Below are 55331 nucleotides of genomic sequence, written 5' to 3'. Positions count from 1 at the left end.
GAAGAACGCGGCGTTCGGGACGCATCCGCGCCAGCGCCTCGATGTCTTCACCCCGGTGGCGGCCAGCGGGAGCGCCCCCGTTCTGGTCTTCTTCTACGGCGGCTCCTGGAAGAACGGCGCGAAGGAAGATTACGCCTTTGTCGGCCAGGCCCTGGCGGCGCAGGGGTTCGTCACGGTGCTGCCGGATTACCGGCTCTACCCGGAGGTCCGCTTTCCCGACTTCCTCGATGACGGCGCCCGGGCCATCGCCTGGGTGCAGGAGAACATCGCGGCCTATGGCGGCGATCCCCGCCGGATCGTGCTCGCCGGGCACTCGGCCGGTGCCTACAACGCCGTGATGCTGGGGTTGAATCCGAGTTACCTGCGCCGTGCCGGCGTCGACCCGCGCGTCGTGCGGGCCGTGGCTGGACTTTCCGGCCCCTATGATTTCCTGCCCCTGGACGCCGGGACCGCGACGGAGGTCTTCGGTGAGGCGCCGAACAAGGCGGAGACGCAGCCGATCACCTTCGCGGGCCCGCGCTCGCCACCGGCCTTCCTGGCCTCCGGCGAGGCGGATACCGTGGTGCGCCCCGCGAATACGCGGCATCTTGCCGCCCGCCTGCGCGAGGCGCGGGTACCGGTGCAGGAGCGGATCTATCCCGGCCTCGACCATGCCGACACCCTGCTGGCGCTCTCGGTCACCTTCCGCTCGAAGGCACCGGAGCTCGCCGAGATGGCGGCCTTCCTGCGCCAGCAGGCGGGCGAGCGGCCGCAGCAGGCCCGCCTGCTCGGCCAGTGAGGCTCAGGCGTTGCGCAACCGTGCGCGCGCCGAGCGGTGGTCGGGCGCATCGTCGAACGCCCGGCGCATCGCGGCCCAGAGCGGGGTGCGCGCCAGAGCTTCGTCGAGGGGCAGCGCCCGCTGGGTCAGCCCGTCGGCGCGCCGGCGCTCCGGGTTCGTGTTGAGCCAGGTGTTGCGGTTGGTGATGTCCCAGGTCAGCACGTTCAGCACCGCCGGCTCGTCCAGCACCACGTCGAGGAAGCGGCGGGCGAGGTCCGAGACCGCCCGGTCCCGGACCTTCAGGTCGGCCGGGTAGTCGCGGTCGTTGATGTCGAACTCCGTGACCTCGATCGCGAGGCCGAGGCCGGCGACCTCCGTCAGGAAGCGCCGCAGCTTCGCCTGGTTCAGCGGGTGCTTGGCGTAGAGGTGACCCTGGAGGCCGAGGCGCCGGATGGGCACGCCGCGCGATTTCAGGCCTTCGAGCGTCCGCAACACCATGGCGCGGCGTGAATCGATCCAGTCGGCATCGAGTTCGAGGTCGTTCTCGTTCCAGGTGCCCGCCGCCTTGGGGTCGGTGGCGTGCTGGATGCGGAAGGCGAGGTCGACGTAAGACGGGCCCAGCGCCTCCAGCCAGGGCGTGCGCCGCAGGCCGTCGGGGCGGCCGTCCTGGGGGCCGCAGATCTCGTTGACCACGTCCCAGGCCTCGATCCGGCCCCGGTAGCGGCCCGCCATGGCGCCGATCCAGCGGCGCAGGAAGGCCTCGCCCTGTCCGCCGGCGAGGCGGCCCTGGACCCAGGCCGGGAGCATCTCGTGCCAGACCAGGGTGTGGCCGCGCATGCGCTGGCGGTTCGTCTCCGCGAAGGCCATCACCTCGTCCGCGTAGGTGAAGTCGAGCGTGTCGGGCTCGCGCCAGGCATAGGTCAGCTTCATCGCGTTCTCGGACACGAGGATGCCGGCCTCCCGCGCCAGGGCGCGGGCATAGGCGGGCTGCTGGCGGAGCGCGACGCCGTTCACCGCCGAGCCGTAGGCGACGCCCTTGGCGGCGGCCGCCGCGTTGAGGCCGTCGGCGACCCAGGATGGGGACGCGGCGAAGGCTCGGCCGCCCCCGAGCGCCAGAGCGCCCGCGAGCAGGGACCGGCGGGACGGTCCGGCGCGGCTCACGCGGCGTTCTCGCGCTCCGGCGGGATGATTCGGGGCCGGCGGTCGGCGCCGATGGCCACGAAGGTGAACAGCCCCTCCGTCACCTTCATGGTCTCCTCGCCCTCCCGCTCGCGGCGCCAGACCTCGACCTGGATGCGCATCGAGGTGCGGCCGACCCGCACGATCCAGGCATAGATGCTGACCTCGTCGCCGACGATGACCGGGCGATGGAAGGTCATCGCCTCCACCGAGATGGTGGCGCAGCGCCCGCGCGAGCGCCGGGCGGCGATGTTGCCGGCGGCCAGATCCATCTGGCCCATCAGCCAGCCGCCGAAGATGTCGCCGGCCGGGTTGGTGTCGGCGGGCATCGCGATGGTGCGGACCACCGGGGGACCCCGGTCCTCCGGCTGGCGCGGCTCGGGGGCATCGGCCGTCACGGCGTCGGTCGTCATGGCGTGGTGCGATCTCCGGCTGTGATGGACCGGCCGACGCAAGGCACGCGCCGACCGTGTCCTCATGTCACATCGGATTGGGGCCGAACAGGTGATCGCCACGGCCTGCGTGGCATTCTACCCGGAACGCCCCGTCGTCCCGTCACCGCGGCGGCGCTAGGCCGTCTTCCTCAGTCCGGCAACGCGAACACCACGAGGGCGTCGCCGGTGCCGAAGCCGGAGCCCTTGGTGAACGACGCGCCGCCCGCCGCCACGGCGACGTACTGCTTTCCGTCGAGCGAATAGGTGATCGGCGGGCCGCCGATGCCGGCGCCGCACTGGAAGCGCCACAGGATCGCGCCGGTCTGCGCGTCGTGGGCGTCGAGGTGGCCGTCCTCCTCGCCGGAGAAGACGAGGCCGCCGGCCGTGGCCAGCGTTCCCCCGGAGAGCCGGCTGCCGCCCTTCACCGACCAAGCGATCGCGCCGCCGCCCGCGAGGTCCACCGCCGTCAGGGTGCTGAAGCTCGGCTCGCCCTTGGCCTCGGTGGTCTCGGTGTAGCGGATGGCCGGGCGCTCGGGCGTCGCCGGCACGGTCCTGACCACGTAGGTGGTGGCCCCGTGCCGGACCTGAGCGAAGGCCTTGCCCGTCCGCGCATCGTAGGCGACCGGGTGCCAGGAGATCGCTCCGAGGGGGCCGGGGCTGACCACGGTGCCGGCCTCGGTCGGCGGCGCGTAGAGGTTCTTCTGCGCGATCAGCGGCGCGCTGCGCGTCAGGAGCTTCCCCGTGGCGCGGTCGTGCACGTAGATCCAGCCGGTCTTCGAGCCCTGGGCCACGGCCTTGACCGGGCCCTGCGGGGTCGGCTGGTCGAGGAGGAAGGGCGGGCTCGCGACGTCGTAGCCCCACTCGTCGTGCGGCACCTGCTGATGGTACCAGCGCAGGCGCCCGCTGCGCACGTCGAGGGCGACGAGGCTCATGGTGTAGAGGTTGTCGCCCGGCCGCGAGAGGCCGAAATTCTGCGGCGCGGGGTTGCCGGTGCCGACATAGATCAGCCCGAGGTCGGGGTCGTAGGCCGGCGTCATCCAGAGGGAGCCGCCGCCCACCCGCCACGCCTCGCGGTTGGCGGGCGCGGCGGCCTTCTCGGCGGCGATGTCGCGGTGGAGCGGCACGCCGTCGGGCGTGGCGGTGGCGAAATCGCCCTCCCAGCCATCGGCCTTCGTCACGTACCAGCGCCAGCGCTCCTCGCCCGTGGCCGCGTCGTAGGCGGCGAGCCAGCCGCGCCGGCCGTAGCCGCCCTCGATGCCGACCACGGCGCCCCCGTCGAGACCGCCCTTCGCGTCCTCGACATGCAGGCCGTAACCGGCGCCCGCGACGCCCACGATGACGAGGCCCTCCGCCACCAGGGGCGGCATCTTGAAGCCGAGCCGGCTCGACCCCTGCACGCCGTTCGCCCCGAGCGTCTCGGCCAGCGCCGAGGCGGTCTCGGACTCGCCCTCCTCCGGGCGCACGGCCTCGTGGTCCCACAGGACCTTGCCGGTGGCGGCGTCGAGGGCGATGATCCGCCCGTCCATGGTCGCCTCGAAGACCTTGCCGTCCGAGACCGCGACGCCCCGGTTCGAGGGCGGCCCGAAGATCTTCTCCGTGCGCGCCTTGTGGGTGTAGGTCCAGAGCACCCGGCCGTCGCGGGCATCGAGGGCCGCCACGTGGTTCTGCGTGGTCGAGACGTAGAGCGTGGTGCCGACCACCACCGGTTCCGCCTGGAAATAGCCGGTGATCCCGGTCTGGAAGATCCAGGCCGGGCGCAGGTTCTTCACGTTGGCGCGGTCGAGGCCGGTGAGCGGCGAGAAGTGCTGATTGGTGTGGTCGCGCCCGAACATCGGCCAGTCGTCGGCCCGTACGCCCAGTGGAAGCGTGGCCGAAAGCAGGGCTGCGAGGCCGGCCAGACGTGCGATGTGCATGGATTCTTTCCCTCTCGGCCCGGACCTGCGTCCCGACCCGGTCCTGTTGTCCGGCGCTGTCGCGGTCGTGTAGTCCGTCATCCGGCGCCCGGCCGCTTCGCCTGAGCGAGCTGGCGCGGCGTGTCGGCGGCGCCCATCGACTGGGCCATCTCCGCGGCGGTGAGGCCGGCGCCGTCGCGCAGGTCGGGATCGGCGCCGTGCGCGAGGAGCAGCTCAACCATGTCGGTGCGGTTGAACATCGCCGCCGTCATCAGGGCGGTGCGCGTGCCGGTGCCGGTCCCGTCGACCTGCGCGCCGTGGGCGAGCAGCAGGCCGGCGATGGCGAGGTCGCCCTTGAAGGCCGCGCCGGCGAGGGGCGTCTGCCCGCGATCGTTGGCGAGTTCGGGGTCGCCGCCGCCTTCGAGGATGACCCGCGCGGCCTCGGCCTGGCCGTTATAGGCCGCGAGCATCAGCAGGCTGTCGCCCTTGTCGTTGCGCAGGTTCGCCGGCAGGCCCTGGCCGAACAGCTCCGCCAGTTCCTCGGCGTGGCCCAGGCGGGCGTACTGGAAGACGCGGCCCGCGAAGGCCAGGGTGTCGGCGTCGAGTTCGGGCTTGGGAGCGGCGGGCGTCTCGGAATCCATGGGCTCTGTCCGGGCTTCGTCCTGGGGCGCCCGCGCGGGGTGCGGGCCGTGGCGGTAAACTATGGCCGCGCCGCCCCGTGTCGAGGATCGGCCGGACCGGGCCCCGGTTCAGAAGCCGTGGCGGTCGAGGGCGTCGCGCAGCGTGTCGAGGTCGATCGTGTAGTCGGAATGCATGGCAAGCTCCGGCGCGAGGCTCGTGCCGTGAATCGAGACGTAGGTGCCGTCCTTCAGCCCGACCAGATCGAGGAAGAAGTCGTCCAGCATGTCGCGGTTCGTGAGCAGGAGGCAGCGCAGGCCGGCCGGCCCGAAGGCCAGGTTGGCCAGCGCCGCGCCCATCCCCCCGACCACGAACCGGGCGGCGGCGAAGACCTGGACCTGCCGGGCGAAGGGCAGGGTCTCGGGATGCACGACGCCGTAGCCGCGTGCGGTGAGGAGCGCGATCACCGCCTCCTCGTTCACCAGCCGCCGCCGCCCGCTGCGGTTGCGGCTGACATAGATGCGCTCGGGCAGAATTTCGGCCGGGGGGCCGATCCGGTCGCGAAGGTCGCTGGCCGCATCGATGACCAGGGGGGATTTCGTGATCGGCTGTCGGGTGATCGGGCTCGGATAGACCAGTTCCTCGAAGATCACCTCGCGCTGCGTCAGCCAGACGATGCGGTCCTCGCCGATGCCCAGGACGGCGAGGGTCTCCCGGTAGAGGGCCTGCATCCCCGGCACGGCCTGGACCGCGACCCTCGCCCCGTCGAGCAGGCCCGCGCGGGCGGCGACGTGCAGGCGGGGCAGACACTCGATGAGCCAGTGCCCGTAATTCTCCGCCCACATCTGCCAGAGATGCACCGTGCGGCCAGGGATCCGGCGCGGCCTCGGCAGGGTGTGGTGAACCTGTGCGCCGGCGGGCGCGAGCGCGAGGGCGCCGAGCAGGTGCGTCCGGTCGCGGTTGATCAGGCTTTCCTCGACCACGGCATCGCCGACCTGCACGAGGCCGTAGCCGAAGACCCGCGCCTCGCGGAAGCGATGGACGCGCGCGGGGCGCGGAACCACGTCGCGCCCCGCGTAGAACGACACGCACTCGGCGATCCAGGCTGGGGCGTCGATGAGCTCCGCCTCGGCGCGCCGGTAGGTCGGTGCCGCGATCGTCACGGCCTCCGCCGTCCGGCCGTTATCCGGGATGTCGTCGGCCGTCAGGATACGGATCGGCGTGGCGGGCGCGGCGGGCTTGGCGAGGATGCGATAATGGTTCTGCGCGGGCGCGTGTCGCGGCAGGCGCGCCGCCCCCGCCAGCCGGCGCGCCAGGGCGCGCGTCACCGAGCCTCCGAATCGGGAGCGGGCGGGGATGCGAAGGGCCTGGACGCCGCCGCGGGCGAGTGCCCGGTGGAAGACCACGAAGGCCAGGGCCCGCTCGGCCGGCGTGCCATCCGCCTTCGCGTCGTCGCGCTGGTCGATCACGAGGTTCGGGCCGTGGAACGCCGCGAGTTCCTGCAGCCAGCGCCGGTCTCCGACCGGGCCGCACGCCACGGCGATGCCCGCCGGGACCTGGCTCTCCAGGTCCGGGTCGCCGGTCACCAGGCAGAGCGAGGCCTGGATGAAGTGCGCGTGGAAGAAGGCGAGGTCCGGGTCCGGGCGATCGCAGAGGATCAGGATCGCACCCGGCCGGGGCAGCAGCGCGGCCACCGCCGGAACGCCGAGGAAGCGCGCCAAATCGCCCCGTGGCGCCTCATCCGGCAGGGCGGAGCGGTCGCGGGGCCAAATCCTGCCGGTCCGGGCCCTTTTCCAAGCGGAGGGCAGGAACCATACTTGCACCATGCCGAGTCCCAAGAAGCCCCACGTCACGCCGGTCGATGCCCCGAGCGCCAAGATCGCCGGCACGAAGGTATCCGGCACGAAGGCCGCCGGCGCCAGGATGCCGAATTCCCAGGCGTCGAAGCCGGAGCTTCAGCCGCTCGACGAGCATCTGGCCGCGCTGCTCAGCCCCGCGCTGAATCGGAATCGCCTGCCGCCGGTCGAGCCCGCCCCGCCCCGTCCCGCCGGCAAGCCGCCCGGCCGCGCGAGGAAGCCGGCGGCCATGGGCAAGGACGGCGCGACCGAGAGAGGCTTGGCCGAGGCGCCGCAGGCGGCGTTCATGCACGCCGAGGCCGCCGATGTCGACCCGCGCCTCGCCCAGGCCCTCGGCCTGCGCGCGCCGGAGGACGGGCCGGCCCCGGAGGGGCTCGCGGATGACGGCGAGACTTCGCTCGCCACGGACGGGGTCTCGGCCACGGTGGACGCGCTCTCGCGCCTCCTCACCGAGGGCAACCCGCTGTTCAGGGACGGCAAGACCTGGACGCCGCATCGTCCGGAGCGGCCGAAGAAATCCGAGGGTGGCCTCGCCTTCACGCTGAAATCCGAGTTCGAGCCGGCGGGCGACCAGCCCCGCGCCATCGCCGAACTCGTGGACGGCGTGCGGAAGGCCGAGCGCGATCAGGTGCTGCTCGGCGTCACCGGCTCGGGCAAGACCTTCACGATGGCCAAGATCATCGCCGAGACCCAGCGCCCGGCCCTGATCCTGGCGCCGAACAAGACGCTGGCGGCGCAGCTCTACGGCGAATTCAAGAGCTTCTTCCCCGACAACGCGGTGGAGTATTTCGTTTCGTATTACGATTACTACCAGCCGGAGGCCTACGTGCCGCGCTCGGACACCTTCATCGAGAAGGAGAGTTCGATCAACGAGCAGATCGACCGGATGCGCCACGCCGCCACCCGCGCCCTGCTGGAGCGAGACGACGTCATCATCGTCGCCTCGGTCTCGTGCATCTACGGCATCGGCTCGGTGGAGACCTACACGGCGATGTCCTTCACGGTCTCGCTGGAGGAGAAGATCGAGCAGCGCCAGCTCATCGCCGACCTCGTGGCGCTGCAATACAAGCGCATCCAGTCCGACTTCGCGCGCGGCACCTTCCGGGTGCGCGGCGACGTGATCGAACTCTGGCCCGCCCACTTGGAGGATCGCGGCTGGCGCATCGGCCTGTTCGGCGACGAGATCGAGTCGATCACCGAGTTCGACCCGCTCACCGGCAAGAAGATCAACGACCTCAAGTTCGTGAAGGTCTACGCCAACTCGCACTACGTCACGCCGCGCCCGACCCTTCAGCAGGCGATCAAGGGCATCAAGACCGAGCTGAAGCTGCGGGTGGACGAACTCTCCAAGATGGGCCGGCTCATCGAGGCCCAGCGCATCGAGCAGCGCTGCACCTTCGACATCGAGATGATCGAGGCCACCGGCGCCTGCAACGGCATCGAGAATTATTCGCGGTATCTCACCGGCCGCAAGCCCGGCGAGCCGCCCCCGACCCTGTTCGAGTACCTGCCCGACAACGCCCTGGTCTTCACCGACGAGAGCCACGTCACGGTTCCGCAGATCGGCGGCATGTACAAGGGCGACTTCCGCCGCAAGGCGACGCTCGCCGAGTACGGCTTCCGCCTGCCCTCCTGCCTCGACAACCGCCCGCTGCGGTTCGAGGAATGGGACGCGATGCGCCCGCAATCGATCCACGTCTCGGCCACGCCGGCGAAGTGGGAGATGGAGCAGACCGGCGGCGTCTTCGCCGAGCAGGTCATCCGCCCCACCGGCCTCGTCGATCCGGTGATCGAGATCCGCCCCGCCCGCTCCCAGGTGGACGACCTCCTGGGCGAGGTGCGCGAGGTGGCGCAAGCCGGCTACCGCACCCTCGTGACCACGCTCACCAAGCGCATGTCCGAGGACCTGACCGAGTACCTGCACGAGAACGGCGTCCGGGTGCGCTACATGCACTCGGACATCGACACCCTGGAGCGCATCGAGATCATCCGGGACCTACGTCTGGGCGCCTTCGACGTGCTGATCGGCATCAACCTGCTGCGCGAGGGCCTCGACATCCCGGAATGCGCCCTCGTCGCCATCCTTGACGCGGACAAGGAGGGCTTCCTGCGCTCGGAGACCTCGCTGGTGCAGACCATCGGGCGCGCGGCCCGCAACGCGGAGGCCCGCTGCATCCTCTACGCCGATCAGGTCACTGGCTCGATGGAGCGGGCGATGGCCGAGACCGAGCGGCGGCGCGTCAAGCAACTCGCCTATAACGAGGAGCACGGCATCACGCCCCAGAGCGTGAAGCGCGGCATCGCCGACATCCTCGACAGCGTCTACGAGCGCGATCACGTCCAGGTGGATACCGGGCTCGCCAAGAACGCCGTCACCATCGGCCACAACCTCAAGGCGGTCATGGCCGACCTCGAGAAGCGCATGCGCACGGCGGCCGCCGATCTCGACTTCGAGGAGGCTGCGCGCCTGCGCGACGAGCTCAAGCGCCTCCAGGCCACCGAACTCCTCGTCTCCGACGACCCGATGGCGCGCCAGGGCGACGTGGAGCGCGAGGCCGGTCGCTACGGCGCCAAAGGCAGCCGGATCTCGAAGCCGACCCTCGACAATATGGGGCCGGGGACCGACCGCGAGCTGCCCGTCGGATCGCCCGTCTGGCAGGAGCGGCCGAAGGCGCGCTCGACGCAGGGACTCGGCGGGCAGAAGCCGAAATACAAGGGTGGCGGCGGCCGCAAGCGCGGCTGATCCCCGGTCGCGGGACGGGTGGGCCGGAACCCTTGCCCCGCGCCGGGGCTTGGTTTGGCATCACGTGCCCCGCCGCACCCGGAGATCGCCCCGTGACCTTGGCCCGCCTTCCCCGCTCTCCGTTCCGGCCCCGCGCCGGCTCGGCCGTCACCGCCCTGTTCCTCGGTGGTCTCGCGACCTCGGCGGCGTTCGGCTTCCTCGCCGCGCCCTTCCTGGCGCAGCCCGCCGCGGCGCAGAGCGCGGCGAACCCGAACGACCAGCCGACGCCGGCGACGCTTCCTGGACGTGACGGCGCGGGCGCCGGCGCGGCGGACCGGCCGACCGGACAGGTCGCGCCGCCCAGAGCCCTCTCGGCGACGACGTCCATCATGGCTTCCGACGCGAAGACTTCCGGCGCCCGGGCGTCCGGTGCCCGGACGAATCCCCTCGACCACCTTCCCGCCCGGGACCGCGCCGCCATCGGCGGCACCCGGCGCGACTGACCGGCCGGTCACGCGCCGGACGACGCGTTCACGCAGGCGGCGTTCCATTCAGGAGAGACGAACATGGGTCTGCTCGATCAGGTCATCGGCGGTGTCCTCGGACAGGTTCTCGGCGGCGGGCGCGAGCCCGAGCGTGGCGGACACGGGGGCGGCCAAGGCAGTGGGGGCCTCGGCGGGGCGATGTCGCCCATCGTCCAGGCGCTGCTGATGCTGCTGATGTCGAAGGGGGCCGGCGGACTCGGGGATCTGCTCGGCGGCGGGCGCCACCATGAGGCGCCGGCTCCGCGGCACGGCGACGATGGGGATATCGGAGGCTTCGGACAGGACCCGCGCGGCCCGTCCGGCGGCGGTTCCGATGGGGGCTGGGATCGCAGGCATGATGCGGACCGAGCGGAGCCCGCGTCGCGCGAGGGCGATTTCAGCGACCTGTCCGGCATGCTCGACGGGCCGGGCGACCGGGCCGGCGGCGGCGAACGCGATCCGGGTGCCGGCTCCGAGGCGCGGCGCGATGGTGGGCCGGGCGACGGCCATGGCGGCCTCGACGGGCTGATCGACCGCTTCCAGAGCGGCGGCCTCGGCGACGTCATGGAATCCTGGATCGGCCACGGCGAGAACCGCCCTGTGGCGCCCGACCGGCTCGCCGACGCCCTCGGTCCGGACACCGTCGACACCCTGGCGCAGCGCACCAGCCTGAACCGCGACGATCTGCTGGCCCAACTCGCCCAGGCCCTGCCGCAGGTCATCAACGGCCTGACCCCGCAGGGGCGTCGTCCGACCGGCGAGGATCAGCGCGGCTGGTAGCCGCGACATCAGCACGGATGGTAGCCGCGACGACGGCGAGCCTCGGGAGCGCGGCCGACCGGGCGCTGTCCGTGTCCCGCCTCGCCAAAGGTCATTTGATCGGGCGCGCCGCCGATGTTTTTCCGCCGGATGTGCTCGGCTGATCGCGCACCTGGCAGCTCGCGCAATAGAACGTGGACCGGCCGGACTGGACGATCCGGGCGATCGTGCCGGTGCATCCCTTCGTCCCGCAGGCGTGGCCGACGCGGTCATAGACCCGGAAGGCGTGCTGGAACGCGCCCGCGCCGCCATCGGTGTGGGCGTAGTCGCGCAGGGTCGAGCCCCCGGCCGCCACCGCCTCGGTCAGGACGTCGCGAATGACCTTGGTGAGGCGCTTGGCCCGCGGCGTCGGCGTCCCGTCCGGTTTCGCGAGGGAGCCGGCCGGCGCCTCCGGGTGCAGCCCGGCGCGGTGCAGTGCCTCGCAGACGTAGATGTTGCCGAGGCCCGCGATCAGGCGCTGGTCGAGCAGGGCCGCCTTCAGGGGCGTGATCCTGCCCCGGAACAGCCGCGCCACCGCCTGCGGCGTCAGGTCTTCGCTCAGGGGCTCGATGCCCATGCCGGCGAAGTGCCGGCAGCTACCGAGCCCCTCGGTGGGCACGAGGTCCATGAAGCCGAAGCGGCGCACGTCGTTGTAGGTCACCGTCGCGCCGTTCGACAGCGCCAGCACCACGTGGTCGTGCTTGGTGTTTCCCAGCGCCCCGTCGAGGTAGAAGTCCCCCGGCGACAGATTGCGACCGTCGGCCAGGGCCACGTCGAAGCGCCCGCTCATGCCGAGATGCATGATGAGCGACTCGCCGGAATCGAGCCCCGCGACGAGGTACTTCGCCCGCCGGGCCAGATCCGTCACCGTTCGCCCCTCCAGGCGCTCGGCGAAGCGGTCGGGGAAGGGAAACCGCAGGTTCGGCCGGCGCAGGACGACCCGGCCGACACGCGCCCCGACCAGGGCGGGCGCGAGGCCGAGGCGGACGGTCTCGACTTCGGGCAGTTCAGGCATGTGCGGGACGCTCGGGCATGCGACGCGGAGAGGAAGGGACGTCGAGGCTCCGCCGGGGCTGAGCCATCCGTCGATGACGATGGATGGCACATGGCGATCTCGGCCACGTTTCGCTATGAGCGGGCGCGAGAGGATGGTCCATGAGTTCGGTGAAGCAGTCTCAAGGTTCGGCGCGTGACGTGGAGAGCGCCGCGGCGAGCACGCATTTCGGCTTCGAGAGCGTGGCGCTCGACGAGAAGCAGGGGCGCGTCGACGACGTGTTCCGCTCCGTCGCCCAGCGCTACGATCTCATGAACGACCTGATGTCGGGCGGGCTGCACCGCGCCTGGAAGTCGCACCTGATCTCGATGCTGCGGCCGCCGCTCAACCGGCCCTTCCGCCACCTCGACGTGGCCGGCGGCACCGCCGACATCGCCTTCCGGGCGCTCGAAGCGGGTGGCCCGGCGACCCATACCACGGTTCTCGACATCAACGAGGCGATGCTGCGCGTCGGCGCCGAGCGGGCGGGCGACCGCTTCACGGGGCGGATCGACTTCGTCACCGCCAATGCCGAGGCGCTGCCGCTGCCGCCCGAGCGGTTCGACGCCTACACCATCGCGTTCGGCATCCGGAACGTGCCGCGCATCGACCGGGCGCTCGCCGAGGCGCACCGGGTGCTCAAGCCCGGCGGCCGCTTCCTCTGCCTCGAATTCTCGAAGGTCGACCTGCCGGTGCTCGACCGGATCTACGACGCCTACTCGTTTCACGTGATCCCGCGCCTCGGGGCGCGGGTGGCAGGCGACGCCGATTCCTACCGCTACCTCGTGGAATCGATCCGCAAGTTCCCCTCCCCCGGCCGCTTCGCCGGAATGATCGAGGCGGCCGGCTTCCGCCATGTCAGCCACCGCCCGCTCACGGGCGGCATCGTGGCGATCCATTCGGGCTGGAAGGTCTCGTGACGGCAGCGCGCGTGACGGAGCGGACCGCCTGATGCTCGGCGGTGTCCTCCACCTCTTTCGCGGTGCCCATGTGGGCTACGTGCTCGCCCGCGAGGGCGCGCTCGCCCTCGTGGATTCCGCCGAGTTGCCGCCGCACCTGCGCCTCGCGCTGCGGATCGGGCGGATGCTGGAGCGCCCCGGCCTCGGCAGCGGAGCCGGTCCGCTGCAGCGGGCCCTGACGCGGCTCGGGCCGAGCTACGTCAAGTTCGGACAGTTCCTGGCGACCCGCCCCGACATCGTCGGCATGGATGCGGCGCGCGACCTCGAGACCCTACAGGACCGGGTGCCGCCGTTTCCGCAGGCGACCGCGATCCGCGTCGTCGAGGCGGCGCTGGGCAAGCCGGTTGCGCAGCTCTTCGTCTCGTTCAGCCCGTCGATCGCGGCGGCCTCGATCGCGCAGGTCCACAAGGCGCACGTCCTCGACGCGGACGGCACCGAGCGGGTGCTGGCGATCAAGATCATGCGCCCCGGCGTGCGCGAGCGCTTCCAGCGCGACCTCCAGGTCATGCGCTTCATGGCCCGGGTGGTGCACGCCCTCTCGCCGAAGGCCGAGCGCCTGCGCCCCCGCGAGGTGGTGGAGATCCTCGCCCGCTCGGTGATGATGGAGATGGATTTCCGGCTCGAAGCGGCCGCGATGTCCGAGCTCGCCCAGAACACCAAGGACGACGCCGATTTCCGGGTGCCCAGGCCCGACTGGGAACTGACCGGCCGCGACGTGCTGGCGAGCGAGTGGATCGAGGGCATCCGCCTCAACGACCGCGCGGCGATCCTGGCCGCCGGGCACGATCCGCGGGCGGTCGGCCGGGCGGTGATCCAGTCCTTCCTGCGTCACGCCATCCGGGACGGCTTCTTCCACGCCGACATGCATCCCGGAAACCTGTTCGTCGATCCGACCGGTACCCTGGTGGCGGTGGATTTCGGCATCATGGGCCGGCTCGGGCACCGGGAGCGGCGCTTCCTCGCCGAGATCCTGCTCGGCTTCATCCTGCGCGACTACAAGCGCGTGGCGCAGGTGCATTTCGAGGCCGGCTACGTGCCGGCGCACCATTCGGTGGAGGATTTCGCCCAGGCCATCCGGGCGATCGGCGAGCCGATCCACCAGCGCAAGGCCGACGAGATCTCGATGGCCAAGGTGCTCACCCTGCTGTTCGACATCACCGCCCTGTTCGACATGAGCACCCGCACCGAGCTGGTGATGCTCCAGAAGACCATGGTGGTGGTGGAGGGCGTCGCCCGCTCGCTGGACCCGCAGCTCGACATGTGGACCGGGGCCGAGCCGGTGGTGCGCGCCTGGATCGCGCGCAACCTCGGGCCCGTGGGCCGCGTCGAGGGGCTCGGCCGCGCCGCGCTCACCATCACCGACGTGATCTCGGACATCCCCGACCTCGCCCAGCGCCTGCGCCGGATCATGGTGCGCCTCGACGAGGCCGGCTCGGGCGACGGCAACCGCCTCGACGCCTTCGCCCGCGCCGAGCGCCGCCGCGCGATCTGGTCGACCGTGGCACTCTGGGGCATCGCCATCGGCGCGTTGGTGATGGCGTTCCGCTAAATCCCTGCCTCGTCTGCCTGAAGGGTTACCGACCATGACCCGTCCGCTCCAGAACCGCCGCATCCTCCTCGTCATCGGCGGGGGGATCGCGGCCTACAAGGCCCTCGACCTGATCCGGCGCCTGCGCGAGCGCGGGGCGGCGGTGCGTCCGCTCCTCACGGCGGGCGCGCAGGAATTCGTGACGCCCCTCGCGGCGGCGGCCCTGGCCGGCGAGCGCGCCCATACCGACCTGTTCGACCGGGCGGAGGAGGCCGATATCGGCCACATCAAGCTCGCGCGCGACGCCGACGCCATCGTGGTGGCGCCCGCCACCGCCAGCCTGATGGCCCGCATGGCCACGGGCGAGGCCTCCGACCTCGCCGCCACGGTGCTGCTCGCCACCACCGTGCCGATCCTGATCGCGCCCGCCATGAACGTGCGGATGTGGCAACACCCGGCGACGCGGCGGAACCTCGCCACCCTGCGCGGCGACGGCGTCCGGGTCGTCGGCCCCAACGAGGGCGCGATGGCCGAGGCGGAGTTCGGCCCCGGCCGCCTCGCCGAGCCCTCCGAGATCGCCGACGCGGTGGAGGTGATGCTCACCGATTCCCGCCCGGCCCCCGGCTTCGGCTTCCTGGCCGGACGCGAACCGGCGGAAGCCGCGAAGGCTGGTGCGCTCGCCGGCCGGCGGGTGCTGGTGACGTCCGGCCCGACGCACGAGCCGATCGACCCCGTGCGCTACCTCGCCAACCGCTCCTCCGGCCGCCAGGGCCATGCCATCGCGGCGGCGGCCGCCGCCGCGGGCGCGGACGTGACGCTGGTCGCGGGCCCGGTCTCGATTCCCGATCCGCCCGGCGTGCGCGTCGTGCCTGTGGAGACCGCCCGCGACATGCTGGCGGCGGTGGAGGCGGCGCTCCCGGCGGATCTGGCGATCTTCGCCGCCGCCGTGGGCGACTGGCGCCCGGCGGAGGCCCGCGACTCGAAGATCAAGAAGGACGGTGCGGCGCCCGCGCCCGTCGCCCTCGTGGAGAATCCCGACATCCTCGCCGCCATCGCGCAAAGGACGACGGACCGGCCGCGCCTCGTGGTGGGCTTTGCCGCCGAGACCGATTCGGTCCTCGACAACGCCCGCGCCAAGATCGTCCGCAAGGGCTGCGACCTTATCGTGGCGAACGACGTTTCACCGGCCGGCGGGGTGATGGGCGGCAGCGCCAACACGGTGCATCTCGTCGGCCGCGACGGCACCGTCGAGACGTGGCCGACCCTCGACAAGGACGAGGTCGGACGCCGCCTCGTCGCGCACTTCGCCGGCCTGCTCGGGACCTGATCCTGGGTTCTGAAAAATGCTGCGGAGCCTGGGCGCCCCTCGCGCGTTAAGGCTTGACTAACCCCCGCGCCCGCATCATGTCGGCACCGTTCGCACGTGCGGCATTCCATGCTCTCTCGTGCGGCTCCACAGGAACGACCGATCCCTATGCCCAGCGACAGTAGTCGATGGACCGCGCCGCCGATGGCCGCCCGCGTGACCCGCGCCTGATCGTCTGATCGGGCTCGCCCGCGATCGGCCCCGGTGGCCGGTCGAACGAGGTGAGCCCATGCCTTTCCTGAACGCTCTTCCCTTCTCGAACGCCTTTCCGCGTCTGCGCGATGGTGTGGCGCCCGTCCGGCCCCTGAGCTTCCGTCGAGCGGACGGCACGAAGATCGTCCGCGTCAAGCCGCGCCGCTCCACGGCCCGGCGCTCCGGCGCCGGCAATGCCAACGTCGCGCTAATCATGGCGGTGATGATGAGCCTGGTCTTCGGTCCGGTGATCGGCGTGCATCTCATCGCCGCCTTCGCGCCGGCCGCGACGGCGCCCGAGGTGATTGCGCGCACCGCCATCCCGGCGCTGCCGCCGGGCTGATAACGGATTCGGAGCGGTCGGCGCCGGACGGATTAGGTCCGGGCCGCTTCCAGTTCGGCCGACAGGGCGGCTTCCGCCGCCATGATGGTCTGAACGGCCGGACGCGCCTGCACCCGCTTCAGGTAGGCCACGATGGCGGGCTCCTCCGGTACCAGCTTGAAGCTCGTGGTCCAGCCCAGGGCCGCGCCCCAGAGCACGTCGGCGGCCGTGAAGCGTTCGCCGAGCAGGTACGGCCCGGGCGTCAGGGCCTCCACGATCGTCGACAGCACCGCGTCGAAATCCCCGTAGGGCGACATCGCCCGCGGGCCCGGCTCGCGCTGCAGGGCGCGGTCGACCACCGCCGGCTCGAAGCTCGACCCGTAGAACACCATCCAGCGCAGGTACGGTCCACGCAGGGGGTCGCCGATCGCCGGGGCGAGGCCGGCCTTCGGAAACAGGTCTGCAAGGTAGAGGTAGATCGCCGCCTGCTCGGTCACGAGCGCCTCGCCGTGGCGCAGGACCGGTACCTTGCCGAGGGGATTGAGCGCGAGATAGGCCGGGTCGCGCGCTTTCCCGCCCTTCAGGTCGACGACGCTGAGCCTGTGCGGCGCCCCGAGTTCCTCGAGAAGGATGCGCACGCCTGACGAACGGGTTTGCGGAGCGTGGTAGAGGGTGATCTCGGAATCCAAGGGGCGGGCCTCTCGCGAATCGGGTGCCGCAGGGTTCTCGCTGCACGGGGCGGCGTCAATCATCGCGCGCGTCGCGCCGCGACCGCCTCTGCCAGCAGGCACAGGATCTCGAAGGCCAGCGTCGCCCCGGCGAGGGCGGTGATGCCGGATGGATCGAGGGGCGGCGCCACTTCCACGACGTCGGCGCCGACGAGGTCGAGCCCGCCGAGACCCCGCACGATCCGGAGCGCTTCCCGCGCGGTGAAGCCCCCCATCTCGGGCGTGCCCGTGCCGGGTGCGTAGGCGGGGTCGAGGGCGTCGATATCGAAGCTGAGATAGGTGGGGCCGTCGCCCACGATGGCGCGGGCCTCGGCCAGCACCGCGTCCAGGCCGCGTGCCTCCACCGCCTCCATGGGGATGATGCGCACCCCCTGCCCCAGCGCCCAATCCAGTTCGTCCGCCGAATCGATGCTGCCGCGCAGGCCGATCTGCACCATGCGCCTGGGATCGAGCACGCCGTCCTCGATGGCCCGGCGGAAGGGCGTGCCGTGGGTGAGATGCGTGCCGCCGTACTGCCCATCGTCGGTGTCGCTGTGGGCATCGACGTGGACGAGGCCCATCGGTGCCTTTCGTCCCAGGGCTCGCAGCACCGGATAGGTCACGAAGTGATCGCCGCCGACCGACAACGGCACGATCCCGGCCTCCGCGAGGGGCCGGTAGAAGGCCTCAATGATGCGCGCGGTCGCGGCGACGTCGATCGGGTTCACCGGCACGTCCCCGAGATCGGCGCAGGCGGCCAGATCGTAGGGCGCGGTTCCGGTGGCGGCGTTGCGCGCCCGAGTGCCGGTGGAGGCCTCCCGCACGCCGCGCGGACCGAGGCGGGCGCCTGGGCGGTTGGTGGTGGCCCCATCGAACGGGATGCCGATCAGGCCGATATCGACGCGTCCCGGCGCTTCGCCGGGCGCGAGCGTCGGCAGGCGCATGAAGCTCGCCACGCCCGAGAAGCGCGGCGTCTCCATGCCGGAGTGCGGCCGATGGCGGGCGATCCGCGCCAAGTCCGCCTCGCTCGGCGGGAAGTCCGACTCGCTCGGCATGGTGATGTCCTCATGCTAGGGCGGCGCTCACGCCCAGGCGGGCCTCGTTCCGGCGACGCCACGATGACGTTCCGTTGACGGATCGGCAACGCGTGTCTATAGAGCGCACATCGCCGACGGACGCGTTCAACCGCGATCGTCGGCTTCGCCATTGCCCGAACAACCTGCACGCGATCCACCGACATCACAGCCTGCGGGCTCGTCGCGATCGCCTCAAACGTGACGAGGATGCCCCATGGCCAACACCGTGTCGGCCAAGAAAATGACCCGCAAGATTGCGAAGCGCACCGCGGTCAACCGCTCGCGTCGCAGCCGCATGCGCACCTTCGTCCGCAAGGTCGAGGAGGCCATCGCCACCGGTGATCAGTCGAACGCACTGACCGCCCTTCGCGCCGCCGAGCCCGAGATCATGCGGGCCGCCCAGCACGGCATTGTGCACAAGAACAACGCGTCCCGGAAGGTCTCGCGCCTCGCCGCGCGGGTGAAGGCGCTCGCCGCCTGAGCCTTCCCTCCAGGGATGTTTCGATGAAAGCCCGGCAGCGATGCCGGGCTTTTTTCGTTTGCGCGGGGCGAGGCCGTTGAACGCGCGGCGGCGCGCGGCACGCTGAGGCCCCGCCTCGTTTCCGGCGCTGCCCGCACGTGTCCCGACGATGCGGGGCCGGACCCCGTCCGTTTCGATGAGCGCGGTCGGGCCGTCGCGCGCTGGAACGTGCCACGGGATCCGCCCGAAGCCTTCGCCGATCCGAATGGGCCGCACCGAATGACGGGCCGATCCGCGAGGCTCGGTGCATCGTTCTCCGGCCGGATGTCCCGATCCGGGCCCGTTCCAGTGATAAAGCGTTAACGCTACCTGGAATCTGTTTTGTTGCGACACGTTCGGCCCGAGTGTAGCTTAACGATGTGTCATGATGAACCAACAAATCCGAGTCTTCTCGGAGTCGAGGGCGAATCGTTCACAAGGTGGCGTGTTTCGCTGGACTCCATGCCGGAAACCCGTGCCGGAATTGCCGCTTTTTTTGCTGTCCCCGTAAGTCCCGTTGTTAGGAGAACCGTAGCTTATTGTTGATAGGCTTCCCTCATCGACAAAAGCGCCTCCGGGTCGGGTTGACTCCGGGGTGGAAGTATGGGTCTCGCGAATGCCTCGCGGGGCGCGACGTCAGTCAAGTGTGCGTACGTTCCGTCGGCGGCCCTCCGCTCTCGGCACGAGGAGAGCGATGATGCATGTCGACGGTAGCGTGTCCGGCAATGTCGAGACGGGCATGAGCGGCGTGAGTGGTCCCGACACGGTGGCCGCCTGGGCTCGGGTGAAGCGGCGCCTCCGGGCGGAACTGGGTGAGGACGTGTTCGCGAGCTGGTTCGCCCGGCTCGAACTCGTGGAGGTCGTCGACGGCACGGCCCGCCTGACGGTCCCGACCCGTTTCCTGAAGAGCTGGATCGAGTCGCATTACCTCGACCGGGTGCTGACGACCTTCCGCAGCGAGGTCGAGGCGGTCTCGCGGCTCGACGTCTCCGTGCGCGGCCCGTCCGCCGCCGGTGCCGCCCGGCCGGTTCCGAGCGTGACCAAGACCGGCAGCAGCGCCGCGAGCCCTCTGGCCCGGCTCCAGGCCGTCGGCTCGACGGCGCCCTCGCACGCCGAGACGAGCTCGGTCTCCGAGGGTGAGCCCGCGCTGGGGGGCCGCGCGGAAGCCGGCGGCGACCTGAACGGCGCACCCCTCGACAACCGCCTCACCTTCGCGAGCTTCGTCGTCGGCCGCTCGAACGCGCTGGCCCACGCCGCCGCCGAGCGGGTTGCCCGCCACGACGGACAGGGCGCGCTCTACAACCCGCTCTACTTCCATGCCGGCGTCGGCCTGGGAAAGACCCACCTCCTCCACGGCATCGGCCACGCCGCCCGTGAATCCGGCCGCCGGGTGATCTACCTCACCGCCGACCGCTTCATGTACGGCTTCGTCAACGCCCTGAAGACCCAGAACGCGCTGGCTTTCAAGGAGCGCCTGCGCGCCATCGACCTGCTCATCCTCGACGACGTGCAGTTCATCCAGGGCAAGTCGATCCAGGCCGAGTTCGGCCACACCATCAACGCGCTGATCGATGCCGGCCGCCAGGTCGTCGTCGCCTCGGACCGGCCGCCCACCGAACTCGAAGCCCTGGAGGAGCGGGTGCGCTCGCGCCTCGCCGGCGGCCTCGTGGTCGAGATCGGCACCCTCGACGAGCAGCTGCGCGCCTCGATCCTCTCGGCGCGTCTCGCCGCCGTGCAGGTCTCGCACCCGAACTTCGAGGTTTCGCCCACGGTCGCCACCTACGTCGCCCGGGCGATCACCGCCAATGGCCGCGACCTCGAAGGTGCGGTGAACCGATTGCTCGCGCACGCCACCCTCACGGGCGCCGCCGTGACCATGGAGACCGCCGAGACCGCGATCCGGGATCTGGTGAAGAACCGCGAGCCCAAGCGCATCAAGATCGAGGACATCCAGAAGCTGGTGGCCTCGCGCTACAACGTCTCGCGCTCCGACATCCTGTCCGAGCGGCGCACCGCCGCCGTGGTCAAGCCGCGCCAGATCGCGATGTACCTCTCGAAGGTGCTCACCCTGCGCTCCCTGCCCGAGATCGGCCGCCGCTTCGGCGGGCGCGACCACACCACGGTGCTGCACGCAGTGCGCAAGATCGACAAGCTGATCGGCGAGGACAACGTGTTGAACGACGAGGTCGAGCTCCTGAAGCGCATGCTTCAGGATTGAGCCCGAGCGGGGGCCGTTCTCCGGGCGGCGTCCAGAATCGTCTTCGGGCACAGGGACGTCGCTCCTCCGGGAGGCGTCCCGAATCATCTTCGGGCGCAGGGGCGTCGCGTCTTCGCGCGGCGTCCCGAATCATCTTCGGGATAGCGCGCCTCTCGCACTTGCGTTCAACGGGAGGCTTCGCCAAGTTCAGCGGCCGCGAGGCCAGGGCGCACGCGGGTACGGTTGAGCGCGACGCCGCGCCCGCCCCTCGCGATGCCCGACGAGAGACCACGAGTTCAGACCATGAGAGTCACTGTCGAGCGTGCGGCCCTCCTTCGGTCGCTCGGCCACGTGCACCGCGTGGTGGAGCGCCGCAACACCATCCCGATCCTGTCGAACGTGCTCCTGCGCGCCGGTTCCGGCGGCCTCGAATTGCGGGCGACCGACCTCGACATCGAGGTGACCGAGACCATCCCCGCCGACGTGGTCGATGCCGGGGCCATCACCGTGCCCGCCCACGTGATCTACGACATCGTGCGCAAGCTGCCCGACGGCGCTCAGGTCTCGCTGGAGACCAGCGGCGAGACGGGGCAGATGACCATCCGCTCCGGGCGCTCGCGCTTCTCTCTCGGCGCCCTGCCCGAGGGCGATTTCCCGGATCTGGCGGCCGGCGAATTGCCGACCCGCTTCGTCATCGCGGCCTCGGACTTGAAGCGCCTCATCGAGAAGACGCAGTTCGCGATCTCCACCGAAGAGACGCGCTACTACCTCAACGGCATCTACCTGCACACGATCGAGTCCGAGGGGGCCCTGCGCATGCGCGCGGTGGCCACCGACGGCCACCGCCTCGCCCGCGTCGAACTCGACGCGCCCGAGGGCAGCCGCGACATGCCCGGCATCATCGTACCCCGCAAGGCGGTGGCCGAGATCATCAAGCTCGTGGAGGATGGCGGCGAGAGCGTCGAGATCGACCTGTCCTCGGCCAAGATCCGCTTCAAGTTCGCCAGCGGCGTGGTGCTGATCTCGAAGCTGATCGACGGCACCTTCCCGGATTACCAGCGCGTGATCCCGGCGGGCAACGACAAGTTCCTCACCGTGGAGCGCGACGTCTTCGCCAAGGCCGTCGACCGCGTCTCGACGATCTCGTCGGAGCGCGGCCGCGCGGTGAAGCTCGCGGTGCAGGACGGCCGCCTCGCCCTCTCGGTGAACAACCCGGATTCCGGCAGCGCCACCGAGGAGATCGACGTCGATTACGACGCCGCCGCCCTCGATATCGGCTTCAACGCCCGCTACCTCCTCGACATCACGAGCCAGCTCGAAGGCGACACCGCCCTGTTCAAGCTCGCCGATCCGGGCTCGCCGACCCTGATTCAGGACCGCGAGGGCGCGTCCGCGCTCTACGTGCTGATGCCGATGCGGGTGTGATCGAAGGCCCGAGCCCGATCCCCGCCCCGACGACGGACCCGACCATTTCCACCAGCGGAGGCCTTCGCCTCACCCGCCTGGTCTGCCGCGACTTTCGCAACCACGCCGATCTCGATCTCGGCGTGGGGCGCCGCTTCGTCGCCCTCGTGGGCGAGAACGGGGCCGGCAAGACCAACCTCCTGGAGGCGATCTCGCTGTTCTCGCCGGGGCGCGGCCTGCGCCGGGCGGATCTCGCGGGCATGGCGCGCACCGGCGGTCCCGGCGGGTTCGCGGTCTCGATGGCGCTGGCGCGCGGGGAGGACGAGCACCGGATCGGCACCGGCTACGAGCCACCGGGCTACGACGGCAAGGCCGCGCGCCTGTGCCGGATCGACGGGGCGACGGCGCCCTCGCCCGTCGCCTTCTCGGAATTCCTCCGCGTGGTCTGGCTGACGCCGGACCTCGACGGCCTGTTCCGGGGGCCGGCCGGCGACCGCCGCCGCTTCCTCGACCGGCTGGTGCTGGCGGTGGATGCGAGCCACGGGGCGCGCGTCAACGCCCTCGAACGGGCCTTACGCTCGCGCAACCGTCTGCTGGAGGAGCGCCCGAACGACGGGCAATGGCTCGACGCGGTCGAGCGCGAGGTTGCGGAACTCGGCGTCTCGGTGGCGCTGGCGCGCCGCGAGACCACGGAGCGCCTCGACCGCCTGATCGCCGAGGGGCGCGACGACGCCCAGCCCTTCCCCTGGGCGGCCCTGCGTCTCGAAGGCGATCTCGACGACCTCGTCGCGGTCTGGCCGGCGCTGGAGGCGGAGGACCGTTTCCGCATGGCTCTGCGCCAGGGCCGCGCCCGCGACCGCGCGGCGGGGCGCACCTTGAGCGGCCCCCAGACCAGCGACCTCGTGGTGCGCCACGGCCCCAAGGATGTGCCCGCCGCCACCGCCTCCACCGGCGAGCAGAAGGCGCTCCTCATCGGCCTCGTGCTGGCCCATGCCCGCCTCGTCCAGGCGATGTGCGGGATTGCGCCCCTCGTCCTCCTCGACGAGGTCGCCGCCCATCTCGATCCGCGCCGCCGGGCCGGTCTGTTCGACGCCCTCGAGGCCCTCTCGGGTCAGGTCTGGATGACGGGGGCCGATCCGGCGCTCTTCGCGGAACTCGAGGCACGCGCCGACATGGTCAGGATCGTCGATGGGCGCGTCGCCGCCCCCTGACCGCCGGGACAAGCCTTGTCGATCGCGAATCTCCTCCTGTTTGCCGGCATCTACGCCGTGGCGGTGGCCTCGCCCGGTCCCGGCATCGCCGCCCTCGTGGCGCGGGTGCTGGCGCGCGGGGCGGGCGGCATCGCGGCCTTCATCGCCGGTTTCGTCGTGGGCGACCTCGTCTGGTTCGGCGTGGCGGCGGCCGGCATGGCCTTCCTCGCCCAGTCCATGGCCGTCGCGTTCGTGGTCCTGAAATACGCGGGGGCCACATATCTCGCGGTTCTCGCCTGGAAAGCCTGGACCGCGCCCGTGGCGCCCATCGAGGCCACGCCCGTGGACGAAGACGGCCGGATACGCCTGTTCGTTGGCGGCCTCGTCCTCACCCTCTGCAACCCGAAGGTGATCCTGTTCTTCCTCGCCCTGCTGCCGGGGGTGATCGATCTCGATCGCCTCAACGCGTCCGGCTTCGCCGCGATGGGCGCGACCATCGTCGTCGTCCTGAGCGGCGTCCTCTCCGCCTATGCCGGGGCTGCGGCGCGGGCCCGGCGGGTGTTCACCTCGCAGCGTGCGCGGCGGGCGATCAATCGCGGCGCCGGGACCGTGATGGCGGGCGCGGCGGTCGCCGTCGCGACGCGGTGATGCTCAGGCGAGGGCGGACGGAATGTCGGTTCGGGAAAAGTCGTTGCCGACGAACAGCAGCGGGACGTCGTGGGTGCGTGCGCAGGCATAGGCGAAGCAGTCGCCCATGTTGAGCTTGGCCGGGTGTCCCCGTCCCTTGCCGTAGCGCGCGTAAGCCGCGAGCGCGCCGTGCGCCTCCGCGTCGGTCATGGGCACCACCCGGATCTGCGCCTGCTCCAGCAACCCGCGAACCTCCCTCTCGGCCGCTTCCACCGACAGCCCCTTCTTGCGGCAAACGGCGCTCGCCGTCTCGAAGATGGCGAGGGCCGACGTGATCGGATGATTGGCCCCCTCGAGGCAGTGAAACAGAGCGATGTCTTCCTCTTCTCCGGTCAGGATTGCGACCATGGCGGACGCATCGACGAACATCACGGCTCCCCGTTGAGATCGTCGAAGAAGGCCTTGTCCGCCTCCAGCCCCGTATCCGGATGCTGGGCGATCCGGGCGCGCGCCGGCCGCATCCGCTCCAGCAGCGACGGCTGCCCCTCCAACCGCTCCACTTCCCGCACCAGGGCGATCCGCACCGCCTCGGTCTTGCTGACGCGGGCCAGGGCCGCCACTTTCTCCGCGAGGCGATTCACCTCCTCGCTTCGGATGTTGAGAGGCATTAGGATCGCTCCCGTGTAGACGGGACGATGCTAGTGTCTACACAATGCCTGATCAAGACCTCGGCCCATCAGGCCGCCCCCGGAATTCCCACCCAAGGTTCGCGATGACAAGCCGTCTCGACGAGGCCCGCGCCGCGTTGAAGAAGACCTTCGGCTACGACGATTTCCGCCCCGGCCAGGACGAGGTGATCGGCGCCGTGCTCGACGGCACCGACGTGTTCGCGGTCATGCCCACGGGCTCGGGCAAGTCGATGACCTATCAGCTGCCCGCCCTGGTGGAGCACTCGCTGACCGTGGTGGTCTCGCCCCTGATCGCGCTGATGCACGACCAGGTGCAGCAGATGCTCGGCTTCGGCGTCGCGGCCGCGACCCTGAACTCCTCCGTGGCCGAAGCGACCTCCCGCGAGACCTGGCGCCAGATCCGCTCCGGCGACCTCCGGCTCCTCTTCGTCTCGCCCGAGCGGCTGATGATGGAGGGGCTGATGGACGCCCTGCGGGGTGCCGGCGTCCGGCGCCTCGCCGTGGACGAGGCCCACTGCGTCTCGCAATGGGGCCACGATTTCCGGCCCGAGTACCGCGATCTCGCCCGCGCCCGCGAGGCGCTCGGCAACGTCCAGACCCTGGCGCTCACCGCCACCGCCGACAAGGCGACCCGAGCCGACATCACCGAGCGGCTGTTCCCGGCGGGACGCGAACTCAAGGCCTTCGTCCATTCCTTCGACCGGCCGAACATCCGCCTGACCTTCGCGCCGAAGGACAACCCGACCCGCCAGATCGAGCGCTTCCTGCGCCCGCGCCGCTCGGAGAGCGGGATCATCTACTGCTCGTCGCGCAAGCGCACGGAGCAGCTCGCCGAGATCCTGTCGAAGGACGGATTCCGCGCCCTGCCCTACCATGCCGGCCTCGACCAGGGCACGCGCATGAAGAATCAGGACACCTTCCTGCAGGAGGACGGCGTGGTGATGACCGCCACGGTGGCCTTCGGCATGGGCATCAACAAGCCCGACGTGCGCTTCGTCTGCCACGCCGACATGCCCTCGAACGTCGAGGGCTACTACCAGGAGATCGGCCGCGCCGGCCGCGACGGCCTGCCCGCCGACACGCTCACCATCTACGGCCTCGACGACATGGCCCTGCGCCGGCGCCAGATCGACGAGAAGGAGGTGCCCGACGAGCGCCGCCGGGTCGAGCGGCGCAAGCTGGAGGCGATGATCGCGCTCTGCGAGGGCGCCACCTGCCGGCGGCAATCCCTGCTCGGTTATTTCGGCGAGGCGAGCGAGCCCTGCGGGCGCTGCGACCTCTGCCGCGGCGGCGTCTCGCTCGTCGACGCCACCGTGCCGGCGCAGAAGCTGCTCTCGGCCATCGTGCGCACCGGCCAACGCTTCGGCGCGGCCTATGTCTGCGACGTGGTCCACGGCAAGGAATCGGATACCATCCGGCGCAACGGTCACACGGCCCTGAAGACCTTCGGGGTCGGCGCCGACAAGCCGATCGCGGCCTGGCGCGCGATGCTGCGCCAGCTCTTCGCGGCCGGCGCCGTCTCCGAGAACGGCGACGGCTTCGGCGGGCTCTCCCTCACCGACAAGGGCGAGGCGATCCTGTTCGGCCGCGAGGCCATCCAGATGCGGCCCGATCCCGAGCCCAAGGCGGCCGAGCCCCGTGATCGCAAGCGGGGGGCCGCCCGCGAGGATGCGAGCCTCGACCTCGACCCGGCGACCGAAGCCCTATTCCAGCACCTGCGAGGCCTGCGCGCCACCATCGCCCGGGCCGAGGGCATCGCCGCCTTCATGGTCTTCCCCGACCGCACCCTGATCGAGATGGCCCGCACCAAGCCCGTCGACCTCTACGCGCTGCGCACCGTGCACGGGGTCGGCGAGCGCAAGCGCGAGGCCTACGGCGAGCGTTTCGTCGGTGCGATCGCCGAATTCCTCGCGCACGCGCCGACCGCGCGTGCCTGATGCGCTTTCGCACTCGTGCCGCGCGATGCGCATCGTGTAGGGACGGGCGCGGAGTAGCGCAGCACATCCTCGGAATCGGACGGACCTCTCATCGACCAGTCTTCAGAGCCGACCGCCGCGTCGAGGCGTCAGGTCTTCTACATGCCGGGCTTCGATCCGCGCGAGCCGGAGACCTATTGGGGCCTGTTCCGGCGTGAGAGCCGGCTGGCCGCCGTGCGGCGCGGCCTGACCGTGACCGTGGGCGATCCCGAGCGGACGCCGGACGGTCTCGCCCTCGACTGGGACGTGAGCCTCGACGGGCAGGCCACGCGCTACACCCTGCTGCGCTGGGACGACATCGTCCGCGCCCGTTTCCCGCGCTCCAACGGGCGACGGCTCGTCGCGGTGCCGGCCTTGTGGTGGCGCCTGCTGCGCTCCGGCTACCTGCGTCCGTTCCGGCGCGAGGCCCGGCGCTTCGCCCGCGTGATCATCGGCGTCCACCTCATCTACCTGTTTCTCGTGGTCTCGAGCCTCGCCGCCGCGACGGGCCTCGTCGCGCTCGCGGCCGATCTCGCGACGCCCTGGGCGTATCTCGCGGTTCCGCCCCTCGCCTACGCGATCCTGGCCGGGCTGATGCGGGTGACGCGCGGCAAGCCGTTCTACGTGGCCCATCTCGTGGACGACACGGCCTTCACGCACGACCATGCCGGCGGCGCCGAGACCCGGATGCGCGACCGCCTCGACGCCTTCGCGGACATCATCCGGCGAGCCGAGGGCCATACGTCCGAGATCGTGGTGATCGGCCATTCCTCGTCGAGCTTCCTCGGCCTGGAAGCGCTCGACCGGATCCTGAACCGCGACCCCGAGTTCGGGCGGCGCGGCACGCCGGTCTCGTTCGTCAGCATCGGCAGCGTGATTCCGTGGATCACCCTCGATCCCCGCGCCGCCGAGGCCCGCGCGGCGCTCGCCCGGGTCGCGGCCTGCGACGCGATTCTCTGGCTCGACGTCCGGGCGAAGTGGGACTGGCTCTCGGTGCATCAGCGCAACCCCTTGAGCGCCTCGAAGCTTCCGGCGCCGATGGCGCACCGCCCGGTCGAGATCCACGTGCGGATCGACGACCTGATCGAGAAGCGCATCATCGCCCGACGCAAGTGGAACCTGTTCCGGATGCACTTCCAGCTCCTGATGTCGAGCCGGGACCCGGAGGCGTTCGACTACATCGCCTTTGTGGCCGGCCCCGAGCCGGTCCACGCGCTGATCCGGCGCTGGCGCGACGTGGGGGAGCAGCCGAAGGGCCGCGTCACGTCGGAATCCGCCGAGGATTAGGGTATCGCGCCCGGCCCGATCCGCGATCGCCGGTTGCCAGGGCGCGCCGTTCCGCTCTAGAGCCGTCACGGCCGGACCCCGACGCGGGCCCGGCCCGAGAGGGGTCGCATGTTCCGCAACGATGTTCCGATCACCCCCGAACTGGTCCGCCAGCACGGCCTGACGCCGGACGAGTACGCGCGCTTCCGGGCCCTGATCGGTCGCGATCCGACGCTGACCGAACTCGGCATCGTCTCGGCCATGTGGAACGAGCACTGTTCCTACAAGTCTTCCCGCAAACACCTGCGCGGCCTGCCGACCGCGGCGCCGTGGGTGATCCAGGGGCCGGGCGAGAATGCCGGCGTCATCGACATCGGCGACGGCCTCGCCTGCGTCTTCAAGATGGAGAGCCACAACCACCCGAGCTTCATCGAGCCCTACCAGGGCGCGACGACGGGCGTCGGCGGCATTCTTCGCGACGTGTTCACCATGGGCGCGCGGCCCATCGCGGCGCTCAACGCCCTGCGCTTCGGCTCGCCCGACCATCCCCGCACCCGGCACCTCGTCTCGGGCGTGGTCGCGGGCATCGGCGGCTACGGCAATTCCTTCGGCGTGCCGACGGTGGGCGGCGCCATGGGCTTCCATCCCCGCTACGACGGCAACATCCTCGTCAACGCCATGGCGGTGGGCCTCGCCCGCACCGACGCGATCTTCTACGCGGCGGCCACGGGCGTCGGGAACCCCATCGTCTATCTCGGCTCGAAGACCGGCCGTGACGGCATCCACGGCGCCACCATGGCCTCGGCCGAGTTCGACGACGCCTCGGAATCGAAGCGCCCGACCGTGCAGGTCGGCGACCCCTTCGCCGAGAAGCTGCTCTTGGAGGCCTGCCTCGAACTGATGGCGTCCGGCGCCGTCATCGCGATCCAGGACATGGGCGCGGCGGGCCTGACCTGCTCGGCCGTCGAGATGGGCGCCAAGGGCGATCTCGGCGTCGAACTCCACATCGAGAAGGTGCCGGCCCGCGAGGCCGGCATGAGCGCCTACGAGATGATGCTCTCCGAGAGCCAGGAGCGCATGCTCATGGTGCTCAAGCCCGGCATGGAGGCCGAGGCCGAGGCCATCTTCGTGAAATGGGGCCTCGACTTCGCGATCATCGGCCACACCACCGACACGCTGCGCTTCGTGGTCAAGCACGACGGCGTGGTGATGGCCGACCTGCCGATCAAGGAGCTCGGCGACGAGGCGCCGCTCTACGACCGGCCCCACATCGCCAACACCCACCAGCCCGTCATCGCCGCGTCGGACGTCCCCGAGACGGTCGGCAGCGCGGAGGCGCTGAAGCGCCTCGTCGGCTCGCCGGACCTGTCCTCGAAGCGCTGGGTCTACGAGCAGTACGACCACTTCATCGGCGGCAACACCGTACAGAAGCCGGGGGGCAACGCCGCCATCGTGCGTGTCGAGGACGGCCCGCGCGGGCTCGCCATGACCGCCGACGTGACGCCGCGGTACTGCGAGGCCGACCCGGTCGAGGGCGGCAAGCAGGCGGTGGCGGAGGCCTGGCGCAACATCACCGCCGTGGGCGGTCGTCCGCTCGCCATCACCGACAACCTGAACTTCGGCAACCCCGAGAAGCCCGAGGTGATGGGCCAGCTCGTCGGCTGCCTCAAGGGCATCGGCGCGGCCTGCCTCGCCCTCGACTTCCCCGTCGTCTCCGGCAACGTCTCGCTCTACAACGAGACCAACGGCGTCGGCATCCTGCCCACCCCGACCATCGGCGGCGTCGGCGTCCTCGACGACGTCACCCGCCACGCGACGATCGACCTCAAGCGCGCGGGCGACATCCTCGTGCTGGTCGGCGAGACGGCCGGCTGGCTCGGGCAGTCGGTCTACCTTTCGGTCGTCGCCGGCCGCGAGGCGGGCGCACCGCCGCCGGTCGACCTCGCCGTGGAGCGCCGCAACGGCGACTTCGTGCGCGGGCTGATCACGTCGGGCCTCGTCGACACGGTCCACGACCTCTCGGATGGCGGCCTCGCCGTGGCGCTCGCCGAGATGGCGATGGCCGGCGGCCTCGGCGCGGCCCTGCCGGACGTGCCGGAGGGCGTGCCGGCTCACGCCTACCTCTTCGGAGAGGACCAAGCCCGCTACCTCCTCGCCGTGGACCCCGAGACCGTGCCGGACCTGCTCTACAGCGCCTCCGCGCAGGGCGTGCCGGCCGGCGTCGTCGGCGTCGTCGGCACCGATCGCCTGACGCTGCCGGGGGGTGAGAGCATCGCGGTGGCGGATCTGCGCGTGGCCCACGAGGGCTGGCTGCCGGCCTACATGGCGAGCCAGCCGGCCGGCGTTGCCGCATAAGAACCCGTTTCGATCCGAGGAGTGAACCCGATGCCCATGGATGCCCGCGAGATCGAGGCGATGATCCGGGAAGCGCTGCCCGACGCCCGGATCGAGATCAAGGATCTGGCCGGGGACGGCGACCATTATGCCGCCACCGTCCTGTCCGCCGCCTTCAAGGGCAAGACCCGGGTGGCCCAGCACCAGATGGTCTACGGCGCGCTCCAGGGGCGCATGGGGGGCGTGCTGCACGCCCTTGCGCTCACCACGGGCGTCCCCCAGGATTGACGCCTCTCCCCGGCGACCTTCCGGAGGCGGAACGATGGATCAGCCGAGCCTCTACGACGACGACATCGTGACCTGGGCCGAGCAGCAGGCCGCTGCCGTGCGGGCCCTCGCGTTACGGCCCGATCTGTCGAACGCCCTCGACTGGGAGAACGTCGCCGAGGAGATCGAGAGCGTGGGGCGGTCCCAGATCAGCGCGGTCGAGCAGAAGCTCCTGCAGATGCTCATTCACGTGCTGAAGTACATGTCTGCGCCAAGCGCCCAGTCGACCCGATCCTGGCGATCCGAGGTGATCGCTTTCCATGCGGCGGCCTGCCGGGCCTACGCGCCCGGCATGCGGCAGCGGATCGACTGGTCATGGCTGTGGAAGACGGCACGGCTCCAGGCGGAGGTCTCCCTCCGGATGTTCGACGATCGTCTCGTCGTCGGCCTGCCCGATGCGATGCCGTTCACACCCGAAGAACTCGTTTCCGAGACCTTCACCATGGATTGGGCCCTGGAGCGCCTCGCCTCGGCCTTGAACAGGCCGGCCGACCATCACTAGATCACTGCGACACCTAAGAGGATCGACACCATGACCGACGCCAACACCGCCATCAAGGCCGAGATCGAGTCCCAGGACGTGGTCGTGTTCATGAAGGGCACGCCGCAATTTCCGATGTGCGGCTTCTCGGGCCAGGTCGTGCAGATCCTCAACTACCTCGAGGTGCCGTTCAAGGGCGTGAACGTCCTCGACGACATGGCGATCCGCGACGGCATCAAGGCCTTCTCGAACTGGCCGACCATTCCGCAGATCTACGTGAAGGGCGAGTTCGTCGGCGGCTGCGACATCACCCGCGAGATGTTCCAGTCGGGCGAACTGCACCAGTTCCTCGCCGAGAAGGGCATCCCCGTGAAGGCGCCGACCGCCGCCTGAGACGGCTCCCCCATCGCGAATGAACGAGGGCGCGCGAGCGCCCTTTTTCATGCGCGCGTCCGTTTTTTCATTCGACCGCCGCCTGGACGAACATCGCGGCCGCCTCGACCGTTGACCCGGTGACAGACCCCGTCCGGGAGCGACAGCACATGCGCGACGTCATCATCGTCGGCGGCGGCCCGGCGGGGCTCAACGCGGCCCTGATCCTCGGCCGCTGCCGGCGCGACGTGCTGCTCTGCGACGCGGGTACGCCGCGCAACGCGGTCGCGGCCCGGACCTGGGGCGTGTTCACCCGGGACGGGACGCCGCCCTTCGAGATGCGCGCCAGGGCGCAGGCCGATCTCGCGCGCTACGGGACGGTGGAGCGCCGCGAGATCGCCGTGACCGAGGCGCGGCGCGACGGCACAGGGTTCGCCGTCACCCTGGCGGATGGCACCGTCGAGACGACGCGCAAGCTCATCCTCGCCACGGGCCTGCATCAGGCCCTGCCCTCGGTCGATGGGTTCGAGACCTATTGGGGCCACGGGGTGCATGCCTGTCCCTACTGCGACGGCTACGAGAACCGGGACCGGGCCCTCGTCGTCTACGCACACGGTGCGGCGGCCAAGGGCATGGCCCTGGAACTCACGGTCTGGAGCCGGGACGTCACCCTGTGCACGGATGCCCACCCGACGACACTCTCGGCGCATGACCGCGCGCGCCTGGAGCGTCAGGGCGTCGCGGTGATCGAGACGGCGATCCGGCGGCTCGAGGGCGACGGCCGGCAACCAGACCGAATCGTTTTCGCGGACGGCACGGAACGCCCCTGCCACGCCGTCTTCCTGATGCCGATGCCCTGCGACCCGTCCGAGCTCATCACCCAGCTCGGCTGCGACCTGACGCGGAAGGGCGTGGTTCCGACGGGCGAGTACGAGACCACCAACGTGCCGGGCCTGTTCGTGGCGGGCGATGCCTCGCGCCGCGTGCAATTCGCCGTCGTGGCCGCTGCCGAGGGCGCCATGGCGGCCTTCGCCGCCAACACCGAACTCCTGCGCGAGGACGTGGCCTGAATCTCTGGAACCGGACGCCCGGGCCCTTCTCCTGGCTACCGCTTTCGGGGTAGACGAAGACTGTAATCATGTGCGCTGCCGCACCGCGATAAGCTTTGACGCGGTGCAGAGATGAATTAATGGTAAATATTGGCGGCCGATCGGAACTTGTTGCCGATATCCCCATTATCTGCCAATGACAGGTTCTGTGGTCCCCATCGGGGGACCCTCGGGACCCTGGGTCCGGTGGCCGCCATGCCTGTGTTCGAAGCCAAGAATCTCGACTCGGAATACGAGGGTTTCGCCTTCCTGGCGGCGATGCTGCATCCGTCGGCGGAAGCCCGGACGCGCGCCCTCACGCATGGACGCAACCGCGCGGCGCGTGGTGCCATGATCGTCGATCCGGCGACGGTCGAGCCGCGTTTCCCCGTCCGGAATGCCGAGACCGAGATCGAGGCTCAGACCTCGTAGGTTTGGTCGATGCGCGGGCCACTCACCACGCCTGGGGCGTGATGGTGCCCTGCTTCGTCACGACAACCCAGGTCTTGCCGCGCCGCTCGATGCCCTCGATGCGGCCGACACCCGGAACGGTGTCGCCGGGGCCGACCTCGACGAGGCGGCGCTTGCGATCCTCCAGGACGGCGATCCCATCATAGACTTCCCGCACGGCCCAGTTCTCGGTCGGCGCGGGTTTCGGCTTGTCCGCGAGCGCTCCGGTCTCGGTCGGCTCCGGCGGAATGGCCTTGGCGGCCTGCGGGGCCGGTAGCGGCGTGGCCGCCACCGGTGCGGCGCGCTTCTCGATCTGCGTCGTCAACGCGGCGAGGCGGCCGGTCTGGTCCTTCTCGGCCTGTTCGAGCCGGTCGCCCAGGGCGGACATCTTCGTGGTGATGCTCTGCTCGGCGCGCCCGACGCGCTCGGTCAGCGCCGCGCTGCGGGTCTTGGCCTCGGAGCGCGCCGCGTCGGCGCTCTCCTGAAGCTGCGCGAGACTCTTGCCCAGGCGCTCGATCTGGCGTTCGGAGTCGTTACGCGCCGCCTCGACCTGCTGGCGGACCTGTGCGAGCGCCTCGCCGCTCGCGGCACTTTGAGGCTGCGTCGCGAGGCTCATCGCCCCCGCGCCCATGAGTGCGCCGAGGCCGAGGGCCGCGGCCGACAGCCCGGCGAGGCGGGAGTCGATGCGGAACCCGGTCTTGGCGACCATGGCTGGCTTGCCAATGATGGCTGGCTTGGCGGCCTTCTCGGCGGAGGCCCGCGCGCCGAGGATCGCCTGTTTCAGCAGAGCGTCGGGCGAGGTTTCCGCCGACGACGCGAGGACCTTATCCGTCATGACCCGTGCTTCCCGTGTGCCAGGAAGCATTGGTTAAGGCTGTTTCTTTACGAAACCGTTACCATGACGGGCCGGCACATCAGGCCGCGAGGCCGCGCTGGCGCAGGAGCGGATCGATGCTGGGCAGGCGGCCCCGGAAGGCGATGTAGGCCTCGCCCGGATCGCGCAGGTTGCCGGCACCGTAGACGTAGCGGCGCAGGCGGGCCGCCGTGTCCGGGTGGAAGATGTCGCCGGCCTCTCGGAAGGCATCGAAGGCATCCGCGTCGAGCACCTCCGACCAGAGATAGCTGTAATAGCCCGCCGCGTAGCCGTCGCCCGAGAAGATGTGCGCGAAGTGCGGTGAGCGGTGGCGCATCGCGATCTCGGCCGGCATCGCGATGCGCTTCAGGGCATCCGCCTCGAAGGCCGCGACGTCGAGCCCGTCCTCGCCCGCGCTCGACAGGTGCAGGGTCATGTCGACGATGGCGGATGAGGTGTACTCGATCGTGGCGAAGCCCTGGTTGAAGGTCCGCGCGGCGAGCAGCCGCTTCAGGAGGTCTTCCGGCATCGGCTCGCCCGTGCGGTAGTGCCGGGCATGCGCGCGCAGGACCTCCGGCTGCTCGAGCCAGTGCTCGTAGAGCTGCGAGGGCAGTTCCACGAAGTCGCCCGCCACGGCGGTGCCGGCCAGGAGCGGATAGGTCACGTCGGAGAGCAGGCCGTGCAGGGCGTGGCCGAATTCGTGGAACAGGGTGCGGGCATCGTCGAAGGAGAGCAGGGTCGCCTCCCCCTCCGGGGCTTTGGCGAAGTTCATCACGTTGACGATGATCGGCTTGATGTCGCCGTTCAGGCGCTCCTGCGAGCGGAAGGCGCTCATCCAGGCGCCGCTGCGCTTCGAGGCCCGGGCGAAGTAGTCGCCGAGGAAGAGCCCGACCTCGGAGCCGTCGGCATCGCGCACGGCGAAGGCGCGCACGTCCGGATGGTAGCGCGGCGCACCCGCCAGTTCCTCGAAGCGTAGGCCGAACAGGCGCGAAGCGGTGTCGAACGCCGCCGCGATGACGCCCTCGAGGGGCAGGTACGGCTTGATCTCGCTCTCGTCGAGGTCGTGCTCGGCGCGCCGCAGCTTCTCGGCGTAGTGGCGCCAATCATGCCGCGCCAGCGCGAAGTCCTGCCCCTCCGCCCGGACCAGGGCCTGGAGCCGGTCCCGCTCGGCGCTGGCGCGGTTCAGGGCCGGGGTCCAGACGTTGCGCAGGAGATCCATGGCCCGGTCGGGCGAGCCCGCCATGGTGTCGGAGAGCTTGAAATGCGCGAAGCTGTCGAAGCCGAGCAGCCGGGCGCGCTCGGCCCGCAGGGAGACGATCTCGGCGATCAGGCCGCGATTGTCGGTGTCGCCGCCGTTCTCGCCGCGCCGGGTCCAGGCTTCGTAGGCCTTCTCGCGCAGGTCGCGCCGGGTCGAGAACACCAGGAACGGCTCGATCAGCGAGCGCGACAGGGTGATGACGTGGCTGTGGGCGCCGCCGCGCTCACGCGCCGCGGAGGCGGCGGCCGCGCGCAGGAAGGGCGGCAGGCCGGCCAGATCGTCCTCGCTCTCCAGCGGCAGCGCGAAGGCGCCCTCGTCAGCGAGCAGGTTCTGGCTGAAGCGCGTGCCGAGTTCGGCCATGCGGCCGGCGATCTCGGCCATGCGGGTCTTGGCCTCGGGCGCGAGGTCGGCGCCCGCGCGCCGGAAGCGGGTGCGATAGCGGTCGAGCACGCGGGCCCGCTCCGGGTCGAGACCCTCGGTCGCGACGGCCGAGATGCGGGCCCAGAGCGCGGCGTTCAGGTAGATCGCGCTGCCGTGGCGCGCGAGGCGCGGGGTGATGGCCCGCTCGACCGCCTGAAGCTCGGGGTTGGTGTGACTGCCGCTGAGATTGAAGAACACGGACGCGACCCGGTCGAGGTCGTGCCCGGCCCGCTCCAGCGCCTCCACGGTGTTGGAAAAGCTCGGCGGCGCGGTCTCGTCCGCGATCGCCGCGATCTCGGCCTCGTGGCTGGCCAGGGCCGCCTCGAAGGCCGGCAGGTAGTGGGCGGGCTGGATGCGCTCGAAGGGCGGCAGGCCGTGCGGCGTCGACCAGTCCCGCTCCGCGAAGGGCCCGATCGACGCCGGCGTGGCGTGAAGGTCGAGGGGAGCGTCGGGCGTGCCTGAGGTCATTCGGGTTCCTTCGTGCGATGTGTCGCGCAAACCTTCCTTAGGGTAAGCGCACGATCCCAAAGCGCAAAGGCGGCGCGACGACCGATTGCGACGGCGCGTGGACTTTGTGCCCTTGCGGGCCGGCCTCAACCCCCCGATCGTGCACCCCGACGTGGTCGCCCGTCTCCACGGGTGGCTCGGACCAGGATGAACACGCGATGCGCCCGCCCCGCCGCCCCGGCCCGCTGATCCTGGCGCTGGCCGCGCCGATGCTCCTCGCCCCGCCGCTTCCGGGGGCAGGGTCCGGGGCGGCACGCGCCCAGGACAAGGGCGTGCCCTCGGATGCCACCGCGATCCCGATGCCGCCGCCGACGCCCCCGGCGCGTCCGCCCGAACTCGGTGCCCCAGCGCCGATGGCCGTCGAACCGGGGCCGGCCCTGCCCGCCGATACGCCGCGTCCGCCCGAGCGGCCGCCCGAACTCGCCGCACCCGCCGCGACGGCGCCGGACGCCGACGGGCCCCGAGCGGGCGGCGAGACACCGGCGCCGCCGCCGCGTCCGCCGGAACTCTCCGGCGCGGCCCTCGCCATCACGGTGGCACCCGTGGACGACAGCGCCTGCCGCCGCCGCCTCGAGCGGCTCGGCGCCCGGTTCGAGCCCCTTCCCGCCATCGCCAACGGCCAATGCGGGGCGGCCAAGCCCCTGCGGATGACGGCCCTCGCCGACGACCTAACCCTGACCCCGCCCGTGACCCTGGTCTGCGAGGCCGCCGAGGCCCTGGCCCGGTGGACCACGGAGGCGCAGGTCGCGGCCGAGCGCGATCTCGGCCGGCCGCTCAAGGGGCTCACGATCGGCACCTCCTACGAGTGCCGGGGCCAGAACCACGATCCCGACGCCAAGCTGAGCGAGCACAGCTTCGCCAACGGCGTCGACGTGATGGGTTTCACCTTCGCCGACCGCCCGGCCATCGCCGTCACGGCGCTGCCCGACGGAACGCCCGAGGCGACGTTCCTCGGCGCGGTCCGGGGCCGGGCCTGCGGCTTCTTCCGGACGGTGCTGGGGCCGGGCTCGGACGCGGCCCACGCCAACCACCTCCACCTCGACGAGCGCGAACGGAACGCGGGACACCGGCTCTGCCAGTAACGTGTTCGGCCGATCGGCTGCTCGCCGCGAGGAAGCGCGGAACGCGCGCCGGCCGAGCGCTCTTACCTTTGCGGATTCAAAGCGATGCGGCGGGAGCTTCCGGTGGACATGGGCGGACGATCGATGCGGGGCGGCCTCGCGGCCCTCACCCTGATCCTGAGCGCGGGTTCGGCCCTCGCCGAGACACGTGACAAGGATCGAGCCGAGGCGCCGGCCCTGACGCGCGAGGCCGTCGAATCCGCGCCCCTGGCGGAGGCCGCCGACACGGACAAGAGCAACGAGCCGAGCAAGAACAGCGCTGCGTCCCAACGCACGGCCGCGACGCGGCCGGAGCCCGCCCTGGTCCGGGCGCAGATCCTGCTGGACCGGTCGCACTTCTCGCCCGGTGCCATCGACGGGCGCGATGGCGACAACCTGCGCGGTGCGCTCGGCGCCTTCGCGGCCGCCAATGGTCTCAAGGCCGGGAAGGATCGGACGGCCGGCGAGGACCTGACGCCCGAACTCGCCGGGAAGCTCCAGGCGACCGGTTCGGACCCGGTCCTGTCCGAATACACGATCACCGAGGCGGATGCGGCCGGACCCTTCGTGGACAAGATCCCGCCGAAGATGGAGCAGCAGGCCGATCTCGACGCCCTCGGCTATACCGGCGCCCGCGAGATGCTGGCCGAGCGCTTCCACATGGCGCCGGACCTCCTCGGTGCGCTCAATCCCGACGCCGCGTTCGACAAGCCCGGTACCGTCATTCTGGTGGCGGCGGTGACACCGCTGGAAACGGGCAAGCCGAAGCCGGAAGGCAAGAGCGCCATGAGCAAGAGCGGCAAGAGCGAGGACAGGAAGGCGGAGGGCAAAGCCGGCGAGGAGTCCAAGCCGGGCAAGGACGTCGCCCGCATCGAGGTCGATAAGGAGAGCCGTAGCGTCCGCGCCTTCGACAAGGACGATCGGCTCGTGGCGTTCTATCCCGCCTCGATCGGCAGCGAGGAGAAGCCCGCGCCCTCGGGCAAGGCCCGGGTGAAGGGCGTCGCCTACGCGCCGACCTACACCTACGACCCGAAATACCAGTTCGCGGGGGTGAAGGCGAAGACCAAGTTCACGATCCCGCCGGGGCCGAACAATCCGGTCGGCGTGGTCTGGATCGACCTGTCGATCCCCTCCTACGGCATCCACGGCACGCCCGAGCCCGAGAAGGTCGGCAAGACCGAATCCCATGGCTGCATCCGCCTCACGAACTGGGATGCGCGCGATCTCGCCACCCGCGTGAAGCCGGGGACCGAAGTGGTGTTCAAGGACGAGTAGATGCGCGCCAGCGGCCGGTGAGCGCCAGGAGCAGCGCATCGGCGAGGAAGGCCAGGGCGGCGGTCGCGGCCGCGCCCTGGAGCATCGGCACGGTGTTCTGGTTCTGGAGCCCGGCCACGATCGGCGAGCCGAGGGTGGCCGCCCCGGCGAGCGCTCCCACGGCGGCGGTGGCGACCGCGAGCACCAGCGCCGTGCGCAAGGTCTCCACGATGGCGGGCGCCGCCAGGGGCAGTTCGATCCGCGTCAGGATCTGCGTCCGCGTCAGGCCGATCGCCCGTCCGGCCTCGCGGACGTCCGGCGCGACGCCCTCGATGCCCCCCACCGTGCCGCGCAGCACCGGCATGATGCCGTAGGCGACGAGGGCCAGCAGCGTCGGCGGACCGCCGAACCCCAGCACCGGCAGGGCCAGCGCCACCACCACGACCGGCGGTACCGCCTGGGCGCCTGCCGCGAGGGCATCGACCACCGGGCGCCAGGGCACGCCGGCGGGGCGCGTCACGAGGATGCCGAGGCCGATGCCGAGGATCGCCACGAGGCCGAGGCCGGTCCCGGCCAGCAGGATGTGCCGCAGCCCGAGGTCGAGCAGGCGCGCGACCGCCAGGGGCCGGCGGACCGGTTCGCCGAGGCCCGAGACGATTGCCGTCGCCACGGCGGGATGGCTGATCGCCGCGAGGACGAGGCCCATGGCGGCGAAACCGGGGGCGGGGTGGCGGGCCGGGTTCAGCCGGGGGAACCGCGTCATGGATGCCATCGCCGCCTCGCCGCCGCTTCGAGCCGGCTCAACCCGATCTCGGCGCCGAGCGACAGCGCCACCACCGGGACGGCGCCGAGGAGGATGAGATCGGGCGCGAACTGCGCCATCCCGTCGAAGACGATGCGGCCGAGGCCGCCGGCTCCCACCAGGGCGCCGAGGGTGGCGAGGCCGAGACCCTGAACGGCGGCGACCCGCAGGGCCCCGACCAGGATCGGCGCGCCGAGAGGCAGGCGGATGCCGAGCAGGATCTGTCTGCGCGTGAGGCCGACCGCCTCGGCCGCCTCGATGGCCGCGGCGTCGGGCGATCGCATGGCCAGGCCGATGCCGCGCCACAGGGGCAGCAGCAGATAGGCCGCGATGCCTGCGACCGCCGGGGCCGCGCCGAGGGCGGACAGGCCGGTCTCGCGCAAGGCCGGCACGGCGCGCAGGAGGCCCGCCGTCAGGGCGACCAGGGCGCCGAGCAGCGCCACGGCCGGCACCACCTGAATGCCGCCGACGAGCATGGCGACGAGGCCCTGGCCCCGACGCCAGAGCGAGAGCGGCACGGCGCCCGCGATCGCGATCGCGAGGGCGGAGCCCGCCAGAACGAGGTGTTCGCGGATCGCGGCCTGCACGGCTTCGTGCCGCGCGGCGTACTCGACGGCCAGCGAGAGCGCGTCGAGGCGTCCCGCGTGGGCCAGGGCCGCCAGACCGAGGCCGAGGCCGAGACCGACGGCCAACCCCAGCCACCGCACGCGGCTGCGCCGGACCGCGAATCCGAGCCCGCCCCCGAGCAGCGCCAGGGCGAGCCAGCTTCCGGCGCCGAGGCTGGCCCGCGCCGCCGGGGCCGCGCCCGCGAGGTTGCGCGCCGCCCCCGAGCCGAGACCCTCGGCGAGGATCAGGAGGGCCACCGTGAAGCCCGCGGCCGCCACGAGGGCGAACCGGCGACCGTCCCGGATCATCGTAAGGACGAGGCCTGCGAGACTCGCGGCGGCGATGGCCGCACCGGTCCAGCCGAGCGCATCGGCGCCGACGACCGGGTGCCCCGGCACCAGCCGGTTGGCCGCGACATTCAAGAGCGGCAGGCGCAGCATCGCGAACCACAGGCCCGCGAGCCAGGCGAGACCGGCGAGCAGGTGGGGAAGGTCGATCCGGTTTGGAGCAGCGGATTCCGATCGCGCCGTCACGGCAGCAATCCGTTCTCGGCGAGGTGGCGCGCGGCCACGCTCTCGGCGACCTCGCCCTCGACGGTGATCCGGGCGTTGAGGCGGCGCAGGGTGGCGGCGTCGAGGGTGGCGAAGACCCGCGCCAAAGCCGGCCCGATCGCGGGATGCCGCGCGAGGGCCTCCGCCCGGATCACGGGCGCCACCTCGTAGACGATCTGGGCGCCGAGCGGATCGCTCATCACGGTGAGGTCCAGGGCCGCCAGGGCGCCATCCGTTCCGTAGACCATGCCGGCATTGACCCCGCTGATGCCCTCTGCCGCCGCGCGCGCCGTCACCGCCGTGTCGCCGCCCGGAAGGCTGACGATGCGGTCGAGGGACAGGGTGAAGCCGTAGGCCGCCTCGAAGGACGGCAGGGCGGCGGGGCTCTCCACGAACTCGGTGGAGGCCGCGAGCCGGATGAGGCCCGCCCGCGCGGCGCGCGCGAAATCCGCCATGGTGGCGAGGCCTTCCCGGCGCGCGAGGTCGCCGTTTACGGCGATGAGCCAGGTGTTGTTGGCCGGCGCCCGCTGGAGCCAGACGAGGCCGCGCTCGGCGTCGCGCCGGCGGATCGTGTCGAAGGCGCCCTGGGGCGACTTCCAGACCGGGTCGGTCTCGGTGCCGGTGAATAAGGCGCCGTTGCCGGTATATTCGGGATAGATCGTCACCTCGCCCGAGAGCAGGCTCGCGCGCACGATCAGGGTCGGCCCCAGGCCGAGCTTGCGCTCCACCGGAAGGCCGAGCCGGGACAGGACCTGCGCGATCATCGCGCCCGTGAGCGCACCTTCGGTGTCGCTCTTCGAGGCCACGACGAGAGGCGCTTCCGCCAGCGCCGCGCGTCCAGCGAGCAGCGGCACCAGAGCCAGGGTGAAAAGGGCCGATCGGCGCGTCGGATCGGCGCGTTCGGGACCGCGTATTAGCATAGGTTGTTGGCGTCCCCCCGCCTTCGGCTCCAGGTGAGAACCGGAACCGCCGGGAAATGTATCGGTCCGTAACATCGCGGCCCTACAGATCGCGTTTGCCGGGTATCCGGTGCTTGACACGCCCAGCGTAACGGGCGACGGCTCGGTGTGCGCCGAGGCAGGACGTCCGCTTCGCGGCGTCCCCTCAGGCTCGTATCGTCCGCGACGCCGAGTACCGGCGGCACATGGTGGGAGCGAACCCGTGAACGGCCTTCCTGGAAGGTGTTCCGGATTTTCGAACGGATCGAAGGGAAGAAGCCCCGGCGTGAGTGCTCAAGTGGACGAAGACCTTCTCAACGGGGCTCGCGTGCTTGTCGTCGAGGACGAAGCCGCGATCTCGATGCTTCTCGAAGACATGCTGCTCGATTTCGGTTGCACGGTGGTCGGCCCGGCCGCCCGCCTGTCGACGGCGCTCGAAATGGCCGAGACGGAGAGTTTCGAGGTCGCCATCCTCGACGTCAACGTGGCGGGCGAACCGATCTATCCGGTCGCCGAGGCGATCGTGAAGCGCAACCTGCCGATCGTGTTCTCGACGGGCTATGGCGGCGCCGGCATCCGCGAGCCGTTTCGCGATCGGCCCGTGGTGCAGAAGCCCTTCAGCCAGGCCGACCTCAAGCGCACGCTGATCGCCGCCGTCGCCGCCGCGCGGGCCTGACCGCGCGGGCTCGACCTCAACAGATCGGGAACGCGTCGGCCACGTGACGGGGCCAGGCGCGGGGCGAAACGAAGACCGCGTCGGCGCGAAAGGTCGTGGCATCGCAGGCCGGGTGGCGGCCGATCCAGGCCCGGGCCGCCCGCGAGAAGCGCGCGATCTTGCGTGCATCGATGGCGCCCTGCGCCGATTCCAGGGTCCCGCGCGCCTTCACCTCCACGAACGCCACCGTGCCGCCGCGCCGCACGATGAGATCGATCTCGCCACCGGCCGCGCGGAAGCGCAGCCCGAGCGGCCGATATCCCTTCAGCATCAAGGCCATCAGGGCGAGGGCCTCGGCCGAGCGGCCGCGCCGTTCGGTGATCCGCCGACGTTCGGCCTCCCTGGTCTCGGGCATGCGCGCTCAGGCCTCGTCACGCCGCGCCAGCGCCAGCGCGCGGGCGTAGACGGCCCGGCGCGGCTGCCCGGTCTCCTCGGCGACGAGCGTGGCCGCGTCCTTGATCGAGTGCCGGGCGAGCGCGGCGGTGAGCGCCGCGTCGATCCCCGCATCGGTCTCGGCCTCCGCCGGAGCCTCGTCGTGCGTGCCGATGATCACCACGACCTCGCCCTTCGGCGCCCCCTCCTCCGCGAAGGTTGCCGCGAGGCTGCCGAGGGTGCCCCGGCGGATCGTCTCGTAGAGCTTGGTCAGTTCCCGCGCCACGGCCGCCGGGCGCGGCGCGCCCAGGACGTCCGCCGCATCGACCAGCATCTCCGGCAGGCGGTGCGGGGATTCGAACAGCACCAGGGTGCCGGGGATCCGGCCGAGAATCTCGAGCCGGTTGCGGCGGGCCCCGGACTTCGCCGGTAGGAAGCCCTCGAAGAAGAACCGGTCGGTGGGCAGGCCCGCCGCCACGATGGCGGTCATCACCGCCGAGGGGCCGGGGATCGGTGTGATCAACAGCCCGGCCTCGATGGCGGCCTGGACCAGCTTGAAGCCCGGATCGGAGACGAGCGGCGTGCCCGCATCCGAAACCAGGGCGAGAGCCTCGCCGGCCTGCATGCGGGCGATCATCCGCTCGCGCACCGCCGCGTTCGAGTGCTCGTGATAGGCCACCAGCGGCGTGGTGATCCCGTAATGCATCAGGAGCGTGCGGGTGACGCGGGTGTCCTCGGCCAGCACCGCGTCGGCGGCGGCGAGCGTGGCCAGCGCCCGGAACGAGACGTCCTTGAGGTTGCCGATCGGGGTCGCCACCACGTGCAGGCCCGGATCGATCGCCTCGGCCTCGGCGGCGAGCCCGAAGGCGGTGAAGGTCGAGGGCGGCTTCGCGCTCAGGCCCGCCGCGTCCCGGCGGCGGCGGGCCCGATGGTCGATGTTCTGCGTCATAGGGGCGACCTTGCCACGCGGCGCGCCTTGGCGGAATGCGCCGGCTCGCATGGGCTCACATTTACTTTTGGTCCCTAGACTTTAAGCCTGGGTCGTCGGCCGGCGACGGGGGGATCCATCCGATGACAAGCGCGACGCGGCGACGACCCGGATCGTTCGGACTGGCGGGCCTCCTGCTCGGTGCGGCCCTGGCGGGAACGCTCGGGGCCTGCGTCGGCGGCCCGGATGGCGGCGCGCGGGTGGAGCGGCGCGCAGCACCCGTCCAGCAGGCGGAGGCGCCCGCACCCGATGCGCCGCTGGCCGCCGCGGGAAGCCGGATCGGCACCGGATCGGTCAAGGTCGCGCTCGTCGTGCCGCTCACCGGACCCGGCTCGGCCGTGGGCACGGCGATGCGCAACGCCGCTGAGCTCGCGATCGAGGATTTCCAGAAGCCGGACCTGCAGATCGTGGTGAAGGACGACCGCGGATCGCCGGACGGCGCGCGCGAGGCCGCGCAGGCGGCGCTGGCGGACGGGGCCGAACTCGTGCTCGGTCCGCTCTTCGCCGCCAACGTCCAGGCGGCCTCCACGGTCGTGCGCGCGGCCGGCAAACCGCTGATCGCGTTCTCGACCGATTCGGGGGTCGCCGCGCGCGGCACCTACCTCCTCAGCTTCCTGCCGCAGGCGGAGGTCGACCGGGTGGTGGACGAGGCCGTAGCGGGCGGGCGCAAGTCCTTCGCGGCGATGATTCCCGAGACGAGCTACGGCAACGCCGTCGAGGCGCAGTTCCGCGAGGCGGTGGCCCGCAAGGGCGCGCGGCTCGTGGCCATCGAGCGCTATCCGGCCGGCAACCCGGCCCCCGCCATCGGCCGCCTCTCCGGGCTGATCACCGGACCCGGCGCCCAGGCCGACGCCCTGTTCCTGCCGGATACGCCGGACGGCCTCGGCACGGTCGCGGCGGCGCTGACCAAGGCGGGCTTCTCGCCCGCCCGCGTGCGGCCGATCGGGACGGCGATCTGGAACGACCCGCGCGTCTTCGCTCAGCCGGCGCTCCAGGGCGGCTGGTACGCCGCGCCGGATGTCGCCGGCTTCAACGGCTTCGCGCAGCGCTATCAGGCCCGCTTCGGGGCCGCGCCGCCGCGCGTCGCGACGCTGGCCTACGACGCCGTCTCGCTGATGGCGGCCCTGTCGCGGCAATACGGATCGCAGCGCTTCGCCGACACGACGCTGACCAATCCGTCCGGCTTCTTCGGCATCGACGGGACTTTCCGCTTCCGGCCCGACGGGCCGAGCGACCGCGCTTTGGCGATCTTCGAGATCCGCTCCGGCGCGCCGGCCGTGGTCAGTCCGGCGCCCCGCACCCTCGGCCCCTCGGGCACCTGATCAGGCGGCCAGCGCCGCCACCACCGCGTTGAGGACCGGCGCCCCGGCGGGCGTCGCGGCGATGCGTCCGTTCGCCAATGTCGCGATCAGGCCGTCGCCGACGAGGTCCGCGATGCGCGCCGCGTCGAGGGCGCGGCCCTTGAGGACGGCATAGCGGGCGGGGTCGATGCCCTCGCGCAGGCGCAGGCCCATCATCAGGAACTCGTCGCCCTGGTCGGCCGGCGCCAGCGCCTCGGTCTCGACGATGCCGTGGCCGTCGCGCTCCACCCGCGCGAGCCAGGCTTCCGGCGCCCGCTCGGTGACGGTGCCGATGCGGCCCGTCTGCGTGACGAGGCGCCCATGCGCGCCGGGGCCGATTCCCGCATATTCGCCGTAGCGCCAGTAGAGCAGGTTGTGGCGGGATTCCGCGCCCGCGCGAGCGTGGTTCGAGATCTCGTAGGCCGAGAGGTTGGCCCGGTCGCAGACCTCCTGCGTCACGTCGTAGAGGATGCGCGCGGCGTCGTCGTCCGGCGGCCGCAGCTTGCCGGCGGCGGCGAGGCCGAAGAACGGCGTGCCCGGCTCGATGGTGAGCTGGTAGAGCGAGAGATGCTCGGCCGCGCGCGCGATGGCCTCCGACAATTCCGCACGCCACGCCGCCGGGTCCTGGTCCGGGCGGGCATAGATCAGGTCGAAGGAGTAGCGCTCGAAATACGTGGCCGCGACCTTGACGGCCGCCATCGCTTCCGCCGCGCTGTGGAGGCGCCCGAGTTGCCTCAGCGCGGCGTCGTCCATGGCCTGGACGCCGAGGGAGACCCGGTTGACCCCCGCCGCCCGGTAGCCGCGAAAGCGCTCCGCCTCCACGCTGGTCGGGTTGGCCTCCAGCGTGATCTCGACGTCCGGCGCGACGCTCCAGGCGCCCCCGATGGCGTCGAGCAGGCCCGCCACGGTGGCGGGCTGCATCAGGGACGGGGTTCCGCCGCCCAGGAAGACGCTCGACACGGTGCGGCCCGGCGTGCGGGCGGCCACGTGGGCGATCTCGGCCCGGAAGGCCTTCAGGAAGCGGCCCTCGTCCACGGGCGCGTGGCGCACGTGGCTGTTGAAGTCGCAATAGGGGCACTTCGAGGCGCAGAAGGGCCAATGCACGTAGACCCCGAAGCCCGCGTCGCGGGTCGGATGGTCCGGGCCTGTCGGTTCGGTCATGGCGCGCATGTGCGCGCGGTATCACGGTTTGGCAATCCCGCGCGTGTTCTCGAGCATGTTCCGTCCGCGCGAGGCTCAGGGCCGGCGCAGGCAGCTCCGTGCCAGGATCACGAAGGCGCGCGCCCGGTGCGAGAGAGCCTCGCCCGTCTCCCAGTCGACGCCGTGCTTCTCCTCCGAGGAGATCTCGCCGAAGGTGCGGTCGTGGCCGTCGGGCAGGAACATCGGGTCGTAGCCGAAGCCGGACGTCCCGCGCGGGGCGACGAGTTCGCCGAAGACGCGGCCCTCGAAGGTCTCGGTGTGGCCGTCCGGCCAGGCGATGACCAGAGCCGAGACGAAGTGCGCGCGCCGGGTGGTGGCCCCACGCTTGTCGAGTTCGGCGGCGATCCGCGCTATGGCGCCGGAAAAGTCCTTGGTCGGGCCGGCCCAGCGGGCCGAGAACAGGCCCGGCGCCCCGTCGAGGGCGTTGACGCAGAGGCCGGAATCGTCGGCGAAGGCTGGCAGTCCGGAAGCCCGCGCGGCGGCCAGCGCCTTGATGGCGGCGTTCTCGGAAAACATCGTCCCGGTCTCGTCGGGCTCGGGCAGGCCGAGTTCCCCGGCCGAGACCGCCTCGACGCCGAAGGGCGCGAGCAACTCGCGCATCTCGACGAGCTTGCCCGCGTTGTGGGTCGCGATGACGACCCGGCCCGTGAGGATGCGATGGTCGCTCATGCGCCGATGGCCTGCTTCTGGAGGGCGACGAGGCTGCGGATGCCGCCCTTGGCGAGGCCAAGCAGGGCCAGGAGTTCGTCCTCGGAGAACGGCTGGCCCTCGGCGGTGCCCTGCACCTCCACGAGGCCGCCACTGCCGGTGATGACGAAGTTGGCGTCCGTCTCGGCGCCCGAATCCTCCTCGTAGTCGAGATCGAGCACCGGACGGCCCTTGTAGATCCCGCAGGAGATCGCCGCCACGTGGTCGCGCAAGGGGTCCACGGAGATGATCGAGCGGCCGCGCATCCAGGTGAAGCAATCGTGCAGCGCCACCCAGGCGCCCGTGATCGCGGCGGTGCGGGTGCCGCCATCGGCCTGGATCACGTCGCAATCCACCGTGATCTGGCGCTCGCCGAGCGCGGCCAAGTTGGTGACGGCGCGTAAGCTGCGGCCGATCAGGCGCTGGATCTCCTGGGTCCGGCCGGAGGGCTTGCCGGAGGTCACCTCGCGCCGGGTGCGCTCGTGCGTGGCCCGCGGCAGCATGGCGTACTCGGCGGTGACCCAGCCCTTGCCGGAGCCGCGCAGCCAGCCCGGCCCGCGCTCCTCCAGGGTGGCGGTGCAGAGCACCTTCGTGTCGCCGAAGCTGACGAGGCAGGAGCCCTCGGCGTGGCGGGAGACGGCGCGCTCCAGGGTGACGTTGCGCAAGGCGTCGTTCGCGCGCTTCGAGGGCCGCATGCCGCTCTCCTTCGTGGTGGTCGGGAGCGGGCTTTACGGTTTGGGGTCCGGCCCGGCAAGGTCCCGCCGGGCGGGTGCGCCCGCGTGGCGAGGGCGCCGGGCCGCCGAAGGGGCCGCCCCGGAAGGGCGGCCCGAGGGGTCAGACCAAATCCGTTCGATCCCTTTGGGATGGCGGATTCGGGCGTCGCTCAGGCGCCGCGCGGGCTGAGCGAGATCGTCTCCGCTTCGATCAAGCGGGGACGATCTCAGTAGCGGTGGCGGCGGTGGCCGAAATGATGGCCGTGACGGTGGCCGAAGTGCCGGCCGAAATGCCGGCGGTGGTGATGGTGGCCGAAATGGTGGCCGCGATGATGGTGGTGGAAGCGACGGCCATGGTGGCGGTGATGGCGCCAATGTCCGCCGCCATACTGCACGTCGGTGATGCCGGAGGCCGGCGCGTTCGCGGCGACCTGGGCCGACGCGATCGCGGGCGCGGCCTGGGCGTCCCGCGGGGCGCCGAACAGCATCGCGCCGACGAGGGCGAGAGCCATCGCGAGGCCCTTGATCAGGCCGGATCGAGAGGGGTTCTTCATCGTGCTTGCACTCCTGTGGACGACGCGTGCTGGGGAACGACGCGGGTCGGGTGGTTCGAGCCACCGGGCGGCGGTGAAGGCACCGCGATCGCGAGGGCCTTCGCCATCGCACGATGGACCCGAGCAACGCACCGAGGCCCGGAATGGTCTCAACGAGACCCGAAACGGTCTCAAGGAGACCTGAAACGGTCTCAACGAGACCCGGAATGGTCTCGACCCGTGACGCACCGGCTTCGGACAGCGATGCGGGATGATCCGGCGTCTGAAGGCGCCTTCGTCCTCGCTCTCCCGCGCCGCGACGGTGCGGAGCATTGTCTATCGGGCGCGAGGCGGTCACAATCAAACGTCAGGAATGGATCGTGACCGAGCCCGCCCGCCCCTTTTCGACATCGCACCAGATGCAGGTTCTCGCCGCGCTGAACGAGCGCTCGCGCGAGATCTTCCGGCAGATCGTGGAGAGCTACCTCACGACCGGTGAGCCGGTCGGCTCGCGCAACCTCGCCCGCATCCTGCCGATGGCCCTGTCGCCGGCCTCGATCCGCAACGTGATGGCGGACCTCGAGCATTCCGGCCTCATCTTCGCGCCCCACGCCTCCGCCGGACGGCTGCCCACCGAGCAGGGCCTGCGCTTCTTCGTGGATGCGATGCTCGAACTCGGCGATGTCGGCCGCGAGGAGCAGGAGCGGATCGAGATGCAGATGCGGGCAGCGGCCTCCGGCCACACCTTCGATTCGGCCCTAGCCGAGGCCTCGATGTTGCTCTCGGGCATCTCGCGCGGCGCGGGCGTGGTGCTCACCCACAAGACCAACGTGCACCTCAAGCACATCGAGTTCGTGCGCCTCGACCCGAGCCGCGCCCTCGTGGTGCTCGTCTCGGACGACGGCTCGGTGGAGAACCGGCTCCTCGACCTGCCGCCGGGCCTGCCCGCGAGCGCCCTGCAGGAGGCCTCGAACTACCTCAACGCCCGGCTCCAGGGCCGGACGCTCGGCACCCTGCGGGCCGAGATCGAGTCCGGCCGGCAGGCGATGAAGCGGGAACTCGACGCGATCACCGAGCGGCTCGTCGATGCAGGCCTGGCCGTCAGCGTCGGCCCCTCGGATGCCCGGCAACTCATCGTGCGGGGCCAGGCCAACCTCCTCGACGACCTGCGGGCCGCCGAGGACCTGGAGCGCATCCGCCTGCTGTTCAACGATCTCGAGACCCAGAAGGACGTGATCGAACTCCTCTCGCGCGCCGAGGGCGGCGAGGGCGTGCGCATCTTCATCGGCTCGGAGAACAAGCTGTTCTCGCTCTCCGGCTCGTCGATGATCGCCGCACCCTTCCGCGACGGCTCGCAGAAGATCGTCGGCGTCGTCGGCGTCATCGGGCCGACGCGGCTGAACTACGCCCGCATCGTGCCGATGGTGGATTACACGGCCCGCGTCGTCTCGGGCCTCCTCGACCGCAAGCGCTGAGCGCCAACGCGAGAAGGGGCGGAGCCGAAGCCCCGCCCCCGATAGTCCCCGTCTCGGGATCAGCCGCGGATCACGTCGACGATCTCGTAGGTGTCGGGATCGACGATGACGATGTCGTCGTCCACCAGCACGTAGCGGTAATCCTCGTATTCGGGCGCGATCCGCACGATGTCCGGCGGCAGGTCGTAGAGGGTGTAGCTGCGGGCGATGGCCGTGCCGACGGTGAGCGCGAAGGCCCCCGCGGCGAGGCGCGGAATCCCCCGGCGGAAGACGCTCTGGCGGAACTCCGTGCGCTGCGGCGCGCCGAGGCGGCCATAGGCACCCCGCACGGCATCGCGCTCGCCCCGGTCGCCGCGACCGCCCCGGCCCTCGCGATCCGCCCGACCGCCTCGCTCGCCCCGGTCGTCCCGGTCCATCCGGCCGCCGCGCTCGCCTCTTCCGTCCCGATCGGCCTTGCCATCCCGATCGGCCTGACCTGCGCGATCCGGCTTGCCCTCACGGTCCGCCTTGCCGTCCCGATCCGCCTTGCCGTCCCGATCCGCCTTGCCGTCCCGATCCGCCTTGCCGTCCCGCATCGCGGGGCCGCCATCCTCGCGGCCGCCGCGCTCGCCTGCCGCCTGACCCGGCCGCTCCGCGCCGCGCGGACCCGCGCCGCCTTCCACGCCACGCGGCCCGGCGCCGCCCTCGGCCCCACGCGCTCCGGGGCCACCGGCCTCACCGCGCGCGCCGCCGCCGCCCGGGCCGGCCTCGGCACCACCGCCACCCGCTCCGCCGCGCATCCCTGCGCCGCCCGCACTGCCGCCGCCGCCGGCAGGCCCACCGGCCGCTCCGCCGCCGCCGCCGCCCGCACCCCCAGCGCCGCCCCCGGCACCCGCGCCACCACCCGGGCCGCCCTGGGCGAACACGGTCGTCGCGCCGAGGATCAGGGCCGCTGCCGTCACCGTGCTTCGGAAGAGTTTGCTCATGAGATCGTCTCCGTTCTCGTTGGGCCGGGACGCCCGCGTAACCCGCTCGGCGTCGATGCCACCCGCAACGAGCATCCTCGAAAAACCGTTCCGCGTTTTCTTGGCCTGATCTTCCGAATGCCAGGATGACGCGCTATTCACCGGTCTTGGGCAGTGAAGCGATCTTTCTTCCACAGCCACGTTTCACGGATGTCTTTCGCGCCGGTCGCAACCTGCTGTCAGCCCTTGTGAAAAGCGCCTCAGGCGGTAACGTCTCCGGGAGGCGACCCCGGAACGGCGTCGCTCACCGCACAGGGACGAGACGGATGACAGGTGGCGCCGGAACCCTCGCGCACAAGGCGGACGAGGCCGCCGACAACCGACGCCGAATCAAGGCGATCGTCGCCTCCTCGTCGGGCAACCTCGTCGAGTGGTTCGATTTCTACTGTTACGCTTTCTTCGCGCTCTACTTCGCGCCGGTGTTCTTCCCCGAGGGCGACGACACCAGCCAGCTCTTGAAATCGGCCGCCGTGTTCGCGGTGGGCTTCTTCATGCGCCCCATCGGCGGTTGGCTGTTCGGGCGCATCGCGGACCGGCTCGGCCGCAAGACCTCGATGCTGATCTCGGTGCTGATGATGTGCGCCGGCTCGCTGATGATCGCGGTCCTGCCGACCTACGCCACGGTCGGGACCCTCGCGCCGGCCCTCCTCCTCCTCGCCCGCATGATCCAGGGCCTGTCGGTGGGCGGCGAGTACGGCACCAGCGCCACCTACATGAGCGAGATCGCCGTGAAGGGCCGGCGCGGCTTCTTCGCCTCGTTCCAGTACGTCACCCTGATCGGCGGGCAGCTCCTCGCCTCCCTCGTGTTGATCGTCCTCCAGAGCTTCCTCACCGCCCAGCAGCTCACGGCCTGGGGTTGGCGCATCCCGTTCGTGATCGGCGCCATCGCGGCGGTGGTCGCCCTCTACCTGCGCTCGTCCCTCGACGAGACCGCCACCAAGGAGGACATGGCCAAGAAGGATTCCGGCACCTTCGCGGCCCTCTTCAAGCACTGGCGGGCGTTCTGCGTGGTGCTGGCCTACACCGCCGGCGGCTCGTTGAGCTTCTACACCTTCACCACCTACATGCCGAAATACCTCTTCAACACGGCGCATATCGACAAGGTCACGGCCTCGCAGATCTCCACCGCCGCGCTGTTCGTCTACATGATCATCCAGCCGTTCTTCGGCTGGCTCTCGGACCGGATCGGCCGCAAGGCCAACATGCTGCTCTACAGCGGCCTCGGAACCCTGATGGTGGTCCCGCTGATGACGGCCATCGGCAGCACCCAGAACGCCGTCCTGTCCTTCGCGCTGATCATGGTCGGGCTGATGGTCATCAGCTTCTACACGGGCATCAGCGGCATCGTGAAGGCGGAGCTGTTCCCCACCCAGGTGCGCGCCCTGGGCGTCGGCCTCTCCTACGCCATCGCCAACTCGCTGTTCGGCGGCACCGCCGAGGCGGTCGCGCTGTACCTCAAGCAGGTCGGCTCCGAGAGCACCTTCTTCTGGTACGTCACCGTCATGCTGGGCATCGCCTTCATCGGCTCGCTCATCATGCCGAACCCGAAGCGGCACGGCTATCTCGATGGCGACGGCACCGTCGAGGAGGCGCTGATGCGCAAAACCCGGCTCTCGCCGGTCTGACATCCAAGGATCCAGGGTCGGAGGTCGGGCGCGCGGCGAGGAATCGCCGCGCGCCCGACGCCGTTTCCCGCCGGTCTGGATCTGCTCCCCACCGAGGCGGGCGAATGTCAACGAACATTCGATGTCCAAAGACATACATTTGTTTAATGTGACTTCACTGCCTCTGAGGGGTATCCCTGTCTTCGAAGACATTTCGGATCTGAACGCGTTTTGAAGGAAAAACTGTCGATCACGAAGTGTTTTCAGGAGATATCGCCATGACCAAGACAAAAACACTCGTCGCGATACTTGCCACGACTTCGATGCTCGGCGGCGTGGCCTTCGCCAACGAAGGCGCGATGGCGCCTCATCCGGTGAGCGCCGCGCAGCGCGCGGCGGACCAGGATGTCGGGAAGCTCTCGAAGGACGGAGCGCAGGCGTTCCGCGACCTGCACCTCGCCCGCCTCGCCATCTACAATGCCGATCCGACCCAGGCCAAGGAGCTGATCGGCAAGGCCCAGGCGGCCTTCGCCAAGGCCAAGACCGACGATGCCGTTTACATGAAGGCCGAATCCGCCCTGAAGGGTGCGGCGGCGAAGCCGGCCGCGGCCACGGCGTCCGCCGCGACGCCCGCCCCCGCGGCAGCGGCATCCACCCCTGCAGCGGCGACATCCGCCCCCGCGACGACACCGGCGGCTCAGCCGACGGCGTGGCTGCCGGTCGACGGCCAACTCACCCTCGGTGAGGATTTCCTGGCGACGCCGGCCAAGACCTCGGCGGTCGCCGACGCCAACAAGAGCCTGGAGAAGGGCGACCGCAAGGCCGCCATCGAGAAGCTCAAACTGGCCGACGTGGACGTGAACTTCGTGCTCGCGGTCGTGCCGCTGACCCAGACCACGTCCGATGTCGATCAGGCGGCGACCCTGATCAGCCAGGGCAAGTACTACGAGGCCAACGCGGCCCTGAAGAAGGCGGAGGACGGGTTGCGCTTCGACGTCGTCGACGTCGTCGGGCTCCCGAAGGCCGCGGCGAAGGCGCCGGCATCCACCCCCGCGCAGCCGCCGAAGGCGGCGAACTGAGCCCGCGCGGCGCACTTCTCTTCCGCGCAAGTTCTTCCGAGCAAGTCCTCTCCCACGCGCGTCGTCGGTCCTTCGGGAGCGACGACGCGCGTGCCGTCGCCCGTCGGCGTCAGCCCGCCTCCCCCAGCACCGCCCGGCGCTGGCGATCCAGTTCCTCGCTGTAGCGCTTGAGCGTGTGGCTCTCGGTGAGCAGCCCGATCACCTTGCGCGAGCGCAGATCCTCCACCACCGCCAGTGCCTCGCTCTCGGTGCGGTCGAAGATGGCGGTGGCGACCTTGGCGTTCATGTCGGCGGTGAGGAGGTCGTCCGTGTGCCGAAGCAGTTCGGCGAGGCCGGGCGACTCGCCCTCCGCCTCGCGCAGGGCCGCGTGCGCTTCCGGCACCAGCACGATGCCGGCGTAGCGCTCGGCCGCGTCGACGACGACCACCCGCGAGGGGGATCCGAGCGGGTGCTTGCGCAGGAAGTTCGCGAGACTCTGGTCGAGCGACGCGGTCGGCACCTCGCGGCGCATGAGCTTGCCCACCGTGAGGCTGCGGATCCAGCCGACATCGTGCGCGCTGCGGATGCTCTCGCCCCGCAGATGGAAGCGCCAGGTCGCGAAGGAATAGCCGAAGGTCTTCCGCACCGTGAGCGAGGAGGCGATCACGGCCACGAGCACGAGGCCGGTGATCGGAAAGCTGCCGGTGAGTTCGAGGGCGAGGAAGGTCATGGTCAGCGGCCCGCCGATCACCGCCACGGCGAGTGAACTCATGCCGATCACCGCGTAGGCGAGCGGCGTCAGCCCGAAGGCGGCGATGCCGGGCAGGATCAGGGGCATGCCGGCCGCGAAGATCTCGCCCGCGATGGCCCCGAGGAACAGCGAGGCGAAGAACAGCCCGCCGCGAAACCCCGAGCCGATCGAGATCGCCGAGGCGGTCGCCTTGGCGACGAAGAGCAGGATCAGGGCGGACAGGGCCATGCCGGTGCCGTGCGCCTCGAGATGGAGGTGCAGGGCACCGTGACCGCCCGAGAGGACCTGGGGCGAGGTGCCCAGCGCCAGCGCGCCGACGCAGAGCCCGCCGATCACCGGGGCGAGCAGGGCCGGCAGGCGGCTCGCGCGAAATCCCGCCTCCACCAGGGTGACGCCGCGCATGATCAGGATGCCGAGCCCGGCGCAGACGAGGCCGAGGACGAGGCTCGGCACCGTGTCGGCGGTGGTGAGAACCGTGGTGGTGATCGCGTCGGCGCGGTCCAGGGTCACCAGGGAGGTCTGCGCCACCAGCGCGCGGGCGACGAGGCTGCCGCAGAGGGCGGCCACCACCACGGGCGTCAGGGTGGCGATGGAATAGGTGCCGATAATGAGCTCGAACGCGTAGAACGCGCCGGTCAACGGCGCTCCGAAGGCCGCCGCGATGGCCGCCGCCGCGCCGCAGCCGACGAGCGTGCGCTGGTCGGCGCGGCGCAGTTCGAAGGACAGGCCGAGGCGCGAGGCGAGGCCGGCGCAGAGCTGGGTGTAGGCAGCCTCCATGCCCACCGAGACGCCGCTGCCGTTCGAGATCATGTTCTGCACGGCGAGCACGGCCGAATCCCGGATCGACATGCGCCCGCCATGAATGGCGTTCGCCTCGATCGGGTCCACCACCGCCCGGCGCGGCCGCCGGCGCCAGCGCAGCGCCAGGGTGAAGATCGCGAGGAGCACGCCCCCGCAGGCGGGCCCGAACAGGATCGCAACCGGCGGCACGTCCGTGGCGGCGCTGAGCCGCAGGCCGGGCGGCAGGCCGTAGAGCGCCTCGCGCATCGCCTGCGTGGCCAGGTTCATCGCCGCGACCGCGACCCCGCCGCAGCACCCGACCAGGGCCGCGAGCACCACGAGACCGATCTCGCTGCCGCGCACCAGGGCGCGCAGGCGTCCCGGCGCGTGCACGAGGACCGCATCGGCGAGGAATGAGCGGGGGGACGCGCCGTGCGGTGACATGGGTTCGGAATGCTGGGTCCGTGGGGCGGCGCGGTTGCCGGAGCGGGATCTGACGGGCGAAGTCCCGGCCCTGCTTAGCGCGCGCCCGCCCGTCGCGTCGACCGCGCCGGCATCGCGCGGGTCAATCCACACTTTTGCCGGCGATCCGGCGAAGGCGGCTTGAAATGCGGCGCGGCTCGGGATAGATCGCCCGCAGTGCCGCTGTAGCTCAGTTGGTTAGAGCGCTTGATTGTGGATCAAGAGGTCCCCCGTTCGAGCCGGGGCAGTGGTACCATTCCGTTTCGCCGACATCGTTGAATGGATGGCGGTCCCGCGTGAGCGAGACCGCGCTCGGCGTTCGATTTGCATCCGATAGAGTCCGCGTCTGTCAATCCTCGTGCGGGCGAGATACGGCGTTGTGCGAAAAACGCTCTCGACACCGTGCCAAACTTGCCACGGGATTGCCTCAAACCGGGCCGTGTTGTCGCCACATCTGTCAAGCTAATCTCAACCCGTCGCAGGAAACGGGGTTGGAACGCGCAGATGCAGGGTCGAAA

The 55331-nt window shown here is 71.0% G+C and carries 52 protein-coding genes and 1 tRNA gene (2 of these 53 running past the window's edge); 30 read left to right on the top strand and 23 right to left on the bottom strand.

Translation table 11 applies throughout. From position 1 onward, the window contains the following. Positions 1 to 778, top strand: the 3' portion of a protein-coding gene (locus MKK54_RS10745) for an alpha/beta hydrolase (protein ID WP_244010778.1). 131 nt of this gene lie to the left of the window's left edge; 778 of the gene's 909 nt are visible here — the last part of the coding sequence; its start codon lies beyond the left edge, outside the window; the stop codon is at positions 776 to 778. 3 nt (positions 779 to 781) lie between these two features. Here the strand turns inward: MKK54_RS10745 and MKK54_RS10740 are convergent, their stop codons facing one another. From MKK54_RS10740 to MKK54_RS10720, 5 genes are all read right to left on the bottom strand, one after another. Continuing rightward, positions 782 to 1918, bottom strand: coding sequence for an endo-1,4-beta-xylanase (locus tag MKK54_RS10740; RefSeq protein WP_244010777.1), 1137 nt, complete (start codon positions 1916 to 1918; stop codon positions 782 to 784). Continuing rightward, positions 1915 to 2349 carry an acyl-CoA thioesterase gene (locus MKK54_RS10735; protein ID WP_279597293.1) on the bottom strand — a complete coding sequence of 145 codons (435 nt, stop codon included), beginning with the start codon at positions 2347 to 2349 and terminating at the stop codon, positions 1915 to 1917. Before MKK54_RS10735 ends, MKK54_RS10740 begins: the two co-directional genes overlap by 4 nt. 170 nt (positions 2350 to 2519) lie before the next feature. Beyond that, positions 2520 to 4283, bottom strand: a complete 1764-nt coding sequence (locus MKK54_RS10730) for a pyrroloquinoline quinone-dependent dehydrogenase (RefSeq protein WP_244010776.1) — start codon at positions 4281 to 4283, stop codon at positions 2520 to 2522. Positions 4284 to 4360: 77 nt separating this feature from the next. Next, a complete protein-coding gene (locus tag MKK54_RS10725) occupies positions 4361 to 4903 on the bottom strand; it encodes an ankyrin repeat domain-containing protein (protein ID WP_244010775.1) in 543 nt (180 codons plus the stop codon). Positions 4904 to 5011: 108 nt separating this feature from the next. Then, positions 5012 to 6601: a glycosyltransferase family 61 protein gene (locus MKK54_RS10720; RefSeq protein ID WP_244010774.1), complete on the bottom strand. Its 1590-nt coding sequence runs from the start codon at positions 6599 to 6601 to the stop codon at positions 5012 to 5014. A 103-nt stretch (positions 6602 to 6704) separates the two neighbouring features. Between MKK54_RS10720 and uvrB the strand changes: the two genes are divergently transcribed. The 3 genes from uvrB to MKK54_RS10705 all read left to right on the top strand — a co-directional run bounded on the left by uvrB (position 6705) and on the right by MKK54_RS10705 (position 10762). Continuing rightward, complete coding sequence (gene uvrB / locus MKK54_RS10715) at positions 6705 to 9479, top strand: excinuclease ABC subunit UvrB (protein WP_244010773.1); 2775 nt, start codon at positions 6705 to 6707, stop codon at positions 9477 to 9479. 92 nt (positions 9480 to 9571) lie between these two features. Further along, positions 9572 to 9961: a hypothetical protein gene (locus tag MKK54_RS10710; protein ID WP_244010772.1), complete on the top strand. Its 390-nt coding sequence runs from the start codon at positions 9572 to 9574 to the stop codon at positions 9959 to 9961. A gap of 63 nt (positions 9962 to 10024) precedes the next feature. Further along, positions 10025 to 10762 (top strand): YidB family protein, encoded by a 738-nt coding sequence (locus MKK54_RS10705; protein ID WP_244010771.1) that lies wholly within the window; start codon positions 10025 to 10027, stop codon positions 10760 to 10762. Positions 10763 to 10853: 91 nt separating this feature from the next. Here MKK54_RS10705 and mutM read toward each other — a convergent pair whose 3' ends face one another. Then, complete coding sequence (gene mutM, locus MKK54_RS10700; RefSeq protein WP_244010770.1) at positions 10854 to 11795, bottom strand: bifunctional DNA-formamidopyrimidine glycosylase/DNA-(apurinic or apyrimidinic site) lyase; 942 nt, start codon at positions 11793 to 11795, stop codon at positions 10854 to 10856. Positions 11796 to 11935: 140 nt separating this feature from the next. Between mutM and ubiE the strand changes: the two genes are divergently transcribed. The 4 genes from ubiE (at position 11936) to MKK54_RS10680 (ending at position 16201) form a co-directional block, all read left to right on the top strand. Next, positions 11936 to 12733 (top strand): bifunctional demethylmenaquinone methyltransferase/2-methoxy-6-polyprenyl-1,4-benzoquinol methylase UbiE, encoded by a 798-nt coding sequence (gene ubiE, locus MKK54_RS10695; RefSeq protein WP_244010769.1) that lies wholly within the window; start codon positions 11936 to 11938, stop codon positions 12731 to 12733. A 31-nt stretch (positions 12734 to 12764) separates the two neighbouring features. Beyond that, positions 12765 to 14321, top strand: a complete 1557-nt coding sequence (gene ubiB, locus MKK54_RS10690) for a 2-polyprenylphenol 6-hydroxylase (RefSeq protein ID WP_244010768.1) — start codon at positions 12765 to 12767, stop codon at positions 14319 to 14321. A 34-nt stretch (positions 14322 to 14355) separates the two neighbouring features. Then, the gene (locus MKK54_RS10685; protein ID WP_244010767.1) at positions 14356 to 15627 is read left to right on the top strand and encodes a bifunctional phosphopantothenoylcysteine decarboxylase/phosphopantothenate synthase; all 1272 of its coding nucleotides are present in this window, start codon (positions 14356 to 14358) and stop codon (positions 15625 to 15627) included. Positions 15628 to 15895: 268 nt separating this feature from the next. Next, positions 15896 to 16201 carry a hypothetical protein gene (locus tag MKK54_RS10680; protein ID WP_244010766.1) on the top strand — a complete coding sequence of 102 codons (306 nt, stop codon included), beginning with the start codon at positions 15896 to 15898 and terminating at the stop codon, positions 16199 to 16201. Positions 16202 to 16233: 32 nt separating this feature from the next. Here the strand turns inward: MKK54_RS10680 and MKK54_RS10675 are convergent, their stop codons facing one another. Together MKK54_RS10675 and speB are read right to left on the bottom strand one after the other, a co-directional pair. Continuing rightward, positions 16234 to 16869, bottom strand: a complete 636-nt coding sequence (locus MKK54_RS10675; RefSeq protein ID WP_279597292.1) for a glutathione S-transferase family protein — start codon at positions 16867 to 16869, stop codon at positions 16234 to 16236. A 59-nt stretch (positions 16870 to 16928) separates the two neighbouring features. Then, positions 16929 to 17942: an agmatinase gene (speB, locus tag MKK54_RS10670; protein WP_244010764.1), complete on the bottom strand. Its 1014-nt coding sequence runs from the start codon at positions 17940 to 17942 to the stop codon at positions 16929 to 16931. A 235-nt stretch (positions 17943 to 18177) separates the two neighbouring features. Between speB and rpsT the strand changes: the two genes are divergently transcribed. The 5 genes from rpsT (at position 18178) to MKK54_RS10645 (ending at position 23901) form a co-directional block, all read left to right on the top strand. After that, positions 18178 to 18444: a 30S ribosomal protein S20 gene (gene rpsT / locus MKK54_RS10665; RefSeq protein WP_056190238.1), complete on the top strand. Its 267-nt coding sequence runs from the start codon at positions 18178 to 18180 to the stop codon at positions 18442 to 18444. A 715-nt stretch (positions 18445 to 19159) separates the two neighbouring features. Beyond that, positions 19160 to 20680, top strand: coding sequence for a chromosomal replication initiator protein DnaA (dnaA, locus tag MKK54_RS10660; protein WP_244010763.1), 1521 nt, complete (start codon positions 19160 to 19162; stop codon positions 20678 to 20680). A 282-nt stretch (positions 20681 to 20962) separates the two neighbouring features. Beyond that, entirely contained in the window at positions 20963 to 22084 is a 1122-nt protein-coding gene (gene dnaN, locus MKK54_RS10655; protein WP_244010762.1) for a DNA polymerase III subunit beta, read from the top strand. A 44-nt stretch (positions 22085 to 22128) separates the two neighbouring features. Further along, entirely contained in the window at positions 22129 to 23274 is a 1146-nt protein-coding gene (recF, locus tag MKK54_RS10650; RefSeq protein WP_244010814.1) for a DNA replication/repair protein RecF, read from the top strand. A gap of 15 nt (positions 23275 to 23289) precedes the next feature. Beyond that, entirely contained in the window at positions 23290 to 23901 is a 612-nt protein-coding gene (locus MKK54_RS10645; protein WP_244010761.1) for a LysE family translocator, read from the top strand. Between the two features lie 3 nt (positions 23902 to 23904). Here the strand turns inward: MKK54_RS10645 and MKK54_RS10640 are convergent, their stop codons facing one another. Both MKK54_RS10640 and MKK54_RS10635 read right to left on the bottom strand, forming a co-directional pair. After that, positions 23905 to 24309, bottom strand: a complete 405-nt coding sequence (locus MKK54_RS10640; protein WP_244010760.1) for a type II toxin-antitoxin system VapC family toxin — start codon at positions 24307 to 24309, stop codon at positions 23905 to 23907. Beyond that, on the bottom strand, positions 24309 to 24548 hold the full coding sequence (locus MKK54_RS10635) for a type II toxin-antitoxin system VapB family antitoxin (protein ID WP_244010759.1): 240 nt from the start codon (positions 24546 to 24548) through the stop codon (positions 24309 to 24311). The genes MKK54_RS10640 and MKK54_RS10635 overlap by 1 nt, the downstream gene beginning before the upstream one ends. 104 nt (positions 24549 to 24652) lie before the next feature. On the opposite strand from MKK54_RS10635, the gene recQ reads away from it, so the two are divergent. From recQ to MKK54_RS10595, 8 genes are all read left to right on the top strand, one after another. Continuing rightward, positions 24653 to 26506, top strand: a complete 1854-nt coding sequence (gene recQ / locus MKK54_RS10630; protein ID WP_244010758.1) for a DNA helicase RecQ — start codon at positions 24653 to 24655, stop codon at positions 26504 to 26506. 141 nt (positions 26507 to 26647) lie between these two features. Beyond that, a complete protein-coding gene (locus MKK54_RS10625; protein ID WP_244010757.1) occupies positions 26648 to 27811 on the top strand; it encodes a hydrolase in 1164 nt (387 codons plus the stop codon). A gap of 108 nt (positions 27812 to 27919) precedes the next feature. After that, entirely contained in the window at positions 27920 to 30145 is a 2226-nt protein-coding gene (purL, locus tag MKK54_RS10620) for a phosphoribosylformylglycinamidine synthase subunit PurL (RefSeq protein WP_244010756.1), read from the top strand. A gap of 30 nt (positions 30146 to 30175) precedes the next feature. After that, positions 30176 to 30412, top strand: coding sequence for a BolA family protein (locus MKK54_RS10615; RefSeq protein ID WP_056095688.1), 237 nt, complete (start codon positions 30176 to 30178; stop codon positions 30410 to 30412). A gap of 34 nt (positions 30413 to 30446) precedes the next feature. Further along, entirely contained in the window at positions 30447 to 30953 is a 507-nt protein-coding gene (locus tag MKK54_RS10610; RefSeq protein ID WP_244010755.1) for a DUF29 family protein, read from the top strand. A 30-nt stretch (positions 30954 to 30983) separates the two neighbouring features. After that, positions 30984 to 31325, top strand: a complete 342-nt coding sequence (gene grxD, locus MKK54_RS10605) for a Grx4 family monothiol glutaredoxin (RefSeq protein ID WP_244010754.1) — start codon at positions 30984 to 30986, stop codon at positions 31323 to 31325. Positions 31326 to 31474: 149 nt separating this feature from the next. Beyond that, a complete protein-coding gene (locus MKK54_RS10600; RefSeq protein ID WP_244010753.1) occupies positions 31475 to 32374 on the top strand; it encodes an NAD(P)/FAD-dependent oxidoreductase in 900 nt (299 codons plus the stop codon). A gap of 234 nt (positions 32375 to 32608) precedes the next feature. Beyond that, complete coding sequence (locus MKK54_RS10595) at positions 32609 to 32824, top strand: hypothetical protein (protein ID WP_244010752.1); 216 nt, start codon at positions 32609 to 32611, stop codon at positions 32822 to 32824. 22 nt (positions 32825 to 32846) lie between these two features. Here MKK54_RS10595 and MKK54_RS10590 read toward each other — a convergent pair whose 3' ends face one another. After that, entirely contained in the window at positions 32847 to 33677 is an 831-nt protein-coding gene (locus MKK54_RS10590) for a hypothetical protein (RefSeq protein WP_244010751.1), read from the bottom strand. Positions 33678 to 33756: 79 nt separating this feature from the next. Next, positions 33757 to 35841, bottom strand: a complete 2085-nt coding sequence (locus tag MKK54_RS10585) for a M3 family metallopeptidase (protein ID WP_244010750.1) — start codon at positions 35839 to 35841, stop codon at positions 33757 to 33759. 197 nt (positions 35842 to 36038) lie between these two features. On the opposite strand from MKK54_RS10585, the gene MKK54_RS10580 reads away from it, so the two are divergent. Continuing rightward, positions 36039 to 36962 carry an extensin family protein gene (locus MKK54_RS10580; protein ID WP_409564158.1) on the top strand — a complete coding sequence of 308 codons (924 nt, stop codon included), beginning with the start codon at positions 36039 to 36041 and terminating at the stop codon, positions 36960 to 36962. A gap of 108 nt (positions 36963 to 37070) precedes the next feature. Continuing rightward, positions 37071 to 38255 carry a L,D-transpeptidase gene (locus tag MKK54_RS10575; protein ID WP_244010749.1) on the top strand — a complete coding sequence of 395 codons (1185 nt, stop codon included), beginning with the start codon at positions 37071 to 37073 and terminating at the stop codon, positions 38253 to 38255. Here the strand turns inward: MKK54_RS10575 and MKK54_RS10570 are convergent. From MKK54_RS10570 to MKK54_RS10560, 3 genes are read right to left on the bottom strand one after another with little or no spacing between them, the layout of a single operon-like run. Next, the gene (locus tag MKK54_RS10570) at positions 38242 to 38997 is read right to left on the bottom strand and encodes an ABC transporter permease (protein WP_244010748.1); all 756 of its coding nucleotides are present in this window, start codon (positions 38995 to 38997) and stop codon (positions 38242 to 38244) included. The two genes, MKK54_RS10575 and MKK54_RS10570, sit on opposite strands and share 14 nt — an antisense overlap. After that, positions 38994 to 40175 (bottom strand): ABC transporter permease subunit, encoded by a 1182-nt coding sequence (locus MKK54_RS10565; protein ID WP_244010747.1) that lies wholly within the window; start codon positions 40173 to 40175, stop codon positions 38994 to 38996. Before MKK54_RS10565 ends, MKK54_RS10570 begins: the two co-directional genes overlap by 4 nt. Next, positions 40172 to 41113, bottom strand: coding sequence for a glycine betaine ABC transporter substrate-binding protein (locus MKK54_RS10560; RefSeq protein WP_409564157.1), 942 nt, complete (start codon positions 41111 to 41113; stop codon positions 40172 to 40174). Before MKK54_RS10560 ends, MKK54_RS10565 begins: the two co-directional genes overlap by 4 nt. 304 nt (positions 41114 to 41417) lie before the next feature. Between MKK54_RS10560 and MKK54_RS10555 the strand changes: the two genes are divergently transcribed. After that, a complete protein-coding gene (locus MKK54_RS10555; RefSeq protein WP_244010746.1) occupies positions 41418 to 41807 on the top strand; it encodes a response regulator in 390 nt (129 codons plus the stop codon). A 16-nt stretch (positions 41808 to 41823) separates the two neighbouring features. On the opposite strand, the gene MKK54_RS10550 is transcribed toward MKK54_RS10555, so the two are convergent. Both MKK54_RS10550 and rsmI read right to left on the bottom strand, forming a co-directional pair. Next, positions 41824 to 42201, bottom strand: a complete 378-nt coding sequence (locus tag MKK54_RS10550) for a YraN family protein (protein ID WP_244010745.1) — start codon at positions 42199 to 42201, stop codon at positions 41824 to 41826. A gap of 6 nt (positions 42202 to 42207) precedes the next feature. Further along, positions 42208 to 43167, bottom strand: a complete 960-nt coding sequence (gene rsmI, locus MKK54_RS10545; RefSeq protein WP_244010744.1) for a 16S rRNA (cytidine(1402)-2'-O)-methyltransferase — start codon at positions 43165 to 43167, stop codon at positions 42208 to 42210. 122 nt (positions 43168 to 43289) lie between these two features. On the opposite strand from rsmI, the gene MKK54_RS10540 reads away from it, so the two are divergent. Next, on the top strand, positions 43290 to 44528 hold the full coding sequence (locus MKK54_RS10540) for a penicillin-binding protein activator (RefSeq protein WP_244010743.1): 1239 nt from the start codon (positions 43290 to 43292) through the stop codon (positions 44526 to 44528). On the opposite strand, the gene hemW is transcribed toward MKK54_RS10540, so the two are convergent. The 4 genes from hemW to MKK54_RS10520 all read right to left on the bottom strand — a co-directional run bounded on the left by hemW (position 44529) and on the right by MKK54_RS10520 (position 47700). Continuing rightward, positions 44529 to 45707: a radical SAM family heme chaperone HemW gene (hemW, locus tag MKK54_RS10535; RefSeq protein WP_244010742.1), complete on the bottom strand. Its 1179-nt coding sequence runs from the start codon at positions 45705 to 45707 to the stop codon at positions 44529 to 44531. 75 nt (positions 45708 to 45782) lie between these two features. Then, positions 45783 to 46415 (bottom strand): RdgB/HAM1 family non-canonical purine NTP pyrophosphatase, encoded by a 633-nt coding sequence (rdgB, locus tag MKK54_RS10530; protein ID WP_244010741.1) that lies wholly within the window; start codon positions 46413 to 46415, stop codon positions 45783 to 45785. Next, the gene (rph, locus tag MKK54_RS10525) at positions 46412 to 47128 is read right to left on the bottom strand and encodes a ribonuclease PH (protein ID WP_244010740.1); all 717 of its coding nucleotides are present in this window, start codon (positions 47126 to 47128) and stop codon (positions 46412 to 46414) included. Before rph ends, rdgB begins: the two co-directional genes overlap by 4 nt. A gap of 245 nt (positions 47129 to 47373) precedes the next feature. After that, positions 47374 to 47700 carry a hypothetical protein gene (locus MKK54_RS10520; protein WP_244010739.1) on the bottom strand — a complete coding sequence of 109 codons (327 nt, stop codon included), beginning with the start codon at positions 47698 to 47700 and terminating at the stop codon, positions 47374 to 47376. A 398-nt stretch (positions 47701 to 48098) separates the two neighbouring features. On the opposite strand from MKK54_RS10520, the gene hrcA reads away from it, so the two are divergent. Further along, positions 48099 to 49154 (top strand): heat-inducible transcriptional repressor HrcA, encoded by a 1056-nt coding sequence (gene hrcA / locus MKK54_RS10515; protein ID WP_244010811.1) that lies wholly within the window; start codon positions 48099 to 48101, stop codon positions 49152 to 49154. Positions 49155 to 49213: 59 nt separating this feature from the next. On the opposite strand, the gene MKK54_RS10510 is transcribed toward hrcA, so the two are convergent. Further along, complete coding sequence (locus MKK54_RS10510) at positions 49214 to 50119, bottom strand: DUF1236 domain-containing protein (protein WP_244010738.1); 906 nt, start codon at positions 50117 to 50119, stop codon at positions 49214 to 49216. A gap of 305 nt (positions 50120 to 50424) precedes the next feature. Between MKK54_RS10510 and MKK54_RS10505 the strand changes: the two genes are divergently transcribed. Together MKK54_RS10505 and MKK54_RS10500 are read left to right on the top strand one after the other, a co-directional pair. Next, complete coding sequence (locus MKK54_RS10505; protein WP_244010737.1) at positions 50425 to 51783, top strand: MFS family transporter; 1359 nt, start codon at positions 50425 to 50427, stop codon at positions 51781 to 51783. A gap of 257 nt (positions 51784 to 52040) precedes the next feature. Then, positions 52041 to 52841: a YfdX family protein gene (locus MKK54_RS10500; protein ID WP_244010736.1), complete on the top strand. Its 801-nt coding sequence runs from the start codon at positions 52041 to 52043 to the stop codon at positions 52839 to 52841. 109 nt (positions 52842 to 52950) lie between these two features. On the opposite strand, the gene MKK54_RS10495 is transcribed toward MKK54_RS10500, so the two are convergent. Next, a complete protein-coding gene (locus tag MKK54_RS10495; RefSeq protein WP_244010735.1) occupies positions 52951 to 54795 on the bottom strand; it encodes a chloride channel protein in 1845 nt (614 codons plus the stop codon). Positions 54796 to 54992: 197 nt separating this feature from the next. On the opposite strand from MKK54_RS10495, the gene MKK54_RS10490 reads away from it, so the two are divergent. Beyond that, a tRNA-His gene (locus tag MKK54_RS10490) sits at positions 54993 to 55069 on the top strand. A gap of 248 nt (positions 55070 to 55317) precedes the next feature. Further along, positions 55318 to 55331: the 5' portion of a transglycosylase SLT domain-containing protein gene (locus tag MKK54_RS10485; protein ID WP_244010734.1), read on the top strand. Its footprint extends 1183 nt past the window's final position; 14 of the gene's 1197 nt are visible here — the first part of the coding sequence; its start codon is at positions 55318 to 55320; the stop codon falls past the right edge of the window.

It is taken from the genome of Methylobacterium sp. J-068, from assembly GCF_022829445.1.
Taxonomy (GTDB): domain Bacteria; phylum Pseudomonadota; class Alphaproteobacteria; order Rhizobiales; family Beijerinckiaceae; genus Methylobacterium.
This window is presented reverse-complemented; position numbering and strand designations above follow the sequence as displayed.

Excerpts from the sequence above, each read along its gene's own strand:
- MKK54_RS10735 (WP_279597293.1), bottom strand. The coding sequence starts at position 2,349 with ATGACGACCGACGCCGTGACGGCCGATGCCCCCGAGCCGCGCCAGCCG.
- MKK54_RS10730 (WP_244010776.1), bottom strand. The coding sequence starts at position 4,283 with ATGCACATCGCACGTCTGGCCGGCCTCGCAGCCCTGCTTTCGGCCACG.
- MKK54_RS10725 (WP_244010775.1), bottom strand. The coding sequence starts at position 4,903 with ATGGATTCCGAGACGCCCGCCGCTCCCAAGCCCGAACTCGACGCCGAC.
- uvrB (WP_244010773.1), top strand. The coding sequence starts at position 6,705 with ATGCCGAGTCCCAAGAAGCCCCACGTCACGCCGGTCGATGCCCCGAGC.
- MKK54_RS10705 (WP_244010771.1), top strand. The coding sequence starts at position 10,025 with ATGGGTCTGCTCGATCAGGTCATCGGCGGTGTCCTCGGACAGGTTCTC.
- mutM (WP_244010770.1), bottom strand. The coding sequence starts at position 11,795 with ATGCCTGAACTGCCCGAAGTCGAGACCGTCCGCCTCGGCCTCGCGCCC.
- ubiE (WP_244010769.1), top strand. The coding sequence starts at position 11,936 with ATGAGTTCGGTGAAGCAGTCTCAAGGTTCGGCGCGTGACGTGGAGAGC.
- ubiB (WP_244010768.1), top strand. The coding sequence starts at position 12,765 with ATGCTCGGCGGTGTCCTCCACCTCTTTCGCGGTGCCCATGTGGGCTAC.
- MKK54_RS10685 (WP_244010767.1), top strand. The coding sequence starts at position 14,356 with ATGACCCGTCCGCTCCAGAACCGCCGCATCCTCCTCGTCATCGGCGGG.
- MKK54_RS10680 (WP_244010766.1), top strand. The coding sequence starts at position 15,896 with ATGCCTTTCCTGAACGCTCTTCCCTTCTCGAACGCCTTTCCGCGTCTG.
- speB (WP_244010764.1), bottom strand. The coding sequence starts at position 17,942 with ATGCCGAGCGAGTCGGACTTCCCGCCGAGCGAGGCGGACTTGGCGCGG.
- rpsT (WP_056190238.1), top strand. The coding sequence starts at position 18,178 with ATGGCCAACACCGTGTCGGCCAAGAAAATGACCCGCAAGATTGCGAAG.
- dnaA (WP_244010763.1), top strand. The coding sequence starts at position 19,160 with ATGCATGTCGACGGTAGCGTGTCCGGCAATGTCGAGACGGGCATGAGC.
- dnaN (WP_244010762.1), top strand. The coding sequence starts at position 20,963 with ATGAGAGTCACTGTCGAGCGTGCGGCCCTCCTTCGGTCGCTCGGCCAC.
- MKK54_RS10640 (WP_244010760.1), bottom strand. The coding sequence starts at position 24,309 with ATGTTCGTCGATGCGTCCGCCATGGTCGCAATCCTGACCGGAGAAGAG.
- MKK54_RS10635 (WP_244010759.1), bottom strand. The coding sequence starts at position 24,548 with ATGCCTCTCAACATCCGAAGCGAGGAGGTGAATCGCCTCGCGGAGAAA.
- recQ (WP_244010758.1), top strand. The coding sequence starts at position 24,653 with ATGACAAGCCGTCTCGACGAGGCCCGCGCCGCGTTGAAGAAGACCTTC.
- MKK54_RS10625 (WP_244010757.1), top strand. The coding sequence starts at position 26,648 with ATGCCGGGCTTCGATCCGCGCGAGCCGGAGACCTATTGGGGCCTGTTC.
- purL (WP_244010756.1), top strand. The coding sequence starts at position 27,920 with ATGTTCCGCAACGATGTTCCGATCACCCCCGAACTGGTCCGCCAGCAC.
- MKK54_RS10615 (WP_056095688.1), top strand. The coding sequence starts at position 30,176 with ATGCCCATGGATGCCCGCGAGATCGAGGCGATGATCCGGGAAGCGCTG.
- MKK54_RS10610 (WP_244010755.1), top strand. The coding sequence starts at position 30,447 with ATGGATCAGCCGAGCCTCTACGACGACGACATCGTGACCTGGGCCGAG.
- grxD (WP_244010754.1), top strand. The coding sequence starts at position 30,984 with ATGACCGACGCCAACACCGCCATCAAGGCCGAGATCGAGTCCCAGGAC.
- MKK54_RS10600 (WP_244010753.1), top strand. The coding sequence starts at position 31,475 with ATGCGCGACGTCATCATCGTCGGCGGCGGCCCGGCGGGGCTCAACGCG.
- MKK54_RS10595 (WP_244010752.1), top strand. The coding sequence starts at position 32,609 with ATGCCTGTGTTCGAAGCCAAGAATCTCGACTCGGAATACGAGGGTTTC.
- MKK54_RS10590 (WP_244010751.1), bottom strand. The coding sequence starts at position 33,677 with ATGACGGATAAGGTCCTCGCGTCGTCGGCGGAAACCTCGCCCGACGCT.
- MKK54_RS10585 (WP_244010750.1), bottom strand. The coding sequence starts at position 35,841 with ATGACCTCAGGCACGCCCGACGCTCCCCTCGACCTTCACGCCACGCCG.
- MKK54_RS10580 (WP_409564158.1), top strand. The coding sequence starts at position 36,039 with ATGCGCCCGCCCCGCCGCCCCGGCCCGCTGATCCTGGCGCTGGCCGCG.
- MKK54_RS10575 (WP_244010749.1), top strand. The coding sequence starts at position 37,071 with ATGGGCGGACGATCGATGCGGGGCGGCCTCGCGGCCCTCACCCTGATC.
- MKK54_RS10570 (WP_244010748.1), bottom strand. The coding sequence starts at position 38,997 with ATGACGCGGTTCCCCCGGCTGAACCCGGCCCGCCACCCCGCCCCCGGT.
- MKK54_RS10560 (WP_409564157.1), bottom strand. The coding sequence starts at position 41,113 with ATGCTAATACGCGGTCCCGAACGCGCCGATCCGACGCGCCGATCGGCC.
- MKK54_RS10550 (WP_244010745.1), bottom strand. The coding sequence starts at position 42,201 with ATGCCCGAGACCAGGGAGGCCGAACGTCGGCGGATCACCGAACGGCGC.
- rsmI (WP_244010744.1), bottom strand. The coding sequence starts at position 43,167 with ATGACGCAGAACATCGACCATCGGGCCCGCCGCCGCCGGGACGCGGCG.
- MKK54_RS10540 (WP_244010743.1), top strand. The coding sequence starts at position 43,290 with ATGACAAGCGCGACGCGGCGACGACCCGGATCGTTCGGACTGGCGGGC.
- hemW (WP_244010742.1), bottom strand. The coding sequence starts at position 45,707 with ATGACCGAACCGACAGGCCCGGACCATCCGACCCGCGACGCGGGCTTC.
- rdgB (WP_244010741.1), bottom strand. The coding sequence starts at position 46,415 with ATGAGCGACCATCGCATCCTCACGGGCCGGGTCGTCATCGCGACCCAC.
- rph (WP_244010740.1), bottom strand. The coding sequence starts at position 47,128 with ATGCGGCCCTCGAAGCGCGCGAACGACGCCTTGCGCAACGTCACCCTG.
- MKK54_RS10520 (WP_244010739.1), bottom strand. The coding sequence starts at position 47,700 with ATGAAGAACCCCTCTCGATCCGGCCTGATCAAGGGCCTCGCGATGGCT.
- hrcA (WP_244010811.1), top strand. The coding sequence starts at position 48,099 with ATGCAGGTTCTCGCCGCGCTGAACGAGCGCTCGCGCGAGATCTTCCGG.
- MKK54_RS10510 (WP_244010738.1), bottom strand. The coding sequence starts at position 50,119 with ATGAGCAAACTCTTCCGAAGCACGGTGACGGCAGCGGCCCTGATCCTC.
- MKK54_RS10505 (WP_244010737.1), top strand. The coding sequence starts at position 50,425 with ATGACAGGTGGCGCCGGAACCCTCGCGCACAAGGCGGACGAGGCCGCC.
- MKK54_RS10500 (WP_244010736.1), top strand. The coding sequence starts at position 52,041 with ATGACCAAGACAAAAACACTCGTCGCGATACTTGCCACGACTTCGATG.
- MKK54_RS10495 (WP_244010735.1), bottom strand. The coding sequence starts at position 54,795 with ATGTCACCGCACGGCGCGTCCCCCCGCTCATTCCTCGCCGATGCGGTC.